Origin of the sequence: Kitasatospora sp. NPDC004669, assembly GCF_040609455.1 — a bacterium.
Taxonomy (GTDB): Bacteria; Actinomycetota; Actinomycetes; order Streptomycetales; family Streptomycetaceae; genus Kitasatospora.
The window spans coordinates 1-54,090 of record NZ_JBEXKB010000044.1; the positions used below are offsets into that span (position 1 = coordinate 1).

A 54,090-nucleotide genomic window follows, 5' to 3' on the forward strand; every position below is an offset into this window, starting at 1 on the left:
GCCGCCGAGGACGCCGCGGGCGTCGGCCCCCATCTGCGCGGCGGGGCCGCCCGCCCCCCGCTGCGCGAGCCCGCCCCCGCCCTCGCCCCCGCCGCCGCGCCGTTTCCCGACCGGCCACCTCCCGACGTCCGGGCGACACTGCTACTCCCCCGCCGGCCTCCCCGCCCGGTGCTCCCGCCAGCGGCCGAGCATGCCGTGCAGCTCGTCGATCATGAACTCGAAGAAGGCCGCGCTCTCCGCCAGCCGCTCCCCCGCGACCGTGCCCGCGCCGACGGTAGCCTCGCCGTCCTTCAGCACCCGGATCCAGCGCAGCATGATCTCGTCCCGCCGGGTCAGGGACTCGAACCAGACGTCGTTGAGCACCCGGTAACGGTCGCGCCGCGAGCCGGGTTCGCGCTCCTTGGCGACCAGGCCGACCTGGATCAGGTAGCGCATCGCGCCGGAGACGGCGGCCGGGCTGATCTGCAGGCGTTCGGAGAGTTCGGCGGAGGTCAGCACGCCGCTCTCCTCGGCCATCAGGCAGGAGAAGATCCGGGAGGGCATCCGGCCCATGCCCGCGACCACCAGCTCAGCCGCGAACCGCTCGACGAAGTCCGACACGACCCGGCCGTCACGCCCCTGCTCCGGCTCCCGTTCCACGGCCGTCCCCTTTCCAGTGATCATCCGCCCCCTCCTCGAACTTTAACGCCTTCCCAATATTCACGTTTTTCTGAAACTACGGTAGCTTCAGAAGCATGACCAAGGCCATCATCCTGTCCGGCCTACGCAAGACCTTCGGCCGGACCACCGCGCTGGACGGCCTCGACCTCACCGTCGAGACCGGCGAGGTCCACGGCTTCCTGGGGCCCAACGGCGCCGGGAAGTCCACCACCGTGCGTGTTCTCCTCGGCCTGCTGCGGGCGGACGGCGGCACCGCCCGGCTGCTCGGCAAGGACCCGTGGAGCGACGCCGTCGAGCTGCACCGCCGCCTCGCGTACGTCCCCGGGGACGTCCAGCTCTGGCCCAACCTCACCGGCGGCGAGGCCATCGACCTGCTCTCCCGGCTGGGCGGCCGGCACGACCGGCGCCGCCGCGACGAGCTGATCGAGCGCTTCGACCTCGACCCGACCAAGAAGGGCCGCAGCTACTCCAAGGGCAACCGGCAGAAGGTCGCCATCGTCGCCGCGCTCGCCTCCGACGCCGAACTGCTGCTGCTGGACGAACCGACCTCGGGCCTGGACCCACTGATGGAGGTGGTCTTCCAGGACGTCGTCCGGCAGGCCAAGGAACAGGGCCGGACCGTCCTGCTCTCCAGCCACATCCTGGACGAGGTGGAGAAGCTCGGCGACCGGGTCAGCATCATCCGGCAGGGCCGCGTGGTGCAGACCGGCACCCTCGACGAACTGCGCCACCTCACCCGCACCACCGTCGAGGCCGAGACCAGCCGCCCGGTGACCGGACTGGACGCGCTGGACGGCGTACACGCCCTGCGCACCGACGGGCTGCGCGTCCACTTCGCCATCGACAGCGCCCAACTCGACGCCGCCATAAGGAAACTGAGCGAGGCCGGACTGCGCAGCCTGGTCAGCCACCCGCCCACGCTGGAGGAGCTCATGCTGCGCCACTACGGCGACGAGCTGGCCGCCAACGGGCACCGCCTCGACGGCGAGGCCGCGCGATGACCACCACCGCCGCACCCACCGCCCGCCGCGCCCAGCCGGGCCGCGCCGCGGAGCGCACCACCCTGGCCGGCACCGCCGCCCTGCTGCGCTTCGCCGTGCGCCGGGACCGGGTCCGGCTGCCCGTCTGGGTGCTCGGCCTCGGGCTGCTCACCATCGCGACCGCCGACAGCGTCCACACCGTCTACCCCACGGCCGCCGACCGCGCCTCGATCGCCCACGGCTCCGACAACCCGGCCCTGCTCGCCATGACCGGCCCGGCCCACTACCTGGCCGACTACACCTGGGGCGCCATGCTCGGCCACCGGATGCTCGGCCTGCTGGCCGTGCTCGCCGGCCTGATGAGCGTCCTGACCGTCACCCGGCACACCCGCGCGGAGGAGGAGAGCGGCCGCGCCGAACTGATCCGCTCCACCGCCGTCGGCCGCCACGCCCAGCTCGCCGCGGCGCTGGCCACCGCCGCCGTCGCCGACCTGGCGCTCGCACTGCTGCTCACCGTCGGCCTGCCCGGCCTCGGCGTCCCCGGCCTGACCACCGGCGGCGCGCTGCTCTACGGCGCCGCGACCGCCGTTGGCGGGCTGCTGTTCGCCGCGGTGGCCGCCGTCACCGTCCAGGTCACCGCGCACACCCGGACCGCCTCCGGGCTGGCCCTGTCCGTCCTCGGCGCCGCCTACGCGCTGCGCGCCGCCGGGGACGCCACGGAGAACGGACTCTCCTGGGCCTCCCCGATCGGCTGGCTGCAGCGCAGCTACCCCTTCGTCGACGACCGCTGGTGGCCGCTGCTGCCCGCGCTCGCGCTGACCGCCGCCACCGCGGCCGCCGGGTTCCTGCTGAGCACCCGCCGCGACCACGGCGCCGGGCTGCGCGCCACCCGCCCCGGCCCGGCCACCGGCAGCCCGCTCCTGGGCACCCCGCTCGGCCTGGCGCTGCGCCTGCACCGCGGCCTGATCGGCGGCTTCGCGGTCGCCCTGCTGCTGCTCGGCGCGATGTACGGCTCACTGCTCGGCGACGCCGACTCGATGCTCAAGGACGTCGACCGGATCAGGGAGGCGCTGGCCCGGCTCGGCGGCCATACCCTCGCCGACTCCTTCGCCGCGCTGACGATGCTGGTCGTCGCGGTGGTCGGCGGGGTCTACGCCGTCCTCGCGACGCTGCGCCCGCGCGCCGAGGAGAGCGGCGGACGAGCCGTGCCGGTGCTGGCCGCCGGGGTGTCGCGGTCCGGCTGGCTGGGTGGACACCTGGCGGCGGCACTGCTGGGCTCCACCACCGTGATGCTCGCCGCGGGCGTCGGGTTCGGCCTGTCCGGGGCGCTGTCCACCGGCGACGCGGGCGTGTTCCTGCGGCTGACCGGCGCGGCCCTGGCCTTCGCGCCCGCCCTGTGGGTGACGGTCGGTTTCACCGCCGCCGTCTACGGCTGGCTGCCCAGGGCCATGCCGCTGGCCTGGATCGTCCCGGCCTACGCGTTCGTGATCGGCTACCTGGGCCCACTGCTGAAGCTCCCCTCGGGCCTGGACCGGCTCTCCCCCTTCGGCCAGGTACCCCGGCTTCCGGCGGCCGGGATGGACTGGACGCCACTGGCCGTGCTCACCCTGGTCGCGGCCGCGCTGATCGCCCTGGCCCTGGCCGGGTTCCGGCGCCGGGACGTCGAGTGACGCCCCGGACGCCGGGACCGGACCGGCTCAGAGGTGCTTGACCAGCTCCGGCATCAGGTCCTGGAAGGTGCGCCCGTTGGCCGGCTGGCCGATCGCGGCCATCTGCCAACCACCCGGCGTGCGCTGCACCTTGGCCATGATCTGCGCGGTGTACGGGCCGCCGCCGGTGAGGGTGTAGCGGGCCAGCTCGACGCCGGTGGCCTCGTCCACCAGTCGGCAGAAGGCCGCCTCGACCTCCTGGAAGGTTTGCCCGGTGAAGGAGTTGACGGTGAAGACGATCTGGTCGACCTCGGCCGCGATCCTGGTGAGGTCGACCGTGATCGACTCGTCGTCGGTCGCGTCACCCGCGCCGCCGACCAGGTTGTCACCGCTGTGCCGGACCGAGCCGTCGTTGCTGGTGAGGTGCTGGAAGAAGACCACGTCCAGCGCCCGCCCCTGGGAGAACAGCACCGCCGAGGCGTCCAGGTCGATCTCCCGCCCGGCGGAGAACAGTTTGGCCAGGAAGCCCTTGCGCTCCACGGCCTTCCAGCCCAGGCCCATCCGGACCAGGCTCAACTGCCCACCGCCCGGCTTCTCCAGGCTGATCTTCTGCCCCTTGGCCAGCGAAACGGTCATCGTGCCCTCCTCGTTCCTGCCGCCGTCCGTGCCGCGAATCTACCGCGCCCCGGGGAAACCTCTGATCATCGGACGGCGTACTTCGAGGACCCCTACCCAGCAGTCCCCCGGCCCGCACTTCCGGCGGTAGTCCGCACACCGAGGGATCCGTCGGCCGGACGTCCGGCGTAGCCGTGAAACGGGACCGAACGGTCCGACGGCGCAACCGTCCAGGCAGCGACGCCACGACGGCCACGAGGCCGATCAGCATGCGGATTCCCGTACTTCACAGCGAAGTTGACGTTCACTCAGGCTTGCGTGCGGCCTCAGATGGATCAGGCGTCGCCGTTCAGCAGGTGCTGGCGCACCTCCTGGAAGGTCCAGGCCCCGCCGGCCGGCCGGGAGAACACCCACACCAGGTCGAACCGGTCCGGCCAGGTGCCTGGCACGCCGCTGCCGGACGCACCGAGCGCCTCGACGATCCGCGGGATCCGGGAGTGCTCCCAGCAGATCAGCACCGGCTGGGTACCGGCGAGCGCGGCACCGGCCAGCTCGGACTCCTGGGACTCGGCGTACGTGGTGTCCACGGTGAGCCCGAGCTTGGCGGCCAGCGGCGTGACGGTCTGGCGCATCCGGTGCGCCCCCGCCATCGGCCCCTGGTCGGTGGCGGCGTAGATCCGGGCCGGGGTGTGCAGGCCGGTCGCGGGCGGGGCGAACAGGGTGGGCAGCGCCTTGGCGCGGTCCCAGCCGCGCTGGGTGAGCGACTTGCCGTCGTGCTTGCCGTTCTCGTCCAGGCCGGGCAGGTTGCCGTCGGGCTTCTCGCCGTGCCGGATGATCATCACGAAGGCCGCTCCGCCCGGATCACTGGCCTTGGCCACCGGACCGTTCTTGTCGGCCTTGTCCTTCTTCCCCGAGGAGGAGCAGCCCGCCAGCACCAGCGGGGCGGCCGCCAGCAGGCCGCTGAGCAGCGCGCGGCGGGAGGTCACGACCGTCACTCGGCACCCCGCTCCAGCCGCACCAGCGCGTCGACCGCGACGGCCGTACCGCCGCCCGTACCGCCGTCCTTGTGGCCGGGCTCGGCGCCGACCGTGCGGTGGACGCGCTCGGCGCGCACGGTGCGCAGGCCGTGGTCGGCGAGGTCGGCGAGGACGTCGTCCGGGGTGAACAGGACGGCCGGGTCCTGCGGTCCGCCGACGCCCTCGGTGAGGTTGCTCAGGTCGTGCCCGACCACCAGCAGGGTGCCGCCGGGGGCGAGCGCGTCGGCGGCGCGGCGCAGCGCGGTCCGGCGGTCCTCGGCGGGCAGTTGGAGGTAGGCGACCAGGACGAGGTCGTAGCCGGCGGCGGGGGCCTCAAAGCTTCGGGCGTCGCCGTGACGCCAGGTGAGGTGGTCGGCGACCTCGTCCGGCAGGTCGGCGGTGAGCCGTTCGGCGCGCTCCAGGGCGACGGCGGAGAAGTCCAGGCCGGTCACCTCCCAGCCCTGGGCTGCCAGCCAGATGGCGTTGCGGCCCTCGCCGGCGGCCAGGTCCAGGGCGTGACCGGGGGTGTGTCCGGTCAGTTCGCGGACCACCCATTGGTTGGGCGCGGTACCCCAGACCAGTTCGCTCGCGGCGTAGCGGTCGTCCCAGCCCTGACTGTCCATGGCGCTCCTCCGTTCGACGGCCTGCTCGGTACCGGTCAACCTACCGGTCCACCACCCTGCGTCGCCCTGCGCGGGCCGGACGGTCCGGCGGGCGGACACAGTTGACGGCGGACATCGGCCCCGTCCAGTCCCGCCGCGGTGCCGTACGCGGGCAGGCCGCTGGCTGTCGGTGCGGCCGCCGGAACGCCAGCGGCCGGCGCGGATCGCACGCGGGCCACTCGCCATGCCCGGAGGATCAGCGCGGCACCGGGTCCGCCCCGCCCCGCCCCGGGCGGCAGCGCAGCAGGCGCCCGACCGTCAGCCGGGCCCCGCGCAGCGCGCCGTGGCGGTGCAGCGCCTGCACCGCGTAGGTCGAACAGGACGGTGTGTACGGGCAGCAGGCCGGGCGCCGGGGGCTCACCTCGGTGCGGTAGTGGCGCACCGCGCCGTACATCACCCCGGCCGCGAACCCGCGCGGGGCGGGCGCGGACGGGTCGGCCGTACGGCGCCCGTGTGCCCCGGTGAGGGCGAAGCGGATGCCGGAGGCCATCATCACCGGGATGAGCGCGATCAGGCACGGGTCGGCGATGTCACAGCAGCCGTCGCTGCAGCAGTCCAGGACGCCGTCGTCGCGCTTGCGCTTGCCGCCGTCCTCGTCCTTGCGGTTGCGCCGCTGGTAGGCCTGGTAGGCCTCCCACTCCTTGCGCTGCTTCTTCCGGCGCAGCCGTTCCGACTCGGGCAGCCACCACCAGGCGTGCTCCGGGCCGGGCGGTGGGACGGGAGCGGCATCCGGCGCCCACGGGACCTGTCCACCGGGATCCGGCGTCGGATAGGACACTGCTGATGTTCCCCTCGATCCATCGAGCGAGGGCCGACCCCCGATAACCCGGGCAAGGTTATCCGGTGATCACCTGCCCGGATCCCGGTGGACGACGTGGTCGAAGGGGCTCCGAACCCTGTATCAGCCCTTGAGGTTGAGCGAGGGGAAGAGGTCGTCGAACGGCTGCGTGGTGACCGAGACGCTTCTGGCGAACGGATCGTCGAAGTCCCAGATCATGAACAGCAGGAAGGCGATCAGCGCGCTGAAGCAGGCTGCCAGGATCAACTCCCTTCGCGTGCGCCGGATCTGCAGCGCGAACAGCATGCCGATGGTCACCACGGCGCCGCCGATCAGGCCGAACCAGACCACGCCCGGCATACCCGGTCCGGCGCTCTGGCCACGCTGGTTGCGGGCGTCGGAGGCCTGGCTGATCCGGTCCATGATCGGCTGGTAGGCCTGGGACTCCAGATCCGAGGCCGACGGCCGGGTGGCCACGTCGTTCTGGAGCTTCTCCAGCAGCTCGGTGCCCTTGTCGGTGATCTCACCGTGCTTGGCCATGTAGTCCCATTCGACGTTGACCACGTACGTGACGTACGCGTCCACATCGGCCCGGACCTGGTCGCGGAACTCGGCCGGGTAGACCACCGCCCGGTCGCTCACCTCCCGCAGCGACTGCGCCTCGCGGAACAGGTCGTCCTGGGCGGCGCCGCGCGCCTCCCAGACACCCGCGATGGCGAGGCCGAGGACGATCGCGTAGACCACGCCGATCATCATCGTGATGTACTCGATGACGTCGGGCGTCTCATCGACGTTCTTCTCGGTGCCCACCCGACGGTGCCTCAGCAACACCACCGCCACCACGACGGCACAGGCCGCCGCCATGGCGATGGCCAGCACCACCCACTCGGACATGGGAACTCCCTTCTCTGGCTTGGCTTGTGACGTGAACGGGGAACTCGGGAACTCGGCCGACTCGGGGACCGGCGGCCGTGCGGTCGCGGGCCCAGGGGTGCCCGGGGGGCCCGGGGTCCTGTGGCGGGACGCCGTCAGGACTGGGAACGACCTCGGCCCTGGTTGCCACGGCCCGGGCGCAGGGCTGCGGCCGCCAGCACGGCGGGGACGGTGACCAGCAACATCGTGGTGGTCGCCGGGGCGCTTTGATGATGCCGCGCGACCGGCTGCGGCTGGGTCGGCCGGGCGTGGAACATCGGCTGTGCCACCGGGCTCGGGCGCACCAGGCTCGGCGGCGCGGCGGGAGGGGGCGGCTGGGGGGCAGGGGCGGCCGCGTGGGTGGGCGCGGGCGCCGCCGGGGGCGGCGCGGCCGGTGCGGGGGCCGGGGGCAGCGGAGGCGTGGACGACGGGGGTGGGGTGGGCGCCGGGGTCGGGCTCGGCAACGCTGGGGTCGGCGTGGGAGTCGGCGTCGGGATCGGCGTGTGCGTCGGCGTAGGAGTCGGGATGGGCGTCGGAGTCGGGGTGGGCGTAGGAGTCGGGGTGGGCGTCGGAGTCGGGGTGGGCGTCGGAGTCGGGCTCGGGCAGGGGTGCGGGTGGTGGTGCCCGCTGTGGTCGCCGCGACCGTCCTGCTCGTCGTGGTCGCCCTGCTCGTCGTCCGGCCGCCCCGCTTGGTGCCGGAGGTCCGTCGGCGCCGAGGGCGAGAACGGGGGTGCCACCGGGAACGGGCCTGCCTGGTGCGGGTGGCACGGGTGGTGCCCGTGCGGCGGCTTGGACCCGTGGTGCATGGCGCCGGGGGCGACCGTCACGCCGACCTGGACGTCCACGTCCACTCCGACGTCCACGCTCCCGCCCGGGCCGACCGACACCGACACGTCCGTCTCGCTGCACACGCAGGTGTCGACCACCAGGCCGTGCGGGTGTCCGCCCGATCGCTCGGCCCCGGAGGCGGTGGCGCCGCCGACCAGCGCGCACATCGCCACCACGCCGACCACCGCGCCGACCAGTCGTACCCGCCGCCCGGGGGCCGCAGTCCCACCACCGGGCAGCGGCATCCGTCGGAACTGCCGACGCTGCGGCATGGGCTCCACACACCTCTCGGCTCGGCTGGGTGGGACGGCGCGGGCTCGGGCTGATCAGCCACGGCGAAACAGGCAGAAGCGGTCAAGTCCGGATCGGGAAACCGATCGGGTACGACCGGATACTTCCGAACACGATCAGGCGGACGGCCCGCCACAGCGGGCGGGCCGTCCGCCATCAGGTCAAACGATCTTCACGCCGGCCGGTTACGGCCCGCACTCACTGTTCTTCGCGCTCAGTGGCGACGGTGCGCGATCTCGACGTTCTCCAGGACGCCGACCGCGTCCGGCACCAGGATCGCGCACGAGTAGTAGGCGCTGACCAGGTAGGAGATGATCGCCTTCTCGTCGATGCCCATGAAGCGGACCGACAGCGCGGGCTGGTACTCGTCCGGGAGGCCGGTCTGGTGCAGGCCGATGACGCCCTGGTTGTCCTCACCGGTACGGATCACCAGGATCGAGCTGGTATTCTCCTTGGTGATCGGGATCTTGCTGCACGGCAGGATCGGCACACCGCGCCAGGCCGGCACCTGCTGCCCGCCGAGGTCGACATGGTGCGGGTAGATGCCCCGGGCGTTGAACTCGCGGCCGATCGCGGCGATGGTGCGCGGGTGGGCCAGCAGGTAGTCGGGGTCGCGGCGGCGGTTGAGCAACTCGTCCAGGTCGTCCGGGGTGGGCGGGCCGGAGTGGGTCTGGATGCGCTGGTCGAAGTCGGCGTTGTTGAGCAGACCGAACTCCGGATTGTTGATCATCTCGTGCTCCTGGCGCTCGCGCAGGGCCTCGATGGTCAGTCGGAGCTGGTGCTCGATCTGGTTCATCGGCTGGTTGTACAGGTCCGCGACGCGGGTGTGGACCTTGAGGATGGTCTGGGCGACGCTCAGCTCGTACTCACGCGGCTTGAGCTCGTAGTCCACGAAGGCGCCGGGGAGTTCGTACTCTCCGTGGTGGCCGGCCGACATGGCGATCTCGGCCTCGCCGCGCTCGTTCTGGGCCTGCAGCGGCAGGGCCAGGAAGGACTCCAGGTGCTCCTGGAGGCTTGGCGCGTTGTCCCGGATACGGGCGAAGTCGTCCCGGCCGAGGGTCAGCGCGACACCGGAGGTGGCGGACTTCGCGGTGTACTCCCAGACGGCGTCCGCGTTCAGCAGCGCGTCGTCGCCGAAGCGGTCGCCGTCACCGGCCACGCCGACCACGGTCTCGTCGCCGTACTTGCCGGTGCCGATCTTGTTGATCTTGCCGTGCGCGATCAGGAAGATCCTGTCGGCCGCCTCGCCCTGGGTGGTGAGGACCTCGCCGGGGCCGAAGTCGATCTGCCGGCAGCGGTCGGCGAGGGCGGTCAGCACGTCCTCGTCCTCGTAGCCGCGCAGCAGGGCGAGCTCGCCCAGCTCGGCCGGGATCACGCGGACCTGGGAGCCGGTCTTGATGAACTCCACCACGCCATTGCCGACGGTGTAGGTGAGCCGTCGGTTCACCCGGTACGCACCACCGTGGGCCTCGACCCACGGGAGCACCTTGAGCAGCCAGCGGGAGGTGATCTCCTGCATCTGCGGTGCGGACTTGGTCGTGGTGGCAAGGTTGCGGGCAGCCGCCGTCGCGAGGCTCTGCTGCCGGTCCTGCTGTGTCTCCGGGCTCGTGTCCACGGGCATCGGCAGGGGTCTCCATTCGTGTGGTCGGATCACGCGGCCAGGGCCGTACCGCACCTACCTGGGCACGCAAGCCATGACGGACCATCAGATCCGCTTACCGGTAGGGAAGTTGGTGGGACTTCGGGAGAGCGGCCGCCGTCTCGCGGCGGCCCATCCGGAACCCTAGATCACCAGCACCCGACCAGGCCCGTACGGAGACCGACTACCCCCCGATAGGGTGAATCTCCCCCCATCCACCCCGCAGCACCCCACCGCCCGCAGGAACATCCCGTCCCACCTGCCCGGGCCGAGCTCCAGCGAGGGCCGCGGCAACGCCCCCACCCGGGACGCGGCTTCCGCCCCCACCCACGTATCGACCCCGGCGTAGAGCCCGTACGGCATCGGCGCGCCGGTGAATTCGGCGGGGTTGTCGGGGTCGTTCGGCATCCATGCGCGGATGCGCCGATCCGCGCACCGCGGTCCGCCGGCGCGATGGGCCCGTCAGGTGCCGGACGGGGGTGGCCGACACCTGACGGGGGTACGGGGGATGCGCAGAGGGAAATGCGCCGGGAGAGGTGCTTCGACCGGCCGTGGGTCAGGCGCAGGCGACCTGGGTGCCCGGGATGCCGATGATGCCCGAGTTGTTGGCCTCACCGCCCTTGTACTCGTAGTACAGGTAGGAGTAGAAGTCGATCCTGGTCGCCGCGCCGCAGGCCGAGTCGGGGGCGATGGTGTAGGTGATCGTGAAGGTGCTGCTGGCGCCGGGGGCGAGCGGCACGTTGTAGCGGGCGATACCGCCGTGGACGTTGTCGCTGCAGCCGTTGGTCTGGGTGCCGCAGGCCGTGGCGGTGAACTTGAGGTCCTTCTCCAGGCTGGTGTCGTAGGTCTGCTGGACGCTCTGGTAGACGAACTGGATCGGTGTGTCGTACGGGTTGGTGAGCGTCATGGTGAGCGTGAACTCACCGCCCCGCACGGTCGTCTGACGGTCGGAGACCGCTGTGACGGGCAGCGGGCCGTCGGCCCGGGCCGGCGCGGCGGAGAGGAGCAGACCGACGGCGACGGCCGGACACGCGGCCAACGCCGCCCGGCTCAGATGTGTTCTGCGCATGCCCAAGGAGCGTAGGCGGCGGTACCGCTGCGGTTGCCTTCCTCGACCCGAAGCCGTACCGACGCAGGAGCGGCCGGCGGACGCCCGGGACCGGTCGAACGGCGAAACGGCCCGGCGGACGGTCCGGGGGTCCTATGCTTCGCCCCTCACCCCGCCCTCAGGTCGGCGGCGGCAGGATGTCGCAGAGCGCGGCGAGCGCCGCCGGGTAGGCGTGGTCGGGTGGGGTGGCGTAGCCGACGACCAGGCCGTCCGCCGTCGGCATGGCCTCGGGGGTGACGGCCGGGTGGCGGTAGTCGGCGAGGCCGTCGAGGGCGAGGCCGCGGTAGGTGGCGGCCTTGAGCACCGAACGCTCGGTGCCCGGCTCCAGGCGCAGCACCGCGTGCAGGCCGGCCGCGATGCCGGAGACCTCGACGTGCGGGGCGCTCGCGGCGAGCGCGGCCACCAGCCGGTCCCGGCGGTCGCGGTAGCGGCGCCGCATCCGGCGGACGTGGCGGTCGTAGCCGCCGGAGTCGATGAACTCGGCGAGGGTCAGCTGGTCCAGGGCGCTGGCCCAGCCCTCGCGTTCGCCCTTGACCGCGAGCACCCGGTCGACCAGGTGGTCCGGCACGACCATCCAGCCGAGGCGCAGCGCGGGGCTGAGGCTCTTGCTGGTGCTGCCGAGGTAGACCACCCGCTCGGGGTCGAGCCCCTGGACGGCGCCGACCGGTTGGCGGTCGTAGCGGAACTCGCCGTCGTAGTCGTCCTCCAGGACGAGCCCACCGCGTCCGCGCGCCCAGTCGATGACGGCGGCGCGGCGGCCGGCGTGCAACGGCCCGCCGGTCGGGAACTGATGGGCGGGGGTGAGCAGGACCGTACGAACGTCCGGCCGGTGCGCCAACTCGCCGACCCGGGCGCCGTGTTCGTCGATCGGCAGCGGAACGGCGGTGACCCCGGCGGCGGCCAGCAGCCCGCGGTGGAAGCCCAGCCCGTACGCCTCGACGGCCAGCGGCCCCTGTTCGGCGGGCGGCAGGGCGGGCGCCGGGCCGTCGAAGAGCAGTCGCAGCGCGTGGGCGAAGCCGGAGCAGATGACGATCCGGTCGGGGTCGGTGCGCACTCCGCGGGCGCGGGCGAGGTAGTCGGCGAGGGCGGTTCGCAGTTCGCGCCTGCCGTGCGGATCGCCGGGCCCGAAGGCCTCGTTGGGCGCGACGGTGAGGGCCCGGCGGGCGGCAGCCAGCCAGGCGGTCCGGGGGAACGAGGCGGCGTCGGGCTGGCCCTGGCGCAGGTCGTGCACCGGCCCGGGCCGCGCCGAGGGGCGGCGGGCCCGGGTGGACGGGACGGGCGCGGCGCGTTCGGCGACGGTGGTCCCGGAGCCCTGACGGGCGGTCAGCCAGCCCTCGGCGACGAGTTCGGCGTAGGCCTCGGCGGCGGTGTTGCGGGCCAGGCCGAGGTCGGCGGCCAGGGCCCGGTAGGGCGGCAGCCGGGTGCCGGGCGCGAGTCTGCCGCTGCGGATCGCCTCACGCAGCGCGGCCATCAGCGCGGCGCGGCGCCCGCCGGTGGCGGGCAGGTCGAGGTGCAGGTCGCTGCCGGTCGGGTGGGCCGGCTCGGTAGGGTGCGCGCCCGGCGTTTCCGTCATGCTTCCGCACCCTACCGGCCGCACCTGCGCGCTCCGGCGGGCGGTCAGCCCTGACGGTACCGGTTCGGCTGGCCGTGGTCTCCGTACGGGTTGGGCTGGCCGGGCTGGCCGTACGAGTTGGGCTGCTGGTACTGGCCGTAGGGGCTGGGCCAGCCGTAGCCACCGGGCTGGGCTTGGACCTGGGGGACGGGGGGCTGCGCCTGAACCGGAGGGACGGCCTGCAGGACGGGCTGCGGGAAAGCCTGCGGTGTGCCCTGCTGCGCGCCCGGCCGAGCCCGTTCCGCACCCGCTGCCGTTGTCGCGCCGGCGCAGGGGCGGGTCCGACGATTCGCGCCCGGCGGGGCTGTCGGGCACGCCCTACGGCACGACGGTCACGGGCCAGCGCCCGGCCTTGACCAGCCGGACGGCCACCGAGCCGATCACCTTGTGCCCGGCCTGTTCGGAGACGCCGACCACGACGGCGTCGGCGCGCAGCTCGTCGGCGAGCTTGGCCAGGCCGGTGTACGGGTCACCACGCATGGTCAGGAAACGCCAGTCCACCTTCCACACCTCGCGGACCCGCTGCTCGGCCTCGCGCAGCGCGGCCAGCAGTTCGTCGGCGATCTCCTGGGTGGTCTCCTCCACCGCGGCCCCGGCCAGGGCGGTCGCGGCGCCGAGTATCGGCTGGATGTAGGCCACCGCGAGGGCGGCGCCCTGGCGGCGGGCCAGTCCGGCGGCGTAGGCGGTGGCGCGCCAGGAGGAGTCGGAGCCGTCCAGGCCCGCCAGGATCACCTTGGGCCCGTCGGTCCCCAGCTCGAAGCCGGCGGGCACGGCCGCCACCTCGTGGTCCTCGTCGCCGACGGCGCCGGTGTCGGCCGCATCACTCTCGTTGCTCATGGACTGAAGGCTATGCCCGCCGCCGCGGGTGAGCGCAGGGGGCGCTCCGGTACACCGGAGCGGGGTCCACGCCGCTCCCCGGCCCGCGGAAGCCGATGGTCCCCGGCGGGCCGGGCGACCGACCGGCCGTCAGGCGGCGGGTCGGGGCGGGAGCGGCAGCGGGACGGCGGGCAGGCCGTCGATGCTGGTGGCGACGAGCGGCTTGCGCTCGCAGTAGGCGCTGAACTCGGCCTCGTCCTTGCGGTCGAAGTACTGGGCGTGCAGGTCACGGTCGGCGCGGTAGTCCATGAACGGGACCGCGTAGCCGCAGGAGTCGCTGACCCGGTCGGCCTTCACCAGGACGATCGCGCGCAGGCCCGAGCCGTCCGCGGCGGGGTCGAAGTGGCCGAGCAGTTCGGCGAAGCGCGGGTCGTCGCGGAAGACGGGTTCGCCCCGGCCGTGCACCCGCACCACGGTGGGCGGGCCCTCGAAGGCGCACCACATCAGGGTGATCCGGCCGTTCTCCCGCAGGTGGGCGGCGGTCTCGGCCTGCGATCCACCGAAGTCCAGGTAGGCGAGGGTGAGTTCGTCGATCACCGCGAGGGTGCCGGCGCGGCCCTTGGGCGAGATGTTGACATGCCCGTCGGCGGCCAGCGGCGCGGTCGCGACGAAGTAGACGGGCTGACGTTCGATGAACTGCCGCAGCCGGCCGTCGATGGATTCGTACTGCTTTCCCATGTGCGCAATTGTGCCCGCATCTCGGCCCGCGAGAAAGGAAAATCCGTCCAATGAGACGGTGACCCGTCGCCCCGGGCCCGCCTAGGATGGCGGTGCACCCACCACCCGCCCGGCCGAGCACGGGAGTTGAGATGGTCCAGGACACCCTTCCGGCGGCCGGGTACACCATGGCCGTCGGCGCGCCCGCCTCCCCGCTGCGCCGGTACGTGCTCGACTACCGCGGCTACCGGATGGTCCTGGACCGCCCGCGCCGAAGGCTGGAGGTGCCGACGGACGTGGTCACCCTGGCGCTCGCCTTCGAGGGCACCATGCGGCTCAGCGACGCCGTCGCGCCGACGGCGGGCGTCCGCCTCGGCTCGATCGCGGCCGGGCTGCGCCGAACCGCCACCATCGCCGAACACGCCGGTGTGCTGTACGGGTTGTCGGTCTCGCTCACCCCGCAGGGCGCCTTCCGGGCGTTCGGGCCGGTGGCCGGGGAGCTCGGCGGGCAGTGGGCCGAGGCCGGGGACGTGCTGGGCCCCCGGCTGCGCACGCTGGCCGGGCGGTTGGCCGACGCCCCGGACTGGCGGGCCCGATTCGCCCTGCTGGACGGGTACTTCACCGCCCTGTTCGCCTACGGTCCGGCCTGGGAACCGTCCATCACCTGGGCCTGGCACCAACTCCGGCGCTCCCACGGCCTGGTGCCGATCCGCACCCTGGTCGAGGGCACCGGATGGAGCCGCCGCAGGCTGGAACTGCGCTTCCGCGACCACCTCGGGCTGGCGCCCAAGCAGGCCGCCGGCATCCTGCGGCTGCAGCGGACCCTGCGGCTGCTCACCACGCCGGACGGTCACCCGGCCGGCGCCGACCTGGCCGCACTCTGCGGCTACTACGACCAGTCGCACCTGGACCGCGCCTTCCGCGGCATGGTCGGCTGCTCACCACGCGAGTTCCTGGCCTCCCGGTGCTCGGCCGCCGCGCTGCCCGAGCCCACCGACCGGGTCGTCGGTCGGGTCACCAGCGCGGTGCTGAACGCCGGTTGAGCTCCGCCGCGGAACGCCGGTCGAGCGCCGCTGCGCATTTGTACAAGACGCGCGGCCGCCCCGCCCGGCACCCTCGGAAGGCCCGGCCGGTACGAGGGGACCGGCCGGTCACGGGCGCACGAGCGGGGCTCGCTCCACATCGGCACCAGTGGCAGTGGTGCCGGCAGGGTCAGCGCTTCATGTAGACGCTGTCCATGAAGTCGATGATCTGCTGATCCGTCAGCCGGTGGCCCTTGCGGTGGCCCATCGCCAGGTCGGCCTCACTGATCATGCCGACCAGCCGTTCGCCGTCGATCACCGGGATGCGGCGGATCTGGTGCTGCTCCATCTTCTTCAGCACCGTGTCCATGCTGTCGTCGGCGCGCACGCAGTGCAGGTGCCCGGCCAGCTCCATCGCCGTCATGGTGGCCGGGTCCTTGCCCTCGGCGAGACATCGCACCACGATGTCACGGTCGGTGATGATTCCGTGCAGCTTCTGGTCGTCGCCGCAGATCGGCAGCGCGCCCACGTTCTTGTCGCGCATCATCCGCGCGGCCTCGTCCAGCGTCTGGTTGGCGCCGATGCACTGGGCGCCGGTGTGCATGATGTCTCGGGCAGTGGTCACGGGGACTCCTTCGTCGGTACTACCCCCCGACAGCCCTCCCCCTGGCAGGTCGACACCAGTGATCGCGGTGTGACCGTGCCATCACCATAGGCAACACCGCTCCCACCCGCGACCGCGAGAGCCGACTCGGCAGCCCCGATACCGAAATGCCGATACTGAGAGCGTGACGACGGAAACCAGCAGTGGCGGTGCGCTGCCGGTGGCGGAGCTGGCCCGGGAGACCGGCTGGAGCGCCCGGCACCTCCAGGAGCGGTTCCGCCGGGAGACCGGGCTCACCCCCAAGGCCGCCGCCCGGGTGATCCGATTCGACCGGACCAGGCGCCTGCTCGCCGCCGGCTCCCCACCGCCCCGGCTGGTGGAACTGGCCGTCCGCTGCGGCTACTTCGACCAGGCGCACCTGGCGCGCGAGTTCCGCACGCTGGCCGGGGCGGCGCCGAGCGCCTGGCTGGCGATGGAAGGGCCGGAGGAGGCGAGGTTCCGAAACGTCCAAGGCGGGACGGTCGGGGCTGCCACAGAGTGGGAGGCCTGAGCGCCCCCACCGGGTAGGCGCCCCTACTGGAGGAGAAAGCCATGGACCCCGAGAGCCCCGCCCCGCAGGTCTGGCCCACCCTGCGCGCCACCGACGCCCGGGGGCTGATCCGCTTCCTGGCGGCCGCCTTCGGCTTCCAGGAGGTGGTCAGCTACGGCGAGGGCGATTTCGTCTCCCACGCCGAGCTGGCCTGGCCGGAGGGCGGCGGCGTGATGCTCGGCTCCGACCGCGAGACCCCCGAGGGCGGCCGGGACCGGCCCGCCCGCCCGGGGACCTTCGCCGCGTACGTGGTCACCGCCGACCCGGACCGCCTGCACGCCCGCGCCGTGGCCGCCGGCGCCAGGATCACCACCGCGCTGCACGAGACCGACTACGGCTCGCGTGACTTCGCCGCAGCCGATCCGGAGGGCAACCACTGGTACTTCGGCACCTATCCGGGCGCACCGCGGCCCGCCGCCCCGCAGGGTGTTCGTGATGGAGCCCCCGGGCGGTGAAAGCCACGAGCGGCAGGTCCCACGGCGGGGCAGACTGGCTGCGGGGGCCACCCGCAGGACGCTTCGGAGGCGGCCCATGCCGCAGATGACGGTGGACGGGCGCACCCTCGCCCTCTCCCACCTCGACAAGGTGTACTACCCGCGCACCGGCACCCTCAAGGGCGAGGTGCTGCGCTACTACGCCGCCGTGCACACCGCCCTGCTCCCCCACCTGCGCGACCGCCCGGTCTCCTTCCTGCGCTGCCCGGACGGCGTCGAGGCGGAGCTGTTCGTCGCCAAGAACCCCCCGCCCGGCACCCCGGACTGGGTGCGCACCGTGGAGGTGCCCAGCAGCAGCGGCGACCTGCGCCAGGTGGTGCTGGAGGACGGCGCGGCCCTGCTGTCGGTCGCCAACCTGGGCTGCCTGGAGCTGCACGTCCCGCAGTGGCACGCGGCCGCGCCCGGCCTGGCCGACCGGCTGGTCCTGGACCTCGACCCCGGCGAGGGCGCGGACGTGCTGACCTGCCGGGCGGTCGCGCTGCTGCTGCGCGAACGGCTGGCGTCGGCCGGCCTGACGGCCTGGGTGAAGACTTCCGGATCCAAGGGCCTGCACCTGCTGGTCCCGATCGAGCCCACCCCCAGCGCCAGGGTCTGCGCGTACGCGAAGGCGCTGGCCGCCGCCCTGGAGGACGAGCACCCGGAGCTGGTGGTGCACACCATGGCCAAGGCGCGGCGCCGGGGCCGGGTGCTGGTCGACTGGTCGCAGAACAACGCCAGGAAGACCACCGCCGCGCCGTACACCCTGCGGGCCCGGCCGCTGCCGACGGTCTCCGCCCCGCTCTCCTGGGGCGAGTTGGAGCGGGCGCGCGGCGTGGACGACCTCACCTTCACCCTCGCCGCGGTCCCCGGGCGGCTGGCGGCCCGGGGCGACCTGTTCGCGCCGTTGCTGGACCCGGACGAGGCTCGAACCCTACCGGGCGCACCGGTGTCACCGCCGGAGCGGTCCGAACCCGCGCGGTCCGAACCCGCGCAGCCCAAACCCGCGCAGCCGAAACCGCCCGAACAGCCCCGCCAGGTGCTGCACCCGCCAGTCGAGGTGATGCGCCCAGCCGCCGTCACCGCCGTCCCGCTCACCGACGCGCTGGGCGGGAGCGGGGTGCGGTACGAGCTGAAGCTGGACGGCTTTCGCTGCGTCGCCTTCGCCCGCGGCGACCGCCCCGCCTTCCTCCAGTCCCGCTCCGGCCGCGACCTCGCACCGGAGTTCCCGCCGATCGCCGCCGCCGTCGCGCGACTGCCCGAGGGGCTGGTGCTGGACGCCGAACTGGTCGCCTGGCGGTCGGGCCGGTTCGCCTTCGAGGAACTGCTGCACACCCGCCAGGCCCGGGCCGCCGCCCCGGATGTCGCCCTCGGGCTGATCGCCTTCGACCTGCTCGCCCTGCCCGGCCGCGACGTCCGCCGTCTCCCGCTCACCGACCGGCGCCGTCTGCTGCTCGCCGCCCTGGCCGACGTCCCGCCGCCGATCCAGCCGGTGATGGCCACCACCGACCGGACGGAGGCGCTGGAGTGGATGACCCAGCTCGCCGACATCGGCGTGGAGGGCCTGGTCTGCAAGGCCTCAGGCTCCCCCTACCGCCCGCGCGCCGCGGGCCGCGCCTGGGTCAAGTACCGCCGCGACGACACCGTGGACGCCGCCGTCCGCGCTCTCACCGGTCCGGCCGGCCGCCCACACGCGCTGGTGGTCCGACTCGACGACGACAGGGTCCTGTTGACCACACCCCGGCTCACCCCCGTACAGGCCCGCGAGATCGCCCAGGCCACCGCCGCGTTCCTCGGCCCGCCCTCGACCGACCCCGACCACGGCCCGGTCCGCCCCCTCACCACCCCGCTGCGTGCCGAGATCATCCTCACCGGCCGCCCACCCACCGCCACCTTCGTCCGCCTGCGCGGGGACTAGCGGAGACCGAGCAACACAACCGTCGGACAAGGGAGTTGGATCCTCAGAGCCTGCCCGGCCGAGGCCGGCGGCCTCTCCCGGGGCGCTTCACCCCGGTCTGACCGGGCGCCTCACGTCCGGCGGTGCTTCGCCGTCGCGTGGGCGAACTCGGTGACCAGCGCGTCGTTGAAGACCGGCAGGTCCCCCGGCTTGCGGCTGGTCACCAGCACACCGGGACCGTCGTGGCAGACGTGCACCTCCTCGTCCACCCAGTGGGCGCCCGCGTTCACCAGGTCGGTGCGCAGGCTGGGCCAGGAGGTGAGGGTGCGGCCACGGACGGCGTCGGCCTCGATCAGGGTCCAGGCCGCGTGGCAGATCGCCGCGACCGGGCAGCCGGAAGCGCAGCAGCCGTGCACGAAGGCGACCGCCGCCCGGTCCAGCCGGAGCCGGTCCGGGTTGGCGACGCCGCCGGGCAGGACCAGCCCGTCGTAGTCGGCCGGATCCGCACCGGCGACGAGGGCGTCCACCGCGAAGGTGTCACCGAGGGCGCGGTGCCGGACGGCCTGGACCCGCCCCGGGGCAGTGGAGAGCAGGCGCGGGGTGCCGCCGGACTCGGCGACGGCCTGCCAGGGCGAGGTCAGTTCGTCCTGCTCGGCGCCGTACGGGGCGACCAGGAAGGCGATCGTCCGGCCGGTCAGGGTGGTGGACGGCCAGCCCATGGTTCAGCGCGGACAGCGGGCGGTCAGGTCTTCGGCGGCAGGCGGGGCCGAACTGAGCCGGGCCCGCGGGCAGTCGAGGTGGACGGCGAGGTCCAGGTGGTCGATCCGGGCGACCAGCCCGACCGGGACCAGCACCCGGGTGCCCGGCACCCAGGACGAGGCGTCGACCAGCAGATGGTTCCCGGCGTCCTGCTCGATCCGGCCGAGCGGGCCGTCGGTGGCGTGCACCTCGTATCCGACCAGGCTGAGGTCGGCGGCAGGATGGGAGCCCGGGCGGTACTCCCACAGGTCAGTGCCCATCACTCAGCCGCCCGCCTCCGGCCGGTCCCAGGGGCGGCGTTCGCGCCCCTCCTCCCGATCCGGCCGGTCCGGGTCCACGGACTCGGCCCGGCGCGTACCGCGGCGGCGCCGCAGCAGCTCCGAGGTCGCGACCGCGGCCGCCACCGAGGCCGCCCAGACCACCCCGAGAGCGGTCAGCACGGCGGTGGTCGGAGTCCGTACGCCGATGCTGAGGCAGATCGCCGTCATCACCAACGCGGTCAGCACCACCGCGGCCGAGACGCGGTGCCCGGCGCTGCGCAGAGTGCCCAGAACCCGGCTCGGCCGTTTGGCACCCATGGTGCTCAGCTTCCGGTCGAGGCGCGCGTCCTGGCGCAGATCGGACTCGATCTCCTCGAGGAGCCGCCGCTCCCATCCGCTCAACGCGGGTCCGTCCATATCGGTCACCTCCGACACTTCCCGGTGACGTGCTCGCACCCGGGCGGTTGCCCGGTACGGGCCGGCGCTAACCGTTCCAGGCACCGCCTGTTCCCACGCCCACGCGGCCGAAGGCCCGGGGACGGGCGAGCAGGCTGTCGTCCAGGACACGCAGCAGGGCAGCGGCGTCGCGGTGGACCTCGACCGCGCCGGCCGCCCTCAGCTCGGGACCGGCGTCCCCGCCGGTCTCCAGGGCGATGCAGGGCACCCCGACCCGCCGCGCCGCCAACACCTCGCGCACGCTCCCGGCGACGGCCACTGCGTGCGAGGGCGAGCCGTCCACCAGCTCCAGCGCCGCCCGTAGGGGGTCGCTGCCAGGAGCGGCCACGGTCAGGGCGGGCGCTCCGGCCGGCCCGGGCCCGGTCAGCACGACCGTCCAGCCGCGGGCGGCGCACTCGCGCAGCAGCTCGGCGCCACCGGGCAGCCGGGGCCGCCAGTCGGTACCGAAGAGAGCCGCCGAGATCACCGTCATGGCCAGTCGCTTCCGTGCTTCCGTTCCGCAGGCCACGCGCCGTATGCGCCCTTCCAGGTTAGGCCGCCGCACGGCCGGGCGCGCTGCCTGCCGGGGAGGGGTTCGCGGGCCTGCGAAAACCGCTCGGCGGGCGGTCGGCGGGCAGGGTACTCCGGTTGTTCGCGAGCGGGGTGTCCGCGGGTGAGAAGCGCGACGACCCGCTGCCGCTGCGCCCGTACCGGCTCTTCGAGCCCGACCGGCACCTGCTGCCGCACCGGCTCGCCCGGCTGCCCGCCGTCCGGCGGCCCTGGCTGCGCGCGATCTACGATCGGCTCGGCGACGGCCGCCAGTACCAGCGCACACCGGAGGGCAGCTCATGCGGATCAACCTGACCAGTGTCTTCGTCGACGACCAGGACAAGGCCCTGCGCTTCTACACCGAGATGCTGGGCTTCGTGAAGAAGGAGGAGGTCCCGCTCGGCGAGCACCGCTGGCTCACGGTGGTCTCGCCCGAACAGCCCGAGGGCACCGAACTGGTGCTGGAGCCCGACGCCCACCCCGCCGTCAGGCCGTACAAGACGGCCCTGGTCGCCGACGGCATTCCGGCCGCCTCCTTCGCCGTCGACAACGTGCACGCCGAGTACGAGCGCCTGCACCGGCTCGGGGTGCGGTTCACCAAGGAGCCGCTGGCGACGGGCCCGGTCACCATCGCCGTCCTGGACGACACCTGCGGCAACCTCATCCAGCTCGCCCAGTACCACTGACGGGTCGCGCCTACGGCGCCTCCGCGGGGAACTCGGTGACGAGGCGGGCGAGTTCGGTGGGGCGCCCGGTCAGCCGAGGTCCGGGTCGGTGGCGAGGCGGGCATGCAGGTGCTCGTTCGTGTAGGGGCCGTCGCCGTAGCGGTAGGAGGCGCGCAGGGTGCCCTCGTACGGGAAGCCGGCGCGGGTGGCGACCCGGCAGGAGGCCTGGTTGTCGACGTCGTGGTAGAGCTCGATCCGGCGGACGCCGGCCGTGCGCACGCCCCAGCGGGTGACGGCGGTGGTGGCGCGGGTGGCCAGGCCGCGGCCGCGGGCGGTGGCGAGCAGCCAGTAGCCGACCATGGCGACGCCGTCGGCCCGGTCGGTCCAGCGCAGGGCGACGTTGCCGCACAGGGTGCCGTCGGCGGTGTCGGTGATGGCGAAGGAGGCCGTGCTGCCGTCGGCCCAGCGGGTGTCGGAGCGGTCGAGGTAGGCCTCGGCGCCAGCCGGATCGGCGGCGTCGCGCAGCGGGTTCCAGCGGACGATCTCCGGGTCGACCGCGGCGGCCGTCACGGCGGCGACGGTGCCGCCGGCCAGATCGAGGGCCCGGCCCCACGGGCGCAGCTGGACGTCGCCCAGGTCGACGACGTCGGGACGGAAGAGGCGCTGGTCGGTCGCGCCGGCACTGAGGGTCACCCGGCCTTCCTATCCCCTGCCCACCCTTGCCCGCCAGCGAATATTCCGGTTCCCGGCGGGCCGGCCGAGTGCGGGGATCGGGCTGTGATCGAGCTGCTGACGGCCCATGCGGGCGATGTCGGACCCGCAGTGCCGGTCGGGGTGTTCGCCGACGACATGAGCGCCTGGGGCGACGGCGACGTCCGGTGGTCGAGTCCTGGTGAACGACCGGGACTGATCACCGGACGCCGCGCGGCGCCGGGTCAGATCCGGGCCAGGTAGCCGTTCTCCACCAGCCACAGCACGTTCAACCTGGCCGGGCCGCCGGGCAGCAGGGAGGCGTCGAGTTGGTACTGCAGACCCCAGCCTGGCTGGTTGAACCAGGGCGCGATCGGGCCGGCGTGCACCTTGAACGCCTTGACCACCTTGTAGTCGTGGTAGTTGCAGCCGGCCGCCGGGGTGCCGTCGAGGCTCTGCGGCGGGATCGCGCGGTTGGCGTAGGGCAGGCCCTCGGGGGCGAGGAAGGAGCCGTACTCGCTGCCGTAGCGGTCGATGTTCTGGTTCGGGTGGAGCGTGATGTCGAATTCGACCCGGGTGCCGTCGGGCAGGGTGACGTAACCGTCGGCGGGCGGGTAGTTCCAGCCGCCCTTGCCGCCGTTGGCGGCCGGGTCGTAGTACTCGGCCAGGAAGTCCTGGTCGCTCGCACCGCCGGTGCGCCGGTAGCCGAGGAGCTGACGGCCGACCGGGCCGGTGCTGGGGAGGTCCTCGGGGCCGAGGCGCGCGTCGCTGTGCTGGAAGGTGGCGGAGCACTGGTCGGGCGGGGTGGCCGTACCGGTGTCGGCGGCCGCGGCGGGGATGCTCACGGCGGTCACGGCGGCGGCCGCGGCGAGGGGCGCGACGAACAGGCGAAGGCGAAGGCGCACGGTGTCTCCGTCGAACGGGGAATCGGTCGAAGAAGCAGCCACGGAGGGGCACGGTGCTCACCCTCCGTGGCTGGATCGACACCAGGCAATCGGATCGCCTGATCATTCGTCAACATGGTCCGACCGACGGCCCGTTGCACTCCCCGGTTTCGGCCAAACCCCGAACCTCCGCGTCACCGCCCCGGGGCGACCCGCCCGATCAGGTGGAGCAGCCGGTCCAGGGCGTCCTTGGAGTTGGGCTCGGTCAGGTTGACCATCAGTCGGAACGCCACCTTCAGCAGCGCCTGGTTGCCGAGTCCGGCCGCACCGGCGGCGCCGAGCAGCTTGGGGCGGCCGAGCAGGTCGGCGGTCAGCCGGCCGAGCGCGAAGTAGCCCGCGTAGGCGGAGTGCAGCGCCTGCGGGTAGGCGCGCAGGGCGAGTTCGCGGCCGCGGTCGGTGCGGCGGGCCCGGGCCTGGACGATGGTCTCGGCGGCGTAGCGGCCGGACTCCATCGCGTAGGCGATGCCCTCGCCGGTACCGGGGCTGACCGTGCCGCCCGCGTCGCCGACCAGCAGGAGGCCGTCGGCGTAGTGGGGTTGCCGGTTGAGGCCCATCGGGAGGGCGGAGCCGCGGATGGGCTCGGTGACGGCGTCGGGGGTGTAGCCGTAGCCGGGCGGGAGGTCGGCGCACCAGCGGCGCAGCAGATCGCGCCAGTCGAGGTCGGTCTTCTCGGTGTCGAGGACGCCGAGGCCGACGTTGGCGGTGCCGTCGCCCATGCCGAACACCCAGGCGTAGCCGGGCAGGAGGCGGCGGGCGGGGTCGGTGGGGTCGCGCAGGTCGAGCCAGGCCTCCAGGTAGCGGTCGTCGTGGCGCGGGGTGGTGAAGTAGGTGCGGTAGGCCACGCCCATGGCGCGGTCGGTGCGCCGGTGGCGCTTCATCGCGATGGAGAGCCGGGTGGAGTTGCCGTCGGCGGCGACCACGATCGGGGCGCGGTACTCGACGGGCTTGCGCCCCTCGCCCAGCTTGGCGCTGACGCCGACGATCCGGCCGGTCCGCTCGTCCGTCAACGGGCCTGCCACGTTGGCGCGTTCGACCAGCCGGGCGCCTGCCGAGGCGGCCTTGCGGGCGAGCAGTTCGTCGAAGTCGGCGCGGCGCCTGACCAGTCCGTAGCCGGGGAAGGCGGAGAGCTCGGGCCAGTCGAACTCCAGCGAGCGCCGCCCGGAGATCAGCCGCAGGCCGCGGTTGTGCAGCCAGCCGGCCTCCTCGGAGACGTCGATGCCCATGTCGACCAGCTGCTTGACGGTGCGCGGGGTGAGGCCGTCCCCGCAGACCTTCTCGCGCGGGAAGGCGGACTTCTCCAACAGCAGGACGTCCAGGCCGGTGCGGGCGAGGTGGTAGGCGGCGGTGGAGCCGGCCGGTCCGGCGCCGACCACGATGACGTCGGCGCTGCCCTCGGTCGGACCGGCTGCGTGTCGGTCCGGTCGCACCTGCTGCTCTGGGCCAGGCATCGCACATTCCCCCTGGGTCGGATCGGCTGCACATGACAACGGAACACACGCCGGATCACCCGATGGACCGCGCGGACCGGGTGGTTCCAGACGGACGATAGAGAACCGCGACCCCGGCCCGCCGCCCCGACACGCGACCCCGCCGCCTCGACCGGCCGAAACCGGCCACCCTCGCGGCCCATCGGTTCACCCGTCGACGCGGGACCCGCCCTTGACCGGCACCTCAGCCACCTGTGGCGCACACGAGTTGAACACAATCGGGTGATCGGATTGTTGTAGCGGACTAATCGGATCTATCTCTCTCAGTGATGCATTTCGGCCAAACCGCCCTTGCGTCATGTTTCTGACTACGGAACTTTTATGCCCTCTCGCTCGTACGGCACCGGCCCCGGTCCGGCCGCCGACCCGAGGGCTCCCTCCCACTGCGCAGGTTCGTCCCGACCTGCCGTACCCGATGGATCACGCATGCACATCCGCTCCACCGCAGCGCGCACCCTGGTGGCCGTCCCGACCGCCGCCGCCCTGATGCTGCTCGCCCCCGCCGCGCACGCCGTCGCCGGCGGCAACGGCAACGGCAAGGGCGCCCCCGGCAACAACGGCACCGTGAAGATCCACGACGCCGCCACCGGCCAGGAGGACGTGCGCAACGAGCCCAAGGTTTGCACCTTCTACCTGGACTCCTTCGGCTTCGACCCGAACCAGGACGTGCTCTGGGCGATCTTCGACATGAACGACATGTCCGAGCCGGTCGTCTACGGCGACATCCCGGTCGACGACCACGGCCACGTCCGCACCGAGGACATCAACCTGCCGGACGGCCACTACAAGCTGTTCTGGAAGGCCGTCCCGCTGGTCGACGGTGAGCTGCCGGAGCACCCGGACGTCAGCAACCCCAAGCACAAGGTCTTCAAGGTCGACTGCGGCGGCGACACCCCGGCCCCGACCGGCAAGCCCTCGCCGACCGCCACCCCGACCAAGGCCCCGTCGGCCGGCCCGACCGCCGTGCCGAGCACCACCCCCTCGCACACCGCCACGCCGACGCCGTCGCAGACCCCGGCTCCGACCCACACCCCCGAGCCGACCCACACCCCCGAGCCGACCCACACCCCGGCTCCGACCCACACCCCCGAGCCGACCCACTCGGCCACCCCCACCACCACCCCGGCGCCGGTCCCGCCGACCACCCCGGCCACCCCGGCCACCCAGCCGCCGGCGACGACCCCGCCGACCCCCGCGCCGACCACCCCGGCCGCCGGCGTCCCGACCGACGCCCCGAGCGACGCGCCCAGCACCGCCCCGAGCGCCGGCCCGTCCACCGCGCCGACCGCCACCGTGCCGGTGCACCCCGGGACCGGCACCAAGGTCAGCCCGGACCAGCCCCTGGTCGTTCCCGCCAAGGTCAGCGTCCCGACCCCGATCCCGGGCGCCGCCTCGGACGGCAAGAAGCTGGCCACCACCGGTAGCGACGGCACCCTGCTGTACGCGGGCGCCGGCACCGTCCTGCTGGCCGCCGGCGCGGGCGCGGTGCTCTACACCCGCCGTCGCCGCACCTCCTCCTGAGGCACTGGAGGCCCTCGGGTCTCCTGACAGCGCGGCCTCCGGGGGTCTGAGCCCTCCGGAGGTCGCACGCCGCGTCTGAGCCGCGGCGGCAGGGAGCCCCTGGCCCGCACGGGGGGACGGGCCAGGGGCTTCCACTCATGAGTACGGCCGACGGACCCTCAGGGGTTCACCGCCAGCACCACGAACTCCGCCAGCACCCCCAGGTGCACCGCGCCCTGGAGCAGGGTCGCCCGGCGCGGAATGACCGTCAGGGTGCCGAGCACGACGGTCAGCGTGAGCAGCACCATGTGCGCCGGTGCGAGGCCGAGGACCAGCGGGCCGGGGAGCCAGGCGGAGGCGATCGCGACCGCCGGGATGGTCAGGCCGATGCTGGCCAGCGCCGAACCGAGGGCCAGGTTGAGGCTGGTCTGCACCCGGTCGCGCAGGGCCGCGCGCAGCGCCGCGATGGTCTCCGGCAACAGCACCATCATGGCGATCGCCACGCCGACCACCGCGTGCGGCAGCCCGGCGTCGTTCACCGCGGACTCGATGGTCGGCGAGACGCTCTTGGCCAGGCCCACCACCGCGACCAGCGCGACGGCGAGCAGCAACAGGCTGACCCCGGCGGCCCGGACGGTGGGCGGACTCGCGTGGCCGTCCTCGTCCTCCCGGATCCTGCCCTCCGCCGTGACGGGCAGGAAGTAGTCCCGGTGCCGGAGGGTCTGGGTGGTCACGAACAGCCCGTAGACCACCAGCGAGGCGGTGGCCGCGTAGCTCAGCTGGGTCGTCGAGAACTGCGGGCCCGGCGCGCTGGTGGTGAAGGTCGGCAGCACCAGGCTGAGCGTGGCGAGGGTCGCGACGCAGGCGAGCGCGGCGCCGGTGCCCTCGGCGTTGAAGACGGCGGTCCGGTACTTGAGCGCGGCCACCAGGATGGACAGGCCGAGGATCCCGTTGCAGGTGATCATCAGGGCGGCGAACACGGTGTCCCGGGCCAGGGTCGAGGACTTGTCCCCGCCGTCGGCCATCAGCGTCACGATCAGCGCGACCTCGATCACGGTGACCGCCACCGCGAGCACGAGCGATCCGAACGGCTCCCCGGTCCAGTGGGCGATCACCTCGGCGTGGTGCACGGCGGCCAGCACGGCACCCATCAGGAAGCACGCGACCACGCCCACCACCCAGCCGGGCAGGTTCTCGTGCCAGGTCAGGGCGAGGACGACGAACGCCGTCACGGGGACGGCGACGGTCCATTGCGCGGCGACCGCGCGGAGCTTCGTGATCATGCGCCCGAGGATCCCAGACCTCGGTCCGGTCACCCGGGTACCCGCGCCGGATACGTATGGATGCGGCACGACTCATCCCGGTTCGGGCAGTCACCCGCCGTAGTCGGCAAGATACCTGAGCACTTTGTCGACATGTGGTCGGACCCGCTCCGGGACGCCCCCGGCGGCCGCCACCGACTTGTCGCTGGTGCGGTAGGCGGCGGTGACCAGAGCCGGCAGGTCGCGGGTGAAGCCGCGCCGCTTGAGCTGCTGGTCGAGCCAGCAGACGTAGTTGCCCATCGCGGCGATCGCGTCGCCCGGGTCCAGGTACGACTTGGCGCCGGGGTGGTTGGCGGCCTTGGACCAGGCCTCGAAGACCGCGGGCGTCCACATCGCGATGCCGTACTCGCCGGTCTCCGGGCGGGCCGCGTTCGGGTCGAAGCCGCTCTCGGCCTTGACCATCGCGGCCAGCAGGATCGGGGTGATCTCCGGCTCGGGGCAGCGCCGGGCGGCGTCCTCGATCACGCCCCGGTAGAGCGTCGGGACGTCCGAGCCGGCCGGGATCGCCCCCGGCGACGGCGCGGCCCGGTGGGCGGTCGACCCGACCGGCTCCGGGCCGCCGGTCAGCGCGAGCACGACGGCGGCGCAGGTCAGCAGGCCGAGGCCGGCCCGGACGGCGGCCCGGCGGCGCCCGGAGGCTCGGACGGTGGCGCGGGCGACCAGCGCGGCGAGGTCGGTGCGGGCGCGCTGGTCCCGGTCGGCGGCCAGGCAGGCGGCCACCACGGCCCGCCAGGGCACGGGCAACGCCTGGTCCGGCCGCAACGGGGCCGCGCCGCGGGCGTACGCCTGGGCGGCCAGCGAGCGGGCCCGGGCGGTGGCGCCGAGGAAGGGGTGCAGCCCGCCGGTGAGCAGTTGGTGGGCGATCACCCCGAAGGCCCAGATGTCGGCGCTGGGGCGCAGCGCGACCCCGCGCGCGCCGGTGCGCTGGGACCACCATTCGGGCGGCACGTGGTCGGGTGAGCCGAGCGGCGGGGCGTAGGCGTGGGTGCCCTCCAGTTCGGCGGTGAGGCCGAAGTCGGCGATCTTGGCGGTGCCGTCGGGCATCAGCAGGATGTTGGCCGGTTTGAGGTCCCCGTGGACCCAGCCGGCCCGGTGCATGTGGGTCAGTCCGGCGCAGACCTGGGCGAGGATGCGCTCGGCGCCGGGCACCGCCGTCCCGGGGCGGACGGTGGCGAGGAGGTCCTGCAGGCTGCGGGCGGCACGTTCCATCACCAGGGCCACGGCGCCGTCCAGGGCGGGGCGGTCGGGGTCGTCGACGGTGACCACCGCGAGGGTGCGGATCAGGTGGGGGTGGTCGGCGCGACGGCTGAACCGCAGCTCACTGTGGCCCATCTGGGCCGCGGTGCGACGCTGGCCGGGGCTGGACCGGGCCGGGCCGAGGATCTTGACGGCGGCCGGGGTGCCGTCCGGCCCGTCGGCCGCGTAGACGCTGCCCCAGGCGCCCGCGCCGAGGAACGCACCGGTGCGGTAGCCGGCCAGGGGATAGCCCTCGGGAACCTCGAAGGGCGGCCGCGCGTCCGGGAGGTGTTCCTTCGGCGACTGGGGCTCGGGCCGGGCGGCGCCCGCTTGATCGGCAGGGGTCACGGCCGGGTGGCCCGGCGCCGGGGCGGGAGCAGGGCCAGGTGCTCCTCCCGGACGAGGTCGAACCTCAGCGCCAGGGCGACGAGTTCCTCGCGCTTGCCGCCGGCCGTGCCCTCCTCGTACGGCTCACGCAGCCGCAGTTTGGTGCACACCAGGTAGTCGATGTGGTAGTTCACCGCCGAGCGGGTCAGCCCGCGGCAGGAAGGCAGAGCGCGCAGCCGGGCCAGCACGTCGGCCACGCCGGGGACGGCGGCGGTGGAGGGCGAGCGCAGCCGGGGTTCGCAGAGCGCGAGCAGGACGAGGAAGTACTTGGCGGTCGGGTCCAGGGCGAAGGGGCTGACGGTGCGCTCGCCGCCGACGCCGCTCGGGCCGCCGTCCAGGTAGGCGTGCTGCGGGGCGAAGACCTTGAAGGAGGCGGGTTCGCCGAGGGCGGGCAGCAGAACCCGGGAGAGCTCGAAGGGGACGGGCGCACCGAGGCGGCCGGGGGCCACCTTGACGTGTTCCCCCGCACCCTCCAGGTTCTCCACCACATAGGTGGCGGTGGTGCTGAAGTTGGACAGCCGCCAGTAGTCCTCGGCCGCGGCCACCTCGCCGGCGCGGCGGGAGACGCCCTGGTCGGGCAGCGGGATGGCGACCGGTCGTCCGGGTTCGCCGCGCCCGAACACCGCCGTCTCGCCCGGACCCATCCGCAGCAGTCCGGGCGACCCGCCGGGTGCCATGTCCGGCCCCGGGCCGGGCAGTTGCACGATGACCGTGTCCACGCAGTCGCCTCCGCTGGGATCGGGTCGATGGTATCCGTCCGATTCGCCGCAGCGGCAACGCGCCACCCGGACGAGTGAAGGACCACAAAAGGGCGATTCAAGGACTGGTCAAAGTGGCGGCGTTGGCGTACGGGACGCGGGGCATCAGGATCAACGCGATGCTCCCGGGCACCACGGACACCGCCTTCGCCCGACCGCCGGGCATCCCGGACGCGGCCTGGGCGTGGTTCAAGAAGGCCTACGGGCCGCTGAACGTCGAGGGGTTGGAGCGGATGGCCGAGCCGGCCGGGATCGCCCGGGCGATCCTGGCGCTGACCTGCGACGACTCCGTCCATCAGACCGGGGCCTCAGGACCGGTGGACGGCGGGGCGACGGCCGGACGGCGGATGGTCGCGCCACCTACGAACTGATCATCCGTCAGACCGCAGTTCGTCCGTGTGCTGAACATTCAGCGAACGATTGCAGCCAGTAGTTGAACGGTCACCATGGGTGTGACGCAACGCACACACAACACGTCCATGATTTGTGCAAGACTCATCTCAAGGAGTGAGATTCCCTTAATTTCCAAGGAGGTTCGTATCATGCGCACTCGGATCGCAGCTGTGATGCTGACGGTGGCAGGGATCGCGACCCTGACGGCCGGTCCCGCCATGGCCGCCACGGCGACGTCCGAGACCGGCACCGCGGCCTGCGCCACGGTGCTCAACCGCCCCTGCATATCGCACCAGGCCGACGGCGAGGGCATCGTCGGCATCGCCCAGGTCAGCGCCGACCCGAACCAGTTGACGATGGTTCAGGTCGAGGTCCGCACCCAGCAGGCCTGGGGCAGCCCGTGGGAGCCGGTCGCCAGCGCCACCACCGTGCGGCTCGGCTCGGCTCAGGCGGTCACCCCCCGTGTGACCGCCACCGCCCCGCGCATCATCTGCGCCACCGCCGGCCCGGCACTGGACGCGAGCAAGCAGGTCACCACCTGTACCAACCCGTTCTGACCGGGAGCCGCCGAGACGCGCCGCCCGTTCCGCACGACGAGGCGGCATCCGCAAGACCGGGCACCGGGAGCCGGGGCGTTCGCGCCCCGGCTCCCTCCACACCCGCCCCGGCGGCCCCCACCAGGCACGACGCCCACGGGTCCGCGCCGGGCCCCGGGTGGACCTGGGGCCCCGTTCACGGCAAACTGGTCTAGACCTCGGAGGTCTAGACCTCAGACTCGCCTCAGAACGGTGGACCCAGTATGGAAATCGTGATCGTCCCTGACGCCTCAGCGGCCGGCGAACTCATCGCCGCGGCGATCACCGATCTGCTGACCGGCAAGCCCGACGCCCTGCTCGGTGTCGCGACCGGCTCGACCCCGCTGCCGATCTACCAGGCCCTCGCCGCGCGGGTCCGGGACGGCCGTCTGGACGCCTCCCGGGCGCGCGTCTGCCAGCTGGACGAGTACGTCGGCCTGCCCGTCGGCCACCCGGAGTCCTACCGCTCGGTCGTGCTGCGCGAGGTCGTGGAGCCGCTCGGCCTGACCGAGGACTCCTTCCTGGGCCCGGACGGCAACGCGGCCGACATCGCCGCGGCCGCCACCGCCTACGACCGCGCGCTGGCCGAGGCCGGCGGCGTGGACCTCCAGCTGCTCGGCATCGGCACCGACGGCCACATCGGCTTCAACGAGCCCTGCTCCTCGCTCGCCTCCCGGACCCGGATCAAGACCCTGACCCGGCAGACCCGTGTGGACAACGCCCGCTTCTTCACCAGCATCGACGAGGTCCCGCACCACGTCATCACCCAGGGCATCGGCACCATCATGGAGGCCCGCCACCTGGTGCTGCTCGCCACCGGCGAGGCCAAGGCCGAGGCCGTCGCGCTGGCCGTCGAGGGCCCGCTCGCCGCCGCAGTCCCCGCCTCGGCGCTGCAACTGCACCCCCACGCCACCGTGGTGGTGGACGAGGCCGCCGCCTCCCGCCTCAAGCTGGCCGACTACTTCCGCGACACCTACGCGGCCAAGCCGGTCTGGCAGAAGCTCTGACCCTTGCGCCGTCGCAGCCGGGGCGCCGACCTCCGTGGTCAGCGCCCCGGCCGTCCGGCCCTCAGCTGTTCGGGCTGCTACCGCTTGCGGAGCCAGTCCGCGAAGGCCTCCAGCGCCGGGCCCGGGTCGCTGCGGCCGACGCCGATCCGGAAGCGGTCGACCGGGGTGGGGGTGAGCTCGGAGCGGAACATGCTCGCGGGCATCAGCAGCACGCCCGCCTGCTCGACCAGCGCGGTGCAGAAGTCCTCCACCCCGTCCGCGCCGAGGTAGCGCGGGTAGGCGACGCAGCCGCCGTCCGGGGCGCGCCAGTCGAAGAGCTCGGGGAACTCGGCGAAGAAGGCGTCGAACCGCGGCAGGTTCTCCGCGATGATGCCCCGGTTGCGGGCCAGGATCCGGTCCCGGGCGGTGATCGCGATCCGGGCCAGCACCTCGCTGGGCGCCGAGTTGCAGATCGTGGTGTAGTGCTTGGCCCGCTCCAGCCGGGTGCGCAGCTCCCGGTCCCGGCAGGCGATCCAGCCGATCCGCAGCCCGGGCAGGCCGAGTGACTTGGAGGTCACGTTGAGCGAGAGCGCGGTCGCCGAGAGGTCGGCGGCCTGCGGCAGGATGCGGGCCGGGTCGCGCTCCAGGCCGCGGTAGACCTCGTCCGAGAACAGCCGGATGCCACGCTCCTCGCACAGCTCGACGAGGCGGGTGAAGTCGGCGGCGTCGATCACCTTGCCGGTCGGATTGTTGGGGAAGTTGACCGACAGCAGCTTGGTGTTGGGGCGCAGCGCCGCCTCGACCGCGTCCAGGTCGAGCGCCCAGTCCCGGTGCTCGTCCAGCGCGACGCCGGTGACCTCGCAGAGCGAGAGCGGGATGGTCTCGGCGGACTGGTAGTTGGGGGTCAGCACGACGGCGTGGTCGCCCGGTTCGAGCAGCACCTGCATGGCGAGGTTGATGCCCTCCTGGGCACCGCCGAAGCAGATCACGTCGTCCGCCCCGACCCGCTCGTACATCCCGGCGACGGCCTGACGCAGGCCCGGGTCGCCGAAGGTCTCGGTGTAGCCGAGCCCGAGGGTGTCCCAGGCCTCGCGGTCCTCGGGGCCGGCCATGGCGAGCAGCTCGGCCATCGTCATGGTCTGGGCGTCGGAGGCGGTCAGGTGGTGGCGCGCGGTGAACTCCCAGCGCGAGAAGTAGGTTTCGAGCCGGAAGTCGGGCAGCTGGGTCAACGGTCTCAGTCCTTCCTGAGGCTGGCGGCACTGGGGCCCGCGGGGTGCTTGAGTTCGGCGAGCAGGGCATAGGCGGTGGAGCGGGAGATCCGCAGCGCGGTGGCGACGGCGGGGACGGCGCGGCGGACGGCGAACACCCCGGCCTCGTCCAGCTCACGCAGCACGGTGAGCCGGTCCTCGCGGGTGAAGCGCTCCAGCGGGCGGCCCTGGGCGCGGACGTGGCCGCCGATCACGTCGTTCATCCGCTCGGTCCAGTCGCGCTCGAACAGCGGCTCGGGGCGGGCCACGGTCGGCGCGGCGAAGTTCGCCAGCAGGGCCGCGGCCTGCTCCAGCGGGCCGCGGTCGAGGTTGACGCAGAGCACCGCCGAGGGGCGTCCGGCCCGGTCGCGCAGCACGGCGCTGACCGAGGAGAGCCGTCGGCCGTCCGGCAGCAGCTTCTCGTAGGGGCCGTAGACGTCGGGCGCGGAGGGGTCCAGCTGGTCGAGTTCGCCGAGTAGCGAGGGGTCGCCGGGGGCACGGGTGGTCATCGGGTTCCAGATGGCCAGCACCCGGTCGGTGGCGGTGTCGTGCAGCACCACCTCGGCGTAGGGGCCGAGCAGCAGCGCCACCGCGCGGCAGACCGGCGACCAGGTCCGGACGCGCGGGTCGGGGTTTTCGGCAGGCATATATGGACTGTACGTCCGGTCCGGACACTTCGTCCAGGCATTCGTACGACATTCGACCGGAATGCGGTTGCGGCGGCCGCCCGAGGAGCCCACCGGGGGGCGTGACCAGGGTCTCGATCGGGATCGTGCAGAAAATTGGAGTTGGAGAGTCGTATTCGGTAGCGTTTTGAACGTGAGGCTGACCAAGAGCACCGACATCGCCCTGCGCATCGCCATGCGGCTGGCCGTACTCGGCGAGGGCGAGAACCCGACCACCCGGGAAGTGGCCGAGTCGGTCGGTGTGCCGTACACCCACGCGGCGAAGGTGGTCAGCAGGCTGCAGCACCTCGGGGTGGTGGAGGCCCGGCGCGGGCGCGGCGGCGGGCTGATGCTCACCTTCGCCGGGCGGACCGGTTCGCTCGGGCTGCTGCTGCGTGAGCTGGAGGGCGTCGGGGACGTGGTCGGCTGCGAGGACGACCCGCCCTGCCCGCTGCGGGCGGCCTGCCGACTGCGCGGGGCACTGCGGAACGCGCAGGAGGCCTTCTTCGCCGCGCTCGATCCGCTCAGCATCGACGATCTGGTGGCCTCCCCCACCGGTCCGGTGCTGCTCAGCCTCACCACGAGACCCGCCGACTGACCCCATCCCCCCGGGATCAGTCGGCACCCACAGCCTTTAATGCGAATCTGAGATACCAGTTAGGAGCTCCTCTGATGCTGTCCGTGAAATCCGCCGAGGTCGTCGAAGCCACCCTGCCCGTCGTGGGCGCCGCGATCGGTGACATCACCCCGCGCTTCTACGACCGGCTGTTCGCCGCGCACCCGGAGCTGCTGCGCGACCTGTTCAACCGGGGCAACCAGGCCAACGGCACCCAGCGCCAGGCACTGGCCGGCTCGATAGCCGCCTTCGCCTCCGCACTGATCGCCAACCCCGACCAGCGGCCGGACGCGATGCTCGCGCGGATCGCGCACAAGCACGTCTCGGTCGGCATCGACAACGAGCAGTACAAGGTCGTCCACGAGCACCTGTTCGCCGCCATCGTCGAGGTGCTCGGCGAGGCCGTCACCCCCGAGGTCGCCGCCGCCTGGGACGAGGTGTACTGGCTGATGGCCAACGCGCTGATCGCCGTCGAGGACCGGCTGCGCGGCGAGGCCGCCGTCGGCGGGGACCCGGCCGACCTGTGGCGCCCGTACACCGTGGTCACCCGCCACCAGGAGACCGACACCGTCACCAGCTACCTGGTCCGCCCGGCCGACGGCCGTCCCGTCCCGGCCTCCCGCCCCGGCCAGTACGTCTCGGTCCGCACCGAACTGGCCGACGGCGCCCACCAGATCCGCCAGTACAGCCTGTCCGGCGGCGCCGACGGCGCGCTGCGCTTCAGCGTCAAGCGCGAGCCCGGCGGCGAGGTCTCCGGCCACCTGCACGACCATCTGAAGACCGGCGACACCGTCGAACTGGCACCCCCGATGGGCGACGTCTTCCTGGCCGAGGGCGACGGCCCGGTGCTGCTCGCCTCCGCCGGGATCGGCAACACCCCGATGATCGCGATGCTCGACCACCTCGCCTCGACCGGCTCCGCCCGGCAGGTCGTCTCGGTGCACGGCGACCGCGACCAGCTCAGCCACGCCTTCCGCGCCGACCTGGAGCAGCTGACCGCCAAGCTCCCGAACGCCGCCGCCCACGTCTTCTACGAGCAGCCGCTCGGCGAGTGGCCGGCCGAGCGCACCGGGCTGGTCGACCTCTCCACCGTGGAGATCCCGGCCGGCACCACCGCCTACCTGTGCGGCCCGCTGCCTTTCCTGCGCGCCGTCCGCGGCCAGCTGCTCGCGGCGGGCGTCCCGGCGGCGGACATCCACTACGAGGTGTTCGGGCCGGACCTCTGGCTCGGCGTCTGACGTTCCTTCGCCAGGTCCTTCGTCAGCGCCGGTCCGCCCGATACGATCTCGGGCGGACCGGTGCCGCTTCGACCGAAGGAGCCAGGGTTGCGGGTCGCGCTGTTCGCCACCTGCGTCAACGACGCGCTCTTCCCCGCCACGGCGGTCGCCACCGTGCGGCTGCTGGAACGCCTCGGGGTGACGGTGGACTTCCCCGCCGGGCAGACCTGTTGCGGGCAGCCGCAGTACAACACCGGCTACCGGCGGGCCTGTGAGCCGCTGGTGCGGCGCACCGCCCGGGCCTTCGCCGGGTACGACCACGTGGTGACGCCCTCGGGCTCCTGCGTGGCGATGGTCCGGGACAACTACCCCCGGATCGGCGCCCGGGCCGCCGCCGAGGGCCGGGGCAGCGAACTCACCGATGCCGCCGTCGACTTGGCGCCCCGGGTGGTCGAGCTCACCGAGTTCCTCACCGATGTGCTCGGGGTCGAGGACGTCGGCGCCCACTTCCCGTACACCGTCACCTACCACCCCTCCTGCCACGGCCTGCGGATGCTCGGCCTGGGCGAGCGGCCGCTGCGGCTGCTGCGCGCCGTCAAGGGCCTGGAGCTGGTGGAGCTGCCCGGCGCGGAGGAGTGCTGCGGCTTCGGCGGGACGTTCGCGGTCAAGAACGCTGCGGTCTCGGCGGCGATGGCCGAGGACAAGCTCGCCAACGCCCTCGGCACCGGCGCCCAAGTGCTGTGCGGCGCCGACAACTCCTGCCTGCTGCACCTCGGCGGCACATTGCGCCGCCGGGGTGAGGCGCTGCGCCCGCTGCACCTCGCGGAGATCCTGGCCAGCACCGAGGAGCACCCCTGGAGGCCCACGTGAGCGAGCGAACCATCAAGAGGTGCGGATGGGCGAATGCCCCCGCCGAGCGGTGGGGGTACCCCCGGCCGGAGGCTGGGGGAGAGGCGGGCGCATGAGCACTTTCCTCGGCATGCCCGCCTTCCCGCAGGCCGCCGCCCGGGCGGTACGGGACGGGCGGCTGCGCGCCAATCTGCGGCACGCGACCCACACCATCCGCGACAAGCGCGCCCGGGCCGTCGCCGAGCTCGCCGACTGGGCCGAGCTGCGCGCCGCCGGGAAGGCGATCAAGGACCACACGCTACGCCATCTCGACCGCTACCTGGTGCAGTTGGAGGAGTCCGTCACGGCGGCGGGCGGCACCGTGCACTGGGCGGCCGACGCCGCCGAGGCCAACCGGATCGTCGCCGGGCTCGTGAAGGCCACCGGCGCCAGTGACGACGACATGCGTGAGGTCGTCAAGGTCAAGTCGATGGCCACCCAGGAGATCGGGCTCAACGAGGCGCTCGCCGCCGAGGGGATCACCGCCTACGAGACCGATCTCGCCGAGCTGATCGTCCAGTTGGGCGATGACCGGCCCTCGCACATCCTGGTCCCGGCGATCCACCGCAACCGGGGCGAGATCCGGAAGATCTTCGCCGAGCGGATGGCCGCCTGGGGCCGCCCGGCGCCCGAGGGGTTGACCGACCGCCCCGCCGAACTCGCCGAGGCCGCCCGGCTACACCTGCGGGAGAAGTTCCTGCGCGCCCAAGTGGCCGTCTCCGGCGCCAACTTCATGGTCGCCGAGACCGGCACCCTGGTGGTGGTGGAGTCCGAGGGCAACGGCCGGATGTGCCTCACCCTCCCCCGCACCCTGATCTCGGTGGTCGGCATCGAGAAGGTCGTGCCGACCTGGCGGGACCTGGAGGTCTTCCTCCAACTGCTCCCCCGCTCCTCCACCGCCGAGCGGATGAACCCGTACACCTCGCTGTGGACCGGGACGACCGACGGCGACGGCCCGTCCGAGTTCCACCTGGTGCTGCTGGACAACGGTCGCACCGCCGCACTGGCCGACCAGGTCGGGCGACAGGCGCTGCGCTGCATCCGCTGCTCGGCCTGCCTCAACGTCTGCCCGGTGTACGAGCGGGCCGGCGGGCACGCCTACGGCTCGGTCTACCCGGGCCCGATCGGCGCCATCCTGACACCCCAACTGCGCGGCACCACAAGCCCGGTGGACGCCTCGCTGCCGTACGCCTCCTCGCTCTGCGGAGCCTGCTACGAGGTGTGCCCGGTGGCGATCGACATCCCCGAGGTGCTGGTGCACCTGCGCGAGCGGGTCGCCGAGCAGGGCGGGCACCCGCTGGAGCGGGCGGCCATGGCGGCCGCCGGGTACGTGCTGGACCACCCGACGGCACTGGCGGCCGCCGAACGACTGGCCGGGCGCACCAGGGCCCTGCACCCGAGCCGGCTGCCCGGGCCCGGGCGGGCCTGGACCGACACCCGGGACCTGCCGCAGGTGCCGGCCGAACCGTTCCGTGACTGGTGGCGGAGGAACCGCGCATGAAATCAAGGGAGTTGATCCTCGGCCGGATCCGGGCCGCGCTCGGGAACGCCGGGGAGGTGGCGGAACAGCCGCTACCGCGCGAGTACGCGAGCGCGCACGTGGCGCCCGACGATCCGGCCGCGCTGCTCGACCTGCTGCACCGCAACCTGGCCGACTACCGGGCGCGGGTCCACCGCTGCTCCGCCGCCGAACTGCCGGGCCGCATCGCCGGGTTGCTCACCGCGCGCGGCAGCCGCACGGTCGCCGTGCCGGCCGGGCTGCCGGACGAGTGGCTGGCGGCGACCACCGGGGTCGAGCTGCTGCCGGACGACGGCGGCCTCACCGCCGCCCGACTGGACGCGGTGGACAGCGTGGTCACCGGCTGCGCGCTGGCGATCGCCGAGACCGGGACGATCGTGCTGGACGCCGGCCCGGGTCAGGGCCGGCGGCTGCTCTCGCTCGTCCCGGACCACCACATCTGCGTGGTCCGGGCGCCCGAGCAGGTGGTCGCCTCGGTGCCGCTCGCGTTGCCCCGGCTCGACCCGGCGCGCCCGCAGACCTGGATCTCCGGGCCGTCGGCGACCAGCGACATCGAGCTGGACCGGGTCGAGGGGGTGCACGGGCCGCGCACCCTGGAGGTGCTGCTGACCTCGCCGGACGTCACTGCGGCCTGAGCTCCAGGGTGCAGCACTTCGCTCCGCCGCCGCCCTTGAGCAGCTCCGAGACGTCCACCGGGATCGGCTCGTAGCCGGCCTCGGCGAGCCGGCCCGCCAGGTTCTTGGCCGCCTCCGGCAGCAGCACCCGACGGCCGTCCGAGACCGCGTTCAGCCCGAACACCTCGGCGTCCGCGCGGTCGGCGAGGATCGCGTCCGGGTAGAGGGAGCGCAGCACCGAACGGCTGTGGGCGTCGAAGGCCTCCGGGTAGTACATGACGTGGTCGTCGGCGAGCACGGCCAGCGCGGTGTCCAGGTGGTAGAACCGGGGATCGACCAGGGTCAGGCTGACCACCGGCACGCCGAACAGCTCCCCCGCCTCGGCGTGGGCGGCCCGCGAGGTGCGGAAGCCCGTCCCGGCGAGCACCCGGCGGCCGACCACCAGGTGGTCGCCCTCGCCCTCGTTGACGTGCCCGGCCCGGTGCACCGCGCGGTAGCCGCGCGAGCGGAACCAGGCCTGGTAGGCGTCGGACTCGGCGGCCCGCTCCGGGTAGCGGAAGGTCGCCACCAGGGCCCGGCCGTCCAGCACGGTGGCACCGTTGGCGGCGTACACCATGTCGGGCAGCCCGGGCACCGGGTCGATCAGCTCGACGGTGTGGCCGAGGCGGCGGTACGTCCAGTAGAGCCGCTCCCACTGGCGGACGGCCAGCGCGGTGTCGGTGGGCTGCGCCGGGTCCATCCACGGGTTGATCGCGTAGTCCACCGTGAAGTACGTCGGCCGGCACATCAGGTAGCGCCGCGGCCGCGCCGCACGTGCCGGGGTGTGCGTGGGCATTGCTCAACCGTCCTCGGATCGCCGGAAGTTGGGGTTACACCTCGTCTGGGGGCGCACCTCGTCGGGGGTGCACCTCCTTCCAGAGGCGGCTGCCCCGTCGCTCCCGTTCGCACACCCGCGCGGGCGCCCCCGCCGGGCGCAACCCCCCGCGCACCCGGCGCGAGCCCCGGCGCACGGGCCCCGGCGTCCGTCGACTACCAGCGCACCGAGGCGAAGTCCACCGGCTCCGTGCGCAGCACCCGGGCGCGCACGGCGAGGGCGCGCAGCCGGCGGTCCGCCTCTTCGACGGGCATCCGGCGCTTGTCGCCGTGCCCGGGCAGCAGCCACTCGAAGCGCAGCGCGCCCAGGCTGCGGTCCAGCGAGGCGGACTGCTCCTCGATCGAGTACCAGGTCACCGCCTCCTGCACCTCGATGTCCTCGTTGGTGCGCGACCAGTACAGGCTGTCGCCGCTGAAGCAGTAGCGCTCGTCGGCGACGTACAGCACGCTGCCGAGGGTGTGGCCGGGGAAGGGGTGGGCGACCAGGCCCGGGGAGATCTCCACCGGCTCGGTCCCGCGCAGCACCCGGTCGGCGTCGGGCGCGGAGTCGAGGTCGCCCTCGTGGATCCAGAGCCGGGCGCCCAACCGGTCGGCGTAGGCGCGGCCGTGGGCGGCGTGGTCGCGGTGGGTGAGCAGGATGTCGGTGACCGGGCCGAGCGCCTCGTAGCGGACAGCGAGGCCCTCGCTGTAGCGGGGCGTGTCGATCATCACCCAGCCGCTCGGACGGCGGCAGAGGTAGGAGTTGGCGCCCGCGTTGCGCCGGGAGTTGTGGCCGAGCAGCAGCACCCCGTCGTCCAGGGCGAGCGGGAAGGGGTCGGTGACCGGGTCGAGCCGACCGCCGCCGGGGCGGATCGAGCGGGTCGGGCAGGCGTGGGCGGCGGCGAGCAGCTGCTGCCGCTCGGCCTCGTCGCGCGGCTGGCGCACCAGCACGGACGTCCGGGCGCGCTCGATGATCAGGTCGGGTGCGAGCTGCCGGGCGACGTCGCAGTTGGTGCAGCGGTCGTCGATGGTCCAGTTCTCGTCGACGGTCGGGTTCTCGGACGGATTCACGGCTGACTTCTCCCTGGCAGGACGGCGGCCGGGCGGCCGCACACTTCGAGCATCGTCCGTTCGGGCCCAAAACGGGAAGAGAGCAAGGATCTTGTGCTTTTCGGACTGCGGCGCTCTACGGAGTCGCGAGGAGTGACGCAGCGTACGTGGCCCATCTCACGTGCCGCCGAGGTCACCTACGGTGGCGTAGGTCACTTGATTCGGTGAACTATCTCTTTCATGCCGAACCTCCAGGAGACCCTTGACCTCAGTTCATATGCCGCCCTCGGCGACAGCTTCACCGAGGGCCTGAACGACCCCGGTGCGGGCGGCGCCTTCGCCGGCTGGGCCGACCGCCTGGCCGGGCTGCTCGCCGACGGGCGGCCGCCGGGCGGGTTCCGCTACGCGAACCTGGCGGTGCGCGGGCGGCTGCTGGACCAGATCGCAGCCGAGCAGGTGCCGCAGGTCCGCCGGCTCCAGCCCGACCTGGTCACCTTCTGCGCCGGCGGCAACGACATCCTGCGGCCCGGCAGCGACCCCGACGAGGTGGCCGAGCGCTTCGAGGCCGCCGTCGCCCAACTCGCCGAATCCGCCGGGACGGTGCTGATCTGCACCGGCTTCGACACCAAGGACGTGCCGCTGCTCAAGCACCTGCGCGGCAAGATCGCCACCTACAACGGGCACATGCGGGCGGTCGCCGACCGCTACGGCTGCAAGGTGGCCGACCTGTGGTCGCTGCGCGCCGTGCAGGACCGCCGCGCCTGGAGCGAGGACCGGCTGCACCTCTCCCCCGAGGGCCACCAGCGGGTCGCCCTGCTGGCCGCCCGCTCACTGGGCCTGGACACCCCGCAGGACCCGGAGGCCCCGTGGCCGGCCGCGCCCCTGCTGTCCCCGGCGGACCAGCGGCGGGAGAACCTCCAGTGGGCCCGCGAGTACCTGATCCCGTGGGTCGGCCGGCGCCTGCGCGGCGAGTCCTCGGGTGACCACGTCGAGCCCAAGCGGCCCGATCTGCTCCCGCTCTGACGTCTCGTCAACACTGCCCACCGGGCACTGCGGCGCGCGTCGCCGACAGCGCCCGGTGGAGTAGGGCGGCGCAGGCCGCGCCGACGAGGTACCAGGCGAGGTCCGGCGGGTTGAAGGTCGACCCGAGCACCAGGTGGACCAGCCCGCTGCGCCGGCCCCAGGCGTCCGGCAGGCCGGTCGCCTGGAACAGCTCGACCGCCCAGCTCACGGCCGCTGCCACCAGTGCCGCCCGGACCGGGCGTACGGTCGGCGCGACCAGCACCACCAGGGTGTACACCAGGACGGTGTAGAGCGCGTCACCCGCGTATTTGGCGACGTCGCCGTCCACCGCGGCGCGCACGCCCAGGCCCGCGACCACCGTCAGCGTTGCAGCCGCGGCGGCCGGGAGGCGTACGACCGTTCCCCTCCTGAGATCATCCACCCGCCCCACAGTACGCCCGGACCGCGGTTCCGCCCCTCCGGAACCACCGCGCCCCGCCGGACGTCACTACCCCCCGATGGGGCCGATCCGTGCAGGTCACGGGCGCCAGCAAAGCCTCAACGGGCGTGAGCCGAACGGAACGTACGGGCGGGGAGCAGTGGCAGAGAGCGAAGACACCACGGCGCGACGGCAGTTCACGGTGGACGGGTTCGCGGCCGGACCGGACGGCCGGGCCCAGCGGGCACGGGAGCGCGGGAAGGCGCTGCGCGAACGGATGCCCCGGGAGCGGCACGCGGAGTTCGAGGCCGCGACCGACCGGCCGACGGCGGTGGAGGCGATAGAGGCGTCCAACGCCGGCCGGATACCGGGGCTGGTGCCGATCCGGGTGGGCCGGATGGCCGCCACGCCGTTCGCGTTCCTGCGCGGATCGGCCGGGCTGATGGCCGCCGACCTCGCGGGCACGCCGGTGACCGGGGTGGGCGCGCAGCTGTGCGGGGACGCGCACGCGGCGAACTTCGGACTGTACGGCGACGCGCGCGGCCAACTCGTGATGGACATCAACGACTTCGACGAGACCGTGCCCGGCCCGTGGGAGTGGGACGTCAAGCGCCTGGCCACCAGCCTGGTGCTGGCCGGCCGCGAGACCGGGGCCAGCGAGACCACCGCCCGGGCGGCCGCCCAGCACGTGGCCGGCTCCTACCGCCGGACCATGCGCACGCTCGCCAAGCTGCCCGCGCTGGACGCCTGGAACGCCGTGGCGGACGAGCAGTTGGTGTCCTTCGCCGAGGCCCACGACCTCGCCGACGTGCTGCGGAAGGTCGGCGCGAAGGCGCTCGGCAACACCAGCGCGCGCTTCGCCGCCCGCAGCACCACCCGTACCACGGACGGCGGTTGGCGGTTCACGGCCGCTCCCCCGGTGCTCACCGAGGTGACCGACGCGACCGCCCGCGCGGTGGCCGAGGCGCTCGGCCCGTACGTGGCGACGGTGCCCGCCGAGGTGCGCACCCTGCTGTCCCGGTACCGGGTGCAGGACGTGGCGTTCCGGGTGGTGGGCACCGGCAGTGTCGGCACCCGCTCGTACGTGGTGCTGCTCACCGACCACCGGGACCAACCGCTGGTGCTGCAGGTGAAGGAGGCCCGGCCGTCCGCACTGCTGCCGTACCTTCGACGCGTTCAGCGGGTGGAGCACGAGGGCAAGCGCGTCGTGCTCGGCCAGAAGGACATGCAGGTGGTCAGCGACACCTTGCTCGGCTGGACGACCGTCGATGGACTCCCGTACCAGGTACGGCAGTTCCGCAACCGCAAGGGCAGCGTCGACCCGACGGCGCTGCTGCCGGGCCAGCTGGACGACTACGCACGGATCACCGGCGCGCTGCTCGCCCGGGCACACGCCCACACCGCCGACCCGGGCCTGCTGGCCGGGTACTGCGGAAAGGGCGAGGCGCTGGACGAGGCGGTCGCCGCCTTCGCCGTCGCCTACGCGGACCGCACCGAGGCCGACCACGCCGACCTGGTCGCGGCGGTGCGGGGCGGGCGGCTGCCCGCTGAGCAGGGCGTCTGACGAGGTCCGGCCCAGGAGCCGAACAGGGCGACTGAGCGGTCCGGCCCAGGAGCCGAACAGGGCGTCTGAGGGATCCGGTTCAGGAAGCGAGGAACGGCGCGACCGCCGCCACGAACTCGCGCGGCCGGGCACTGTGCACCAGGTGCCCGGCCTCGATCGTGACCAGTCGGCAGTCCGGGATCAGCCGGGCCAGTTCGGCGATCCGCTCCTGCGGGACGTGGCTGTCCCCCGCGCCCGCGACCACCAGGGTGCGGGCGGTGATCCGGGCCAGCCCTTCCCGCCAGGCCGGGTCCGGGGTGTCGATCTGCGCCTTGACCGCCCGGACCATCGCCCAGTCGAAGTGCGCCGGTTCGTCCTCCACCCCCTCCGGCGGAACGCTCGCCGGGCGCGGGTGGAGCGCGGGGATCTCCTCCAGGACCAGGCGGTCGATCCGCTCCGGCACGGCCTGGGCGAGCAGATAGGCGACCGCGCCGCCCATCGAGTGGCCGACCAGGTCGATCCGGGCCAGGCCGAGGGCGTCGAGGAAGGCGAGCACGTCGTCGCGCATCGCCTCCAGGCCGTAGGCGGCGGTGCGGCCGCTGTCGCCGTGGCCGCGCAGGTCGAGCGCGTACACGTGGTGCCCGGGGGCGAGCTCGGGCAGCACCACGTCCCAGTCGGCGGCGCGCTCGCCGAGGGCGTGCAGCAGCACCAGCGGTGGGCCGTCGGGCTGGCCGCTGTCCCGATAGGCGAGCACGACCTCGGGCAGTTGTACCATCCGTACCTTCGTCATGCCTGCCACCGTACGTGCCGACGGGGGTGGTGAACCGTTGGCAGTTGAGTTTCGTTGAGTGTTCTTTGGCGTTCATGAGTGATTTTGCCGGTTTCTGCTGGGGCGTTGTCGAGAACGTTCCGCTTCGCCTGTTTCGGGCTGCTGGTGCTGTTGTGCGTGCCAGCATGTGCGTGGTCGAAGGATTCGTGAGGGCGGAGGGCGGGGTGGCGGTGTTGCGGCAGATTGCGCGGCCGTTCGTCGCCGATGCCGTATCGGGTGTGTGCATTCGGGACCGGCTCAAGGGCCTGACCGCCGAGGATCACGCGGTGCTGCGCCTGGTCGGCGGACACTTTGGTTCTCTCGCCTCGCGGGATCTGGCCCGGCGCGTTGCCGACGGGCTGGAGCACTCCGCCGCGACGTGGGCCGTCCGTAAGCGGGACCTCATCCCGGAGTCGTCGTCGCGCTGGGCCGGGTCCATCACGAAGGCCACGCATGACCAGTGGGGCCTGTCGCGCCGCGCACAGTGGCAGCACCTGCAAGGACTCGCCGCGGGGATCGCCGTGATCCGCCACCGCCTCGCGCTGCCGATCGGTGAGAAGGGCGCCAACCGGCAGCCCGGCGGGTACCGGTCGCGCCGAGAATGGCACGCCAAGTCGCGCCACCAGGCGCATCTGGAACGCGAGTACGCGCGGGTGAAGGCCGACCACGAGGCCGGCCGGGTGTCAGTGGTGCGCGGCGGCCGCAAACTCCTCAACACCCGCCACAACTTGGACGCGGCGGGGAAGTCGCAGGAGCGATGGCGTGGGGAGTGGGAAGCCGCCCGCTGGTTCCTCACCGCTGACGGCGAGTCCGGCAAACGGTACGGGAACGAGACGATCCGCGTCACTCCCGACGGAGAGGTGTCGATCAGACTTCCGGCTCCCCTTGCTGAACACGCGAACTCCGGGCACTGCCGGTACGTCCTCGCGGCGAAGGTCACCTTCCCGCACCGGGGCGAGGAGTGGCGCGACCGGATCGAAACGAACCGGGCCGTGGCGTACCGCATCCACCTCGACACCACGTCCGGGCGCTGGTACCTCGACGCCTCGTGGACCCGCAAGAACCTCCCCGTCATCCCGCTCGACGCCCTTCGGGCTCGGGGCGTCATCGGGGTGGACACCAACGCCGACCACCTCGCCGCCTGGCACCTGGACGCCCACGGCAACCCGATGGGCGCACCCCGCCGCTTCGACTACGACCTGACCGGGTCGGCCGACCACCGCGACGCCCAACTGCGCCACGCGCTCACCCGTCTCCTGCACTGGGCGCAGGCCACGGGCGTGCAGGCCATCGCGATCGAAGATCTCGATTTCACCGACTCCAGGACCCGGGCGAAACACGGCCGCAAGAACGGTTCCGGCAGCTGATCTCCGGCATCCCGACCGGCAAGCTCCGCGCACGCCTGCTGTCCATGTGCGCGGAAGCCGGCATCGGCGTGATCGCTGTCGACGCCGCCTACACCAGCATGTGGGGCGCCGAGCACTGGCAAAAGCCCCTCACCACCACAAACCGCAAGACCAGCCGACACGCCGCCGCTTCGGTGGCCATCGGCAGACGCGCCCTCGGGCACCGGATCAGGCGACGGACGGCACCGCCCTGCCAGTACCAGAGCGATGCTGGCAGGCATCGGACCGCCCAGGCCCGACCCGGCACCCGGGGGAGCGAGGGAAACCGCCCCCGCACACCCGGACCACGGACACGATCCGATGGGACCGGACGCGGCAGGAACGCGGTGGACCAGAACGCCCAAGACCGTTCGGGGCGTTCGGCTGAGCATGGGTTCTGGCAACAGGACTCACTCCCGCTCAGTCTTTAGGAACGGTCAGCGGACCGGTGTTCGCCCTCGGCTCATCGCGACCGGCTCGTTCTCGCGGTGCTCCCGCTCGCTCGCCCGCCCGGCGAACACCGCGGCCAGTACCGCGAGTCCGGCCACCGCGGCGCACACCACGCTCGCGGTCAGGTAGGCGGAGCGGTGGCCGCCGCCCCCGGCGGTCGCCCGCAGGTAGACGCCGGACAACGCCGAGACCGCGACCGCGGCGGCGATCCGCTGGGTCATCTGCAGGATCGCCCCGCTCACCCCGGCCGCCTCGGCGGGCGCGTGGCGCAGCACGAACGCCTGGTTGGTGGAGCCCATCAGACCGACCGAGGCGCCGCTGAGCAGCTGCAGCAGCGCGAGCAGCCAGGGCAGCACGGCGACCGGGGCCCAGTGGGCGACCAGCCCGCTGCCGAGCATGGCCAGGGCGGAGCCGATCATCCCGATGGTGATGGTGCGTCGGCCGAAGCGCTGCACCACCCGCCAGGCCAGCGCGGAGGCGGTGGCCATGGCCAGCGCGGAGGGCAGTGCGACCAGGGCGGCACCCAGCGGGGACAACCCCAGGCCGTCCTGGAGGAACATGGTGAGGACCAGCGAGGCGGCCAGCGAGGAGCCGAACTGGGCCATCGCGGTGGCCGTTCCGAGCGCGTACGGCGCGGAACGAGTGAGCGCCGGGTGGATCAGCGGGTGCCCGCCGCCCCGCGCATAGCGGCGCTGCCACCAGGCGAGCGTGCCGAACAGCAGCAGCGCGGCGGTCGTGAAGCCGAGCCAGCCGGCCCAGCCGGGCGGCTGGACGAAGGGCAGCATCAGGGCGAGGGTGAGCGCGCCGACCAGCAGCAGGCCGAGCAGGTCGAGATCAGCGTGCCGGGCGCTGGGGCGGGGCTTGGGCAGGTGGCGCGCGGCCAGGGCGACGGTGGCCAGGCCGAACGGGACGTTCAGCAGGAAGGTCAGCCGCCAACCGAGTTCGGGGCCGGCCGCCGCCAGCACCATGCCGCCGATCGGCGGGCCGAGGGCGAAGGCGAGGCTGCCGGTGACGGCGTACATGCCGAGGGCCCGGGCGCGCAGCTGGCCGTCGAAGACGTCCTGGAGGGTGCCGATCATCTGGGAGTTGACGAGCCCGGCGCCGGCGCCCTGGAGCAGCCGGGCGGCGATCAGCACCCGGGGGTCGGTGGCGGTCGCGGAGACCAGGCTGACCAGGCTGAACAGGGCGAGCCCGGTGACGAAGAACCACTTGCGGCCCTTGACGTCGCCTAGCCGCCCGCCGGGGATCAGCGCGAGGCCGAAAGCGAGCGAGTACCCGGCGACGATCCACTGCAGATGGGCGGGCTGGGCGTGCAGGGTCTCGCGCAGGGCGGGGAGGGCGGTGTTGAGGACCGACTGGTCCAGCAGCGTGGTGAAGCCGCCCGCGACGCAGACCAGCAGGACGCGGCGCCCGGCCGCGTCGAAGCGCTCCTTGGGCGCCTCGGCCGCCGGGCCGTCGGCTATCGGGCTGTTGTCGGCGGCTCTCATGGCTCCACCACCACGAGCGCGTAGCGGGCCTCGCCGGGGCCGAGGCTGCGGAAGCGGCTGGTACCGGAGCCGTAGCGCAGACAGTCGCCGGGGCCGAGCAGCTGCGCCTCGCCGTCCAGGGTCAGCTCCAACTGCCCGTCGAACACCCAGAGATGGTGCTCCAGTCCGGGCAGACAGGGGCGGTCGTAGGCGATGTCGGCGCCGGACGGAAGCCGGCCCTCGATGATCTCCCCGCGCAGCGAGCCGTGCGGCGGCGAGACGGAGCGGCGGACGAAGCCGGTCGTCTCGTCGCGCCAGACCTGCTGTTCCCCGGCCCGCACCAGCCGGGTCGGTTCGGACTCCACCTCGGCGAGCAGCCGGGACATGGTCCGCCCGTAGACGGCGCAGAGTCGGCCGAGCAGCGCGGCGGTCGGGCTGACCTCGGCCCGCTCCACCCGCGACAGTGTGGACCGGCTGACGTCCGCCTGGCGCGCCAACTCCTCCAGGGTCCAGCCCCGTTCGACCCGCAGCTCGGCGAGCCGTTGTGCCAGCCGCTCGTCGGCGGCCGCGTCGATTCCCATATTCGCGATGCTATCCCGGATATGAGATCACCTTCCAGGCCAATTTCGAGGGTTTGGAGTGCCGGGCCCGGTCAAGGTCTGACGGCAGCTCGTCTCCGATCGCCCCCGCCCCCGCCACCGCTCGCAGGCCGCTGATCATATGATGTCCGGCGACAAAGTGGCCGGTCAGCGGCCCATCAGGCGAGGGGGACGACGATCGTGTTCGGCATCATCAGACCGTGCAGGCACCGACTGTCCGAACGGCTCCAGACCTCCTGGATGGCGCACCTGTGCGGGCTCTGCCTCGCCCTGCGCGACGACCACGGACAGCTCGCGCGGACCGCCACCAACTACGACGGGCTGATCATCTCCGTCCTGGTCGAGGCCCAGGCCGCCCGGGAGGACTCCTCCTGGCGCCGCACCGCCGGGCCCTGCCCGCTACGCGGCATGCGGACCGCCTCCGTCGCCAAGGGCGAGGGCGCCCGGCTCGCCGCCGCCGTCTCGCTCGCGCTCGCCTCGGTGAAGATACGCGACCACGTCGAGGACCGGGACGGCGTGTTCGCCCGCCGCCCGGTGGCCGCCGGAGCCCGCGCGGCGACCCGGCGCTGGGACCGGCAGAGCGCGGGCAGCGCCTCGACCGTCGGCTTCGACACCGCCGTACTGCTCGACGCCGCCTCCCGACAGGGCGAGTTGGAGCGCACGCTGCTGCCCGGCAGCTCGGTCCTGCTGGTCACCGAGCCCACCGAGACCGCCACCTCGGCCGCGTTCGCGCACACCGCCGCGATCGCCGGACGCCCCGGCAACGCCGCCCCGCTCGCCGAGGCCGGACGGCTGTTCGGCCGGCTCGCCCATCTCCTCGACGCCGCCGAGGACCAGGCCGCCGACGCCGCCACGGGCGCCTGGAACCCGCTCACCGCCACCGGCACCGACCGCGCCGAGGCCGAACGGCTCTGCCGCGACGCCGTCCACGGCGTCCGGCTCGCACTGCGCGAGGTCGAACTGAGCGACCGGGCCCTGGTGCACGTGCTGCTCGCGCACGAGACCGAGCGAGCCGTCGACCGGGTCTTCGGCCCGGCCGCGCACGGGGCGAGCTGCCGCCGCGGCGCCCACGGCGAGCACCCCCAGGACGCGCCGCCGCGCCAGGTGCCGCCCGGCTACCCGGGTGGGCCGTACCCCGGCCAGGACCCGAACCAGGCGCCGATCCCCCCGTGGGTGCCGCAGGGCCCCGGCTTCACCCCGCCCGGAGGGAAGCCGCCCCACCCGCGCAACCTGCTCGCCGGGTGTGCGGTCTGGGCCCTGATGGCCTGCTCCTGCCAGCTGCTCTGCTGCGAGCACAACGACCCGTTCAGCCGCGAACGCCGCAAGGGTTTCTGCGACCGCCACAACTGCGGCGACGGGTGCGACTGCGGCTGCAATCCCAGCTGCAACTGCGATTGCGACGGCTGCGACGGCTGCGACGGCTGCGACTGCGATTGCTGCGGCTGCGATTGCTGCGACTGCAGTTGCTGACGGCTCGTCAGACAGCCTCCCCGACAGGCTCCGCCTGATCGGACGCCACCGGCCCGGGGTGCCCCCGCAGCACCCCGGGCCGGTCCACGTCCTCGTGCTGCTCGACTCTTCGCCAGAGCGGCAACACCACCACCGGACGCGAGTCGACGGCCTCAGGCATCACGCCCCGCCGCCTCCCGGTCCGCCGCCAGCGAGCTCTCCAACCCGGCCAGCAACTGCCGGAACCGCTCGGTGTCCTGCTCCGTCATCCGCCCCTCGGGCGCCATCCCCGGCCACTCGACCGTCCTGTCGTCCATGTGTCCGACGCTAGGCGGCAGGGATCAACGGGCGATAAACGAGGGGAACGAGGGACTGATGGGGCGGGAGGGGTCCGGCCCCGCAACGGACCGTTGCCGATGAGTAACGGCTGCCGGTCCATGCCCCTCCCGACCCGGAGTCCGGGAGTGTGGGCCTCCTCAGGTCCGGGCGGCCAGGGCCGCGTCCAGGAGCAGCCGGGCGGCCTCCTTCGCATCGGCGGCGGCGCCCGGGTCGCCGTGGATCGCCGCGGCGGTGATGGCGCCCTCGGCGAGCAGGGTGAGGTGGACGGCGGTCTCGGGCGGGGCGCCGACGGCCTCGACCAGGCCGGCCAGGTAGCCGGCGAACTCCTCCTTGTGGTGCCGGGCCGCCGCCGCGACAGCGGGGGTGGTGGCGCCCAGCTCGCCGAAGGAGTTCACGAAGGCGCAGCCGCGGAAGCCCGGTTCGGCGAACCACCGGCCGAGCCAGTCGAAGACCGAGAGCAGCTGTTCCCGGGGCGTGCCGCCGGTCCGGGCGACATGGACGGCGAGGCTCGCCCGCCATCGCCCGTCGCGGCGCTGCAGGTAGGCCTCGACCAGGTCGTTCTTGGACGGGAAGTGCTGGTAGACGCGGCGCAGCGTCATCCCGGAGGCGGCCCGGACGGCGTCCATGCCGACCGCTTGGACGCCCTGTCCGTAGAACAGCTCCTCGGCCGCGTCGAGGATGCGGGTCCGCGGGTCTTCCTGTTCCATCTGCCGTGCCCTTTGCGCGAGAACGATTGTTCTCCTAGGGTAGCCCGTGAAGTGAGAACGACCGTTCTCGCCGATGGAATGCCCGTTCCCGAGGAGCCGGACCGATGACCGAACAGCGCCCTCCCCTGCCCCCGTTCACCGAGGAGAGTGCCCGCCGAAAGGTGCGGGCCGCCGAGGACGCCTGGAACACCCGCGACCCGCAGCGGGTCGCGCTCGCGTACACCCCCGACAGCCACTGGCGCAACCGCGCCGAGTTCCTGACCGGCCGCGAGGCCGTCACCGACTTCCTCACCCGCAAGTGGCAGCGCGAACGCGACTACCGCCTCGTCAAGGAGCTGTGGGCGTACGGCGGCGACCGGATCGCCGTCCGCTTCGCCTACGAGTGGCACGACGACGGCGGCCAGTGGCACCGCTCGTACGGCAACGAGAACTGGGAGTTCGACGAGCACGGCCTGATGACCCGTCGGCTCGCCTCGATCAACGACCTGCCGATCACCGCCGCCGAGCGGCTCTTCCACTGGCCCCCGGGCCGTCGGCCGGACGGCCACCCGGGGCTGACCGAGCTCGGGCTCTGAGCGGTCCGGGCCGTCGGGCCACTCTGTTCCACGGCTGTGACACGGCGAGCATCGGGCGCTGACCTGTAACTGGGAATCTCCTTGTCGAAAGCGAACAGCAATGCCCGAGGGGGACCCTGGAATGTCCGTGCGCAACAGATTCGGCTCTGCCGCCGCGATCGCCCTGATGACCACCGTCGGAGCCGTCCTGCTCTCCGCGTGCGGCCCCGACAACAGCGACCCCGGCTCCACCGCCGCCCCCAGCGCGCCCGGCACGGCGGCCCCGGGGACGGCGGCGCCGGGCGGCGGGTCGCACTCCGGCAGCCCCGCACCGGGCGGCAAGGAGATCAACGGCACCTCCGCCGCCAATCACCTGACCATCAGCACGGGCACCAAGAGCGTCGCGATGAACGGCACCACCGTCGACTTCGGCACGGTGGTCCGCGACCTCGCGTGGTCCCCCGACGGCAAGAAGGTCGTCTTCGTCAACGGCGACGGCGACCTGGTGACCGCCAACCCGGACGGCAGCGGCAAGTCCACACTCGCCAAGGCCCCCAGCGGCGAGACCTGGTCCCACCCGACCTGGCAGCACGCCTCGAAGGGGCCGAGCGGGAACGCCGTGCCCAACGAGACCGACCGTTACAACAACATCGTGTTCGCGTCCAGCAAGGGCGGCGTGCTGCGGCTGGAGACGGTCCCCGCCAAGGGCGGCGCCGTCACGGAGCTCAGCCCGCACAACTCCGAGGGCGGCGACGCGAGCGGCCCGCAGCCGCCGCAGACCGGCAACACCTGGGCCAACGCGGGCGGCCAGCAGGCCGAGATCGCCTACGCCAACACCCCGGCGAACGAGGTGTACATCTACGACGACTACATCCGCCCGGCCACCCGGGACCTCGGCAAGGGCTCGCAGCCGGCGCTGTCCCCGGACGGCGAGCACATCGCCTTCGTCCGCTCGGTGAACGGCCACGACCACCTGTTCACCCGCTCCTCCGAATACGGCCAGCAGGCCGAGAAGGACCTCACCCCCTCGGCCACCACGGACTACACCGAGCCCGCGTGGTCCCCCGACGGCAAGACCCTCGCGGCCCGCACCCCGGACGGCGTCAGCACCCTGCCGGCCGACGGCTCGGCGGCGCCGACCCAGGTCTCCACCATCAAGGGCCTGCCCTCCTACCGGCCCTGAGCCTCGGCCGCACGGGCCAACTCGGCACGCAGCTCGGCCAGATGCTCGTCGGCCGACTCGTGCGGCAGGAACTCGACCACGTCGAGGAAGCGGAACAGCACCCGGGTCTCGGTGACCGCGTACTCGTAGTCACCGAACCCGACCACCGCGCCCGTCCCGCCGCGCGCCGCACCGCGGACGGCGGCCGAGGTCACCCCGTCCGCGGTGGACCCTGCGGTCACCCTCCGGCGGGCGTTGGGCCGGGCCAGGTACGGGCAGACCATCGACGCGTACAGCATGCAGGAGCGGTGGCCCGGGCCCTCCATGGTCGGCGCGAGGTTGCGGTACGGCCGCCCCGCCGCGATCGCCTCGGCGATCGCGGCGCTCACGGCGGGGCCGACCACCCGCCACACCGGCCCGCGCGCCATCAGCGCGCCGCACACCGAACACCGGCGCTCCAGCGCGCAGTCGGCGCTGCGCCCGTAGTCCGTCAGGGCGAACTGCGGCTGCCCGCCCTGCCACGGCGTGATCGCCGGCACCGGGTATCCGCGCACGTCCTTGGGACGCGCCCCCACCTCGTCCGGCATCGGCACTAGTTCGAATCGCACGCCCCTATCGATACCAGGCGGGCGCCACGCCGGTCGACCCGTGCGCGCACTACCCCTCGGTCGCCTCCTGGGCCAGCATCACCTTCCGCAGCAGGTCCGACAGCGTCCGCCGCTCCTCCTCGGTCAGCACGCCCAGCAACCGGCGCTCCTCGCGGCCGACTACGTCCAGTGCCTCGTGCCAGGCGGCGCGCCCGGTCTCGGTCAGCACGATGTCGACCTTCCGGCGGTCCTCCGTCGAGACGGTGGTCCAACAGGACTTCCCGGCCCGGCTGCTGGCCCGGGTCACCTCCTACGACTGGCTGCTCTCGCTGGCCGCGGCGCCGCTCGGGTACGTGCTGGCGCCGCTGGCCGCCGACGCCTGGGGCAGCCGGGTGCCGCTGCTGGCCGCGGCCGCGCTGGTGACCGCGGTGTGCGCGGGCACGGCGGCGGTGCCGGGGGTGCGCCGCCTCGGCGCCGAACGGGAGGCGCCCGGAGCGGCGGCCGCCGAGCGGCCACCGGTCCGGGTGAACTCCTGAAGGCTTGAACTCCCGAACTCCCGGCAGTGGACGGTCAGTTCCAGATGCCGGCGATGTCCGTGGCGTTCGCCGCGTTGCCCGCGTGGCCGCTCGCCCCGGAGAGGTCCTCCAGGGTTCGCAGCACGTTGTAGTGGTTGTCGGTGGTGGCCGAGCTGCTGCCCGGGATGACGTGGGCGCCGTAGACCACGGTCGGGATCCGGTTGCCGGACAGGCTGTTGTCCTCGTCGAAGGTGACGATCAGCAGGCTGTTGTGGCTCCGCGCCCAGGTGGCGTACGCGCCCAGGTTGTTCTTGATCCAGGTGTCACCGGTGCCGACCGAGCAGTCGTGCATGTCGCTGCACAGGTTCGGCACGACGAAGGAGACGTTCGGCAGGGTGGTGTAGTCGGTCGGGAACTGGGTGAAGGTCTTGGCGGTGTTCAGCGGCACGTTACCGAAGCCGAACCAGGGGTTGTGCTTCTGCGCGTACTTGCCGCTGCTGCAGACCGTGCTGCCCTGGCTGGGCAGGGACTCGTTGTAGCTGCCCCAGGTCTTCCCGGCGGCGGCCACCTCGGAGGCCAGGTTCGGGGCCTGGAACCCGCCGACCG

General features: G+C 73.2%; 60 protein-coding genes and 3 pseudogenes (1 of these 63 only partly in view). 27 read left to right on the forward strand and 36 right to left on the reverse strand.

The features are described from left to right. Positions 1 to 141: 141 nt before the first annotated feature. Positions 142 to 663: a MarR family transcriptional regulator gene (locus ABZW30_RS30280; RefSeq protein WP_355674395.1), complete on the reverse strand. Its 522-nt coding sequence runs from the start codon at positions 661 to 663 to the stop codon at positions 142 to 144. Positions 664 to 734: 71 nt separating this feature from the next. On the opposite strand from ABZW30_RS30280, the gene ABZW30_RS30285 reads away from it, so the two are divergent. After that, on the forward strand, positions 735 to 1,661 hold the full coding sequence (locus ABZW30_RS30285) for an ABC transporter ATP-binding protein (RefSeq protein WP_355674396.1): 927 nt from the start codon (positions 735 to 737) through the stop codon (positions 1,659 to 1,661). Next, positions 1,658 to 3,310, forward strand: coding sequence for an ABC transporter permease (locus ABZW30_RS30290; protein ID WP_355674397.1), 1,653 nt, complete (start codon positions 1,658 to 1,660; stop codon positions 3,308 to 3,310). The genes ABZW30_RS30285 and ABZW30_RS30290 overlap by 4 nt, the downstream gene beginning before the upstream one ends. Before the next feature lie 27 nt (positions 3,311 to 3,337). On the opposite strand, the gene ABZW30_RS30295 is transcribed toward ABZW30_RS30290, so the two are convergent. From ABZW30_RS30295 to ABZW30_RS30325, 7 genes are all read right to left on the reverse strand, one after another. Then, a complete protein-coding gene (locus ABZW30_RS30295) occupies positions 3,338 to 3,925 on the reverse strand; it encodes a TerD family protein (RefSeq protein ID WP_355674398.1) in 588 nt (195 codons plus the stop codon). Positions 3,926 to 4,239: 314 nt separating this feature from the next. Beyond that, complete coding sequence (locus ABZW30_RS30300; RefSeq protein ID WP_355674399.1) at positions 4,240 to 4,899, reverse strand: hypothetical protein; 660 nt, start codon at positions 4,897 to 4,899, stop codon at positions 4,240 to 4,242. Next, positions 4,896 to 5,543, reverse strand: coding sequence for a class I SAM-dependent methyltransferase (locus ABZW30_RS30305; protein WP_355674400.1), 648 nt, complete (start codon positions 5,541 to 5,543; stop codon positions 4,896 to 4,898). The genes ABZW30_RS30300 and ABZW30_RS30305 overlap by 4 nt, the downstream gene beginning before the upstream one ends. A 235-nt stretch (positions 5,544 to 5,778) precedes the next feature. After that, on the reverse strand, positions 5,779 to 6,360 hold the full coding sequence (gene yidD, locus ABZW30_RS30310) for a membrane protein insertion efficiency factor YidD (RefSeq protein WP_355674401.1): 582 nt from the start codon (positions 6,358 to 6,360) through the stop codon (positions 5,779 to 5,781). Positions 6,361 to 6,483: 123 nt separating this feature from the next. After that, entirely contained in the window at positions 6,484 to 7,254 is a 771-nt protein-coding gene (locus tag ABZW30_RS30315; RefSeq protein ID WP_355674402.1) for a hypothetical protein, read from the reverse strand. A gap of 134 nt (positions 7,255 to 7,388) precedes the next feature. After that, the gene (locus ABZW30_RS30320) at positions 7,389 to 8,372 is read right to left on the reverse strand and encodes a hypothetical protein (RefSeq protein WP_355674403.1); all 984 of its coding nucleotides are present in this window, start codon (positions 8,370 to 8,372) and stop codon (positions 7,389 to 7,391) included. Positions 8,373 to 8,605: 233 nt separating this feature from the next. Further along, positions 8,606 to 10,012 (reverse strand): family 2B encapsulin nanocompartment shell protein, encoded by a 1,407-nt coding sequence (locus tag ABZW30_RS30325; RefSeq protein WP_355674404.1) that lies wholly within the window; start codon positions 10,010 to 10,012, stop codon positions 8,606 to 8,608. Positions 10,013 to 10,229: 217 nt separating this feature from the next. On the opposite strand from ABZW30_RS30325, the gene ABZW30_RS30330 reads away from it, so the two are divergent. Continuing rightward, entirely contained in the window at positions 10,230 to 10,379 is a 150-nt protein-coding gene (locus tag ABZW30_RS30330; protein WP_355674405.1) for a hypothetical protein, read from the forward strand. A gap of 207 nt (positions 10,380 to 10,586) precedes the next feature. Here the strand turns inward: ABZW30_RS30330 and ABZW30_RS30335 are convergent, their stop codons facing one another. From ABZW30_RS30335 to ABZW30_RS30350, 4 genes are all read right to left on the reverse strand, one after another. Next, positions 10,587 to 11,099, reverse strand: coding sequence for a hypothetical protein (locus tag ABZW30_RS30335; protein WP_355674406.1), 513 nt, complete (start codon positions 11,097 to 11,099; stop codon positions 10,587 to 10,589). Positions 11,100 to 11,256: 157 nt separating this feature from the next. Then, positions 11,257 to 12,711, reverse strand: coding sequence for a PLP-dependent aminotransferase family protein (locus ABZW30_RS30340; RefSeq protein ID WP_355674407.1), 1,455 nt, complete (start codon positions 12,709 to 12,711; stop codon positions 11,257 to 11,259). 357 nt (positions 12,712 to 13,068) lie between these two features. Then, positions 13,069 to 13,587: a universal stress protein gene (locus ABZW30_RS30345; RefSeq protein WP_355674408.1), complete on the reverse strand. Its 519-nt coding sequence runs from the start codon at positions 13,585 to 13,587 to the stop codon at positions 13,069 to 13,071. Between the two features lie 129 nt (positions 13,588 to 13,716). Continuing rightward, positions 13,717 to 14,304: a pyridoxamine 5'-phosphate oxidase family protein gene (locus ABZW30_RS30350; RefSeq protein WP_355674409.1), complete on the reverse strand. Its 588-nt coding sequence runs from the start codon at positions 14,302 to 14,304 to the stop codon at positions 13,717 to 13,719. A gap of 131 nt (positions 14,305 to 14,435) precedes the next feature. On the opposite strand from ABZW30_RS30350, the gene ABZW30_RS30355 reads away from it, so the two are divergent. After that, entirely contained in the window at positions 14,436 to 15,326 is an 891-nt protein-coding gene (locus ABZW30_RS30355) for a helix-turn-helix domain-containing protein (RefSeq protein ID WP_355674410.1), read from the forward strand. A gap of 169 nt (positions 15,327 to 15,495) precedes the next feature. On the opposite strand, the gene ABZW30_RS30360 is transcribed toward ABZW30_RS30355, so the two are convergent. Then, positions 15,496 to 15,930 carry a CBS domain-containing protein gene (locus ABZW30_RS30360; RefSeq protein WP_355674411.1) on the reverse strand — a complete coding sequence of 145 codons (435 nt, stop codon included), beginning with the start codon at positions 15,928 to 15,930 and terminating at the stop codon, positions 15,496 to 15,498. 163 nt (positions 15,931 to 16,093) lie between these two features. Here ABZW30_RS30360 and ABZW30_RS30365 point away from each other — a divergent pair, with 163 nt between their 5' ends. The 4 genes and pseudogenes from ABZW30_RS30365 to ABZW30_RS30380 all read left to right on the forward strand — a co-directional run bounded on the left by ABZW30_RS30365 (position 16,094) and on the right by ABZW30_RS30380 (position 18,886). After that, a complete protein-coding gene (locus ABZW30_RS30365; protein ID WP_355674412.1) occupies positions 16,094 to 16,459 on the forward strand; it encodes a helix-turn-helix domain-containing protein in 366 nt (121 codons plus the stop codon). 41 nt (positions 16,460 to 16,500) lie between these two features. Further along, complete coding sequence (locus ABZW30_RS30370) at positions 16,501 to 16,953, forward strand: VOC family protein (protein ID WP_355674413.1); 453 nt, start codon at positions 16,501 to 16,503, stop codon at positions 16,951 to 16,953. Between the two features lie 76 nt (positions 16,954 to 17,029). Then, positions 17,030 to 17,908 (forward strand): annotated as a pseudogene (gene ligD, locus ABZW30_RS30375) (non-homologous end-joining DNA ligase); the annotation flags it as partial. Positions 17,909 to 18,031: 123 nt separating this feature from the next. Then, positions 18,032 to 18,886, forward strand: coding sequence for a DNA ligase (locus tag ABZW30_RS30380; RefSeq protein WP_355674471.1), 855 nt, complete (start codon positions 18,032 to 18,034; stop codon positions 18,884 to 18,886). Positions 18,887 to 18,996: 110 nt separating this feature from the next. On the opposite strand, the gene ABZW30_RS30385 is transcribed toward ABZW30_RS30380, so the two are convergent. From ABZW30_RS30385 to ABZW30_RS30400, 4 genes are all read right to left on the reverse strand, one after another. Then, on the reverse strand, positions 18,997 to 19,584 hold the full coding sequence (locus ABZW30_RS30385) for a type 1 glutamine amidotransferase domain-containing protein (RefSeq protein WP_355674414.1): 588 nt from the start codon (positions 19,582 to 19,584) through the stop codon (positions 18,997 to 18,999). Positions 19,585 to 19,587: 3 nt separating this feature from the next. Beyond that, positions 19,588 to 19,884, reverse strand: coding sequence for a PRC-barrel domain containing protein (locus ABZW30_RS30390; RefSeq protein WP_355674415.1), 297 nt, complete (start codon positions 19,882 to 19,884; stop codon positions 19,588 to 19,590). Positions 19,885 to 19,887: 3 nt separating this feature from the next. Beyond that, the gene (locus ABZW30_RS30395; protein WP_355674416.1) at positions 19,888 to 20,301 is read right to left on the reverse strand and encodes a hypothetical protein; all 414 of its coding nucleotides are present in this window, start codon (positions 20,299 to 20,301) and stop codon (positions 19,888 to 19,890) included. A 67-nt stretch (positions 20,302 to 20,368) separates the two neighbouring features. Next, entirely contained in the window at positions 20,369 to 20,812 is a 444-nt protein-coding gene (locus tag ABZW30_RS30400) for a hypothetical protein (protein WP_355674417.1), read from the reverse strand. Positions 20,813 to 20,967: 155 nt separating this feature from the next. On the opposite strand from ABZW30_RS30400, the gene ABZW30_RS30405 reads away from it, so the two are divergent. Both ABZW30_RS30405 and ABZW30_RS30410 read left to right on the forward strand, forming a co-directional pair. Continuing rightward, positions 20,968 to 21,183, forward strand: a complete 216-nt coding sequence (locus ABZW30_RS30405; RefSeq protein WP_355674418.1) for a hypothetical protein — start codon at positions 20,968 to 20,970, stop codon at positions 21,181 to 21,183. Next, positions 21,168 to 21,554 carry a VOC family protein gene (locus tag ABZW30_RS30410; RefSeq protein WP_355674419.1) on the forward strand — a complete coding sequence of 129 codons (387 nt, stop codon included), beginning with the start codon at positions 21,168 to 21,170 and terminating at the stop codon, positions 21,552 to 21,554. Before ABZW30_RS30405 ends, ABZW30_RS30410 begins: the two co-directional genes overlap by 16 nt. A 69-nt stretch (positions 21,555 to 21,623) precedes the next feature. Here ABZW30_RS30410 and ABZW30_RS30415 read toward each other — a convergent pair whose 3' ends face one another. Then, a complete protein-coding gene (locus ABZW30_RS30415) occupies positions 21,624 to 22,226 on the reverse strand; it encodes a GNAT family N-acetyltransferase (RefSeq protein ID WP_355674420.1) in 603 nt (200 codons plus the stop codon). Positions 22,227 to 22,310: 84 nt separating this feature from the next. On the opposite strand from ABZW30_RS30415, the gene ABZW30_RS30420 reads away from it, so the two are divergent. Next, positions 22,311 to 22,487 carry a hypothetical protein gene (locus tag ABZW30_RS30420; protein WP_355674421.1) on the forward strand — a complete coding sequence of 59 codons (177 nt, stop codon included), beginning with the start codon at positions 22,311 to 22,313 and terminating at the stop codon, positions 22,485 to 22,487. On the opposite strand, the gene ABZW30_RS30425 is transcribed toward ABZW30_RS30420, so the two are convergent. Beyond that, on the reverse strand, positions 22,469 to 23,128 hold the full coding sequence (locus ABZW30_RS30425) for a TNT domain-containing protein (RefSeq protein WP_355674422.1): 660 nt from the start codon (positions 23,126 to 23,128) through the stop codon (positions 22,469 to 22,471). The two genes, ABZW30_RS30420 and ABZW30_RS30425, sit on opposite strands and share 19 nt — an antisense overlap. A gap of 173 nt (positions 23,129 to 23,301) precedes the next feature. Continuing rightward, complete coding sequence (locus ABZW30_RS30430) at positions 23,302 to 24,615, reverse strand: geranylgeranyl reductase family protein (protein WP_355674423.1); 1,314 nt, start codon at positions 24,613 to 24,615, stop codon at positions 23,302 to 23,304. A gap of 465 nt (positions 24,616 to 25,080) precedes the next feature. On the opposite strand from ABZW30_RS30430, the gene ABZW30_RS30435 reads away from it, so the two are divergent. After that, positions 25,081 to 26,175, forward strand: coding sequence for an LPXTG cell wall anchor domain-containing protein (locus tag ABZW30_RS30435; protein WP_355674424.1), 1,095 nt, complete (start codon positions 25,081 to 25,083; stop codon positions 26,173 to 26,175). A gap of 158 nt (positions 26,176 to 26,333) precedes the next feature. Here the strand turns inward: ABZW30_RS30435 and ABZW30_RS30440 are convergent, their stop codons facing one another. From ABZW30_RS30440 to ABZW30_RS30450, 3 genes are all read right to left on the reverse strand, one after another. Then, complete coding sequence (locus ABZW30_RS30440; RefSeq protein WP_355674425.1) at positions 26,334 to 27,437, reverse strand: ionic transporter y4hA; 1,104 nt, start codon at positions 27,435 to 27,437, stop codon at positions 26,334 to 26,336. 90 nt (positions 27,438 to 27,527) lie between these two features. Next, positions 27,528 to 29,060, reverse strand: coding sequence for a serine/threonine-protein kinase (locus ABZW30_RS30445; protein WP_355674426.1), 1,533 nt, complete (start codon positions 29,058 to 29,060; stop codon positions 27,528 to 27,530). After that, entirely contained in the window at positions 29,057 to 29,818 is a 762-nt protein-coding gene (locus ABZW30_RS30450; RefSeq protein ID WP_355674427.1) for a serine/threonine protein kinase, read from the reverse strand. Before ABZW30_RS30450 ends, ABZW30_RS30445 begins: the two co-directional genes overlap by 4 nt. 74 nt (positions 29,819 to 29,892) lie before the next feature. Between ABZW30_RS30450 and ABZW30_RS30455 the strand changes: the two genes are divergently transcribed. The 3 genes from ABZW30_RS30455 (at position 29,893) to nagB (ending at position 31,832) form a co-directional block, all read left to right on the forward strand. Continuing rightward, positions 29,893 to 30,228 (forward strand): SDR family oxidoreductase, encoded by a 336-nt coding sequence (locus ABZW30_RS30455; RefSeq protein WP_355674428.1) that lies wholly within the window; start codon positions 29,893 to 29,895, stop codon positions 30,226 to 30,228. A 171-nt stretch (positions 30,229 to 30,399) separates the two neighbouring features. Then, the gene (locus ABZW30_RS30460; RefSeq protein ID WP_355674429.1) at positions 30,400 to 30,807 is read left to right on the forward strand and encodes a hypothetical protein; all 408 of its coding nucleotides are present in this window, start codon (positions 30,400 to 30,402) and stop codon (positions 30,805 to 30,807) included. Between the two features lie 242 nt (positions 30,808 to 31,049). Further along, positions 31,050 to 31,832 (forward strand): glucosamine-6-phosphate deaminase, encoded by a 783-nt coding sequence (gene nagB / locus ABZW30_RS30465; protein ID WP_355674430.1) that lies wholly within the window; start codon positions 31,050 to 31,052, stop codon positions 31,830 to 31,832. A gap of 77 nt (positions 31,833 to 31,909) precedes the next feature. Here nagB and ABZW30_RS30470 read toward each other — a convergent pair whose 3' ends face one another. Further along, a complete protein-coding gene (locus ABZW30_RS30470) occupies positions 31,910 to 33,040 on the reverse strand; it encodes an aminotransferase class I/II-fold pyridoxal phosphate-dependent enzyme (protein WP_355674431.1) in 1,131 nt (376 codons plus the stop codon). A 5-nt stretch (positions 33,041 to 33,045) separates the two neighbouring features. Beyond that, positions 33,046 to 33,705: a PAS domain-containing protein gene (locus ABZW30_RS30475; protein ID WP_355674432.1), complete on the reverse strand. Its 660-nt coding sequence runs from the start codon at positions 33,703 to 33,705 to the stop codon at positions 33,046 to 33,048. Positions 33,706 to 33,877: 172 nt separating this feature from the next. On the opposite strand from ABZW30_RS30475, the gene ABZW30_RS30480 reads away from it, so the two are divergent. From ABZW30_RS30480 to ABZW30_RS30500, 5 genes are all read left to right on the forward strand, one after another. After that, positions 33,878 to 34,321, forward strand: coding sequence for an Rrf2 family transcriptional regulator (locus tag ABZW30_RS30480; RefSeq protein WP_355674433.1), 444 nt, complete (start codon positions 33,878 to 33,880; stop codon positions 34,319 to 34,321). Between the two features lie 74 nt (positions 34,322 to 34,395). Next, complete coding sequence (locus ABZW30_RS30485) at positions 34,396 to 35,577, forward strand: globin domain-containing protein (RefSeq protein WP_355674434.1); 1,182 nt, start codon at positions 34,396 to 34,398, stop codon at positions 35,575 to 35,577. 87 nt (positions 35,578 to 35,664) lie between these two features. After that, entirely contained in the window at positions 35,665 to 36,426 is a 762-nt protein-coding gene (locus tag ABZW30_RS30490; RefSeq protein WP_355674435.1) for a (Fe-S)-binding protein, read from the forward strand. Positions 36,427 to 36,517: 91 nt separating this feature from the next. Then, entirely contained in the window at positions 36,518 to 37,945 is a 1,428-nt protein-coding gene (locus ABZW30_RS30495; RefSeq protein WP_355674436.1) for a lactate utilization protein B, read from the forward strand. Next, positions 37,942 to 38,598 (forward strand): lactate utilization protein C, encoded by a 657-nt coding sequence (locus tag ABZW30_RS30500; RefSeq protein WP_355674437.1) that lies wholly within the window; start codon positions 37,942 to 37,944, stop codon positions 38,596 to 38,598. The genes ABZW30_RS30495 and ABZW30_RS30500 overlap by 4 nt, the downstream gene beginning before the upstream one ends. Here the strand turns inward: ABZW30_RS30500 and ddaH are convergent. Further along, the gene (gene ddaH / locus ABZW30_RS30505) at positions 38,585 to 39,412 is read right to left on the reverse strand and encodes a dimethylargininase (RefSeq protein ID WP_355674438.1); all 828 of its coding nucleotides are present in this window, start codon (positions 39,410 to 39,412) and stop codon (positions 38,585 to 38,587) included. The two genes, ABZW30_RS30500 and ddaH, sit on opposite strands and share 14 nt — an antisense overlap. A 194-nt stretch (positions 39,413 to 39,606) precedes the next feature. Beyond that, positions 39,607 to 40,500 carry an MBL fold metallo-hydrolase gene (locus tag ABZW30_RS30510; RefSeq protein ID WP_355674439.1) on the reverse strand — a complete coding sequence of 298 codons (894 nt, stop codon included), beginning with the start codon at positions 40,498 to 40,500 and terminating at the stop codon, positions 39,607 to 39,609. Between the two features lie 219 nt (positions 40,501 to 40,719). Here ABZW30_RS30510 and ABZW30_RS30515 point away from each other — a divergent pair, with 219 nt between their 5' ends. After that, positions 40,720 to 41,502, forward strand: a complete 783-nt coding sequence (locus ABZW30_RS30515; protein ID WP_355674440.1) for an SGNH/GDSL hydrolase family protein — start codon at positions 40,720 to 40,722, stop codon at positions 41,500 to 41,502. Positions 41,503 to 41,509: 7 nt separating this feature from the next. Here ABZW30_RS30515 and ABZW30_RS30520 read toward each other — a convergent pair whose 3' ends face one another. Continuing rightward, a complete protein-coding gene (locus ABZW30_RS30520) occupies positions 41,510 to 41,923 on the reverse strand; it encodes a DUF2809 domain-containing protein (RefSeq protein ID WP_355674441.1) in 414 nt (137 codons plus the stop codon). Positions 41,924 to 42,122: 199 nt separating this feature from the next. Here ABZW30_RS30520 and ABZW30_RS30525 point away from each other — a divergent pair, with 199 nt between their 5' ends. Beyond that, positions 42,123 to 43,484 carry a DUF2252 domain-containing protein gene (locus ABZW30_RS30525; protein ID WP_355674472.1) on the forward strand — a complete coding sequence of 454 codons (1,362 nt, stop codon included), beginning with the start codon at positions 42,123 to 42,125 and terminating at the stop codon, positions 43,482 to 43,484. A 79-nt stretch (positions 43,485 to 43,563) separates the two neighbouring features. On the opposite strand, the gene ABZW30_RS30530 is transcribed toward ABZW30_RS30525, so the two are convergent. Continuing rightward, positions 43,564 to 44,253, reverse strand: coding sequence for an alpha/beta fold hydrolase (locus ABZW30_RS30530; RefSeq protein WP_355674442.1), 690 nt, complete (start codon positions 44,251 to 44,253; stop codon positions 43,564 to 43,566). Between the two features lie 203 nt (positions 44,254 to 44,456). Here ABZW30_RS30530 and ABZW30_RS30535 point away from each other — a divergent pair. Further along, positions 44,457 to 46,087: pseudogene (locus ABZW30_RS30535) on the forward strand (IS200/IS605 family accessory protein TnpB-related protein). Between the two features lie 6 nt (positions 46,088 to 46,093). On the opposite strand, the gene ABZW30_RS30540 reads toward ABZW30_RS30535, so the two are convergent. After that, positions 46,094 to 47,593 (reverse strand): MFS transporter, encoded by a 1,500-nt coding sequence (locus ABZW30_RS30540; RefSeq protein WP_355674443.1) that lies wholly within the window; start codon positions 47,591 to 47,593, stop codon positions 46,094 to 46,096. Further along, positions 47,590 to 48,153, reverse strand: coding sequence for an XRE family transcriptional regulator (locus ABZW30_RS30545; RefSeq protein WP_355674444.1), 564 nt, complete (start codon positions 48,151 to 48,153; stop codon positions 47,590 to 47,592). The genes ABZW30_RS30540 and ABZW30_RS30545 overlap by 4 nt, the downstream gene beginning before the upstream one ends. A 198-nt stretch (positions 48,154 to 48,351) precedes the next feature. Between ABZW30_RS30545 and ABZW30_RS30550 the strand changes: the two genes are divergently transcribed. Next, positions 48,352 to 49,641: a DUF5685 family protein gene (locus tag ABZW30_RS30550; RefSeq protein WP_355674445.1), complete on the forward strand. Its 1,290-nt coding sequence runs from the start codon at positions 48,352 to 48,354 to the stop codon at positions 49,639 to 49,641. A 152-nt stretch (positions 49,642 to 49,793) separates the two neighbouring features. On the opposite strand, the gene ABZW30_RS30555 is transcribed toward ABZW30_RS30550, so the two are convergent. Further along, the gene (locus ABZW30_RS30555; RefSeq protein ID WP_355674446.1) at positions 49,794 to 49,937 is read right to left on the reverse strand and encodes a hypothetical protein; all 144 of its coding nucleotides are present in this window, start codon (positions 49,935 to 49,937) and stop codon (positions 49,794 to 49,796) included. 159 nt (positions 49,938 to 50,096) lie between these two features. Further along, complete coding sequence (locus ABZW30_RS30560; RefSeq protein WP_355674447.1) at positions 50,097 to 50,666, reverse strand: TetR/AcrR family transcriptional regulator; 570 nt, start codon at positions 50,664 to 50,666, stop codon at positions 50,097 to 50,099. Positions 50,667 to 50,770: 104 nt separating this feature from the next. Between ABZW30_RS30560 and ABZW30_RS30565 the strand changes: the two genes are divergently transcribed. Continuing rightward, entirely contained in the window at positions 50,771 to 51,241 is a 471-nt protein-coding gene (locus ABZW30_RS30565; protein WP_355674448.1) for a nuclear transport factor 2 family protein, read from the forward strand. A 121-nt stretch (positions 51,242 to 51,362) separates the two neighbouring features. Then, positions 51,363 to 52,403: a hypothetical protein gene (locus ABZW30_RS30570; RefSeq protein WP_355674449.1), complete on the forward strand. Its 1,041-nt coding sequence runs from the start codon at positions 51,363 to 51,365 to the stop codon at positions 52,401 to 52,403. On the opposite strand, the gene ABZW30_RS30575 is transcribed toward ABZW30_RS30570, so the two are convergent. Both ABZW30_RS30575 and ABZW30_RS30580 read right to left on the reverse strand, forming a co-directional pair. After that, positions 52,391 to 52,990 (reverse strand): hypothetical protein, encoded by a 600-nt coding sequence (locus ABZW30_RS30575; protein ID WP_355674450.1) that lies wholly within the window; start codon positions 52,988 to 52,990, stop codon positions 52,391 to 52,393. The genes ABZW30_RS30570 and ABZW30_RS30575 overlap by 13 nt on opposite strands. A 49-nt stretch (positions 52,991 to 53,039) precedes the next feature. Continuing rightward, a complete protein-coding gene (locus ABZW30_RS30580; protein ID WP_355674451.1) occupies positions 53,040 to 53,198 on the reverse strand; it encodes a hypothetical protein in 159 nt (52 codons plus the stop codon). Between the two features lie 28 nt (positions 53,199 to 53,226). Between ABZW30_RS30580 and ABZW30_RS30585 the strand changes: the two are divergent. Beyond that, positions 53,227 to 53,505: pseudogene (locus ABZW30_RS30585) on the forward strand (MFS transporter); the annotation flags it as partial. A 34-nt stretch (positions 53,506 to 53,539) separates the two neighbouring features. Here ABZW30_RS30585 and ABZW30_RS30590 read toward each other — a convergent pair. Further along, positions 53,540 to 54,090, reverse strand: the 3' portion of a protein-coding gene (locus tag ABZW30_RS30590) for an alkaline phosphatase family protein (RefSeq protein WP_355674452.1). 382 nt of this gene lie beyond the right edge of the window; 551 of the gene's 933 nt are visible here — the last part of the coding sequence; its start codon lies beyond the right edge, outside the window — the gene reads right to left on this strand; its stop codon occupies positions 53,540 to 53,542.

Coding starts and splice junctions, on each gene's coding strand:
- ABZW30_RS30280 (WP_355674395.1), bottom strand. CDS start 663: ATGATCACTGGAAAGGGGACGGCCGTGGAACGGGAGCCGGAGCAGGGG.
- ABZW30_RS30285 (WP_355674396.1), top strand. CDS start 735: ATGACCAAGGCCATCATCCTGTCCGGCCTACGCAAGACCTTCGGCCGG.
- ABZW30_RS30290 (WP_355674397.1), top strand. CDS start 1,658: ATGACCACCACCGCCGCACCCACCGCCCGCCGCGCCCAGCCGGGCCGC.
- ABZW30_RS30295 (WP_355674398.1), bottom strand. CDS start 3,925: ATGACCGTTTCGCTGGCCAAGGGGCAGAAGATCAGCCTGGAGAAGCCG.
- ABZW30_RS30305 (WP_355674400.1), bottom strand. CDS start 5,543: ATGGACAGTCAGGGCTGGGACGACCGCTACGCCGCGAGCGAACTGGTC.
- ABZW30_RS30315 (WP_355674402.1), bottom strand. CDS start 7,254: ATGTCCGAGTGGGTGGTGCTGGCCATCGCCATGGCGGCGGCCTGTGCC.
- ABZW30_RS30320 (WP_355674403.1), bottom strand. CDS start 8,372: ATGCCGCAGCGTCGGCAGTTCCGACGGATGCCGCTGCCCGGTGGTGGG.
- ABZW30_RS30325 (WP_355674404.1), bottom strand. CDS start 10,012: ATGCCCGTGGACACGAGCCCGGAGACACAGCAGGACCGGCAGCAGAGC.
- ABZW30_RS30335 (WP_355674406.1), bottom strand. CDS start 11,099: ATGCGCAGAACACATCTGAGCCGGGCGGCGTTGGCCGCGTGTCCGGCC.
- ABZW30_RS30340 (WP_355674407.1), bottom strand. CDS start 12,711: ATGACGGAAACGCCGGGCGCGCACCCTACCGAGCCGGCCCACCCGACC.
- ABZW30_RS30345 (WP_355674408.1), bottom strand. CDS start 13,587: ATGAGCAACGAGAGTGATGCGGCCGACACCGGCGCCGTCGGCGACGAG.
- ABZW30_RS30350 (WP_355674409.1), bottom strand. CDS start 14,304: ATGGGAAAGCAGTACGAATCCATCGACGGCCGGCTGCGGCAGTTCATC.
- ABZW30_RS30355 (WP_355674410.1), top strand. CDS start 14,436: ATGGTCCAGGACACCCTTCCGGCGGCCGGGTACACCATGGCCGTCGGC.
- ABZW30_RS30370 (WP_355674413.1), top strand. CDS start 16,501: ATGGACCCCGAGAGCCCCGCCCCGCAGGTCTGGCCCACCCTGCGCGCC.
- ABZW30_RS30380 (WP_355674471.1), top strand. CDS start 18,032: ATGCGCCCAGCCGCCGTCACCGCCGTCCCGCTCACCGACGCGCTGGGC.
- ABZW30_RS30385 (WP_355674414.1), bottom strand. CDS start 19,584: ATGGGCTGGCCGTCCACCACCCTGACCGGCCGGACGATCGCCTTCCTG.
- ABZW30_RS30390 (WP_355674415.1), bottom strand. CDS start 19,884: ATGGGCACTGACCTGTGGGAGTACCGCCCGGGCTCCCATCCTGCCGCC.
- ABZW30_RS30395 (WP_355674416.1), bottom strand. CDS start 20,301: ATGGACGGACCCGCGTTGAGCGGATGGGAGCGGCGGCTCCTCGAGGAG.
- ABZW30_RS30400 (WP_355674417.1), bottom strand. CDS start 20,812: ATGACGGTGATCTCGGCGGCTCTCTTCGGTACCGACTGGCGGCCCCGG.
- ABZW30_RS30410 (WP_355674419.1), top strand. CDS start 21,168: ATGCGGATCAACCTGACCAGTGTCTTCGTCGACGACCAGGACAAGGCC.
- ABZW30_RS30430 (WP_355674423.1), bottom strand. CDS start 24,615: ATGCCTGGCCCAGAGCAGCAGGTGCGACCGGACCGACACGCAGCCGGT.
- ABZW30_RS30435 (WP_355674424.1), top strand. CDS start 25,081: ATGCACATCCGCTCCACCGCAGCGCGCACCCTGGTGGCCGTCCCGACC.
- ABZW30_RS30440 (WP_355674425.1), bottom strand. CDS start 27,437: ATGATCACGAAGCTCCGCGCGGTCGCCGCGCAATGGACCGTCGCCGTC.
- ABZW30_RS30460 (WP_355674429.1), top strand. CDS start 30,400: ATGCGCACTCGGATCGCAGCTGTGATGCTGACGGTGGCAGGGATCGCG.
- nagB (WP_355674430.1), top strand. CDS start 31,050: ATGGAAATCGTGATCGTCCCTGACGCCTCAGCGGCCGGCGAACTCATC.
- ABZW30_RS30475 (WP_355674432.1), bottom strand. CDS start 33,705: ATGCCTGCCGAAAACCCCGACCCGCGCGTCCGGACCTGGTCGCCGGTC.
- ABZW30_RS30485 (WP_355674434.1), top strand. CDS start 34,396: ATGCTGTCCGTGAAATCCGCCGAGGTCGTCGAAGCCACCCTGCCCGTC.
- ABZW30_RS30495 (WP_355674436.1), top strand. CDS start 36,518: ATGAGCACTTTCCTCGGCATGCCCGCCTTCCCGCAGGCCGCCGCCCGG.
- ABZW30_RS30500 (WP_355674437.1), top strand. CDS start 37,942: ATGAAATCAAGGGAGTTGATCCTCGGCCGGATCCGGGCCGCGCTCGGG.
- ddaH (WP_355674438.1), bottom strand. CDS start 39,412: ATGCCCACGCACACCCCGGCACGTGCGGCGCGGCCGCGGCGCTACCTG.
- ABZW30_RS30515 (WP_355674440.1), top strand. CDS start 40,720: ATGCCGAACCTCCAGGAGACCCTTGACCTCAGTTCATATGCCGCCCTC.
- ABZW30_RS30530 (WP_355674442.1), bottom strand. CDS start 44,253: ATGACGAAGGTACGGATGGTACAACTGCCCGAGGTCGTGCTCGCCTAT.
- ABZW30_RS30540 (WP_355674443.1), bottom strand. CDS start 47,593: ATGAGAGCCGCCGACAACAGCCCGATAGCCGACGGCCCGGCGGCCGAG.
- ABZW30_RS30545 (WP_355674444.1), bottom strand. CDS start 48,153: ATGGGAATCGACGCGGCCGCCGACGAGCGGCTGGCACAACGGCTCGCC.
- ABZW30_RS30555 (WP_355674446.1), bottom strand. CDS start 49,937: ATGGACGACAGGACGGTCGAGTGGCCGGGGATGGCGCCCGAGGGGCGG.
- ABZW30_RS30560 (WP_355674447.1), bottom strand. CDS start 50,666: ATGGAACAGGAAGACCCGCGGACCCGCATCCTCGACGCGGCCGAGGAG.
- ABZW30_RS30565 (WP_355674448.1), top strand. CDS start 50,771: ATGACCGAACAGCGCCCTCCCCTGCCCCCGTTCACCGAGGAGAGTGCC.
- ABZW30_RS30570 (WP_355674449.1), top strand. CDS start 51,363: ATGTCCGTGCGCAACAGATTCGGCTCTGCCGCCGCGATCGCCCTGATG.